A 57,671-nucleotide genomic window follows, 5' to 3' on the forward strand; every position below is an offset into this window, starting at 1 on the left:
TTCGCCGTGAACGGTGGCGTGCCGTCCTCGTTCAGGCGCTGTACCTGTTTCGAGATTTGATCACGCCGTTCATGACCCGAGACCCCCGGGATGTTCTCGCTTTCCGGGTTGCCTGGCCCCAATCGCCTGTCAACGCCTTCATAGCCCGATGACTTGCCACTGGATGTCGATGGATCACCGACCGTCTTGGACCGTGGTTTCGCCGTGAACGGTGGCGTGCCGTCCTCGTTCAGGCGCTGTACCTGTTTCGAGATTTGATCACGCCGTTCATGACCCGAGACCCCCGGGATGTTCTCACTTTCCGGGTTGCCCGAGCCCAACCGCCTACCGACCCCCTGGGAATCCGACGACGTCGGCGAACCGGCCGACGACTTACCACTGGATGTCGACGGATCACCGACCGCCTTCGACTCCGGTTTCACCGTGAACGGTGGCGCGCCGTCCTCATTCAGGCGCTCTACCTGTTTCGAAACCTGATCACGCCGCTCATGACCCGAGACCCCCGGGATGTTCTCACTTTCCGGGTTCCCCGCACCCAACCGCCTACCGACCCCCTGGAAACCCGACGACGTCGACGAACCAGTCGGCTTGTCGCCGACGATGGTGGGCTTGCTCTGCTCACCGCCGGTCGACGAAGACGGACGATCTCCACCCGGAATACCGGTCGGAGGCACCTCCGCACCCGGAACCACGTGCCCAGGATCGGACGGCGGAGGCGTCGGCTGCGCCTGCGGCTCCGTCCTGTTCACGACCGCCGTTTCGTCACCGGGACCGCGGGAACCGGGCGAGCCCTGGGCGCCACCCGTCTTCGGCGCCTGACCGCCCGGAGGCGTGGCGGCCGGAGCCGACGACGTCGGAGCTTCTTGATGTCCCGACGCGCCGCTGGACGGCCCACGATCACCTGACGTCGACGGCCGCAACGACTCCGGCGGCGCACCCTGCTCGCCGCCGCTGACGCCGGCCTTGCCCTGCTGACCACCAGGCGTCGAATCCGGTTGGGCCTGATGACCCGAAGGCGTCTTCGAGAGGTTCGTGTCCGGCGAGGGACCGCCGGTCGGCCGCTGAGCCTGCGGGTGGCTCACCGGAGCGGACGCGCCGCCTTCACCCGGAGCGCCGGTCCGGGGCGCCTCCGCGCCCGGCATCACATGCCCGGGATTGGACGGCGGAGGCGTCGGTGCTGCCTGCGGCTCCGGCCTGTTCACGACCGCCGATTCATTGGGGGACCCCGGCGAACCGGTCGAATCCTGGACGCCGCCCGTCTTCGGCGCCTGACCGCCCGGATGCGTGGAGGTGGGGCCCGAGGTGGTCGGAGCGTCTTGGTGCTCGTTCCCTCGACCGGCGGGAGTGAGGTTGTCCCGCCCACCGTTCAGGGCCGGAGCCGACTGGTCGTGACCGGCCGTCGGGGCACTCGTGATCGGTGTCTCGGGAGACTCCGCTGGCCCCGACCGCAGACCGGAAGGACCATTGTGAGCGCTCGCCGGGGGAATCTCCTGATGCCCGGATTCTCCACCGGACGGCCGGACATCACCCGCCGTAGGTGGTCTGGCCGACCCCGACGTCGTCGGCGACGCAGGCTCCTTCTCCAGGTTGCTCGGCGGCACGGTGCCATCGCGCCCCGTGTCGCTCGGCGCGGCAGTCGGGTCGCCGTACCCGTTCCCCGCCCCCTTGGGCTGCGCGACCGGCCCCTCACCGTTCGCGGTCGGGCCCGGCTTGGCCGGGCCGCCCGAAGAGCCTGTCGGGCCCGGCGGCCGCACGTCCACCGGCCCGCCCGGACGCGGCACACCCGGCGCCGGAGGCGGCGCGTTCTCGGCGGCCTGCGAATGCCCGCCGAGCACTTCACCCGGACGCGGCGGAGCGATGGCCGGGGCGCCGTGCGGGCCGGCCACGGCCGGCGGATGGGACGTCGGACGTGCCTCCGCGCCCGAGTGCGGGCCGCTGGAGGTGAGTCTTTCGCCCGCGGACGCGGTCTCCGGCGTGCTCGTGGTCGGCGTGGGGTGACTGTCGGCGATGCTGCCGCCTCCAGCGGGGGCGTTTCCTCTCGCGTCTCCGGCATTCAGGCTCACGTCATGCGGCGTGACCGACTCCGGGATCCTGGAGTTGTTCGCATGGGGGTTCCCCGCGCTGCTGGGGTTGCTCGGAGCGGTGCCATGGGGGCCGGGCTTGGGCATCGGAGGAGTCCCCGGCAGATGCCCGGCGCCACCCCTGAAACCCGGGTTGGAGAGGCGGCCGAAATTGGTGGCCAGGATTCCGCCGAGAGCGGCGCCCAGCCCGATGTTGATTCCCTCGCTCGTCCCGTTGATCGTGAAGTCGTTGTGCGCGGCAGCGGAGGCCAGGCCCAGGTCGGCCATGTCGAAAACGAACGATGCGGCGGCTCCGGCGGCCGCGCCTGCGGTGAATTCGAGTGCCGTCATCGCCACGGGCCCCAGCCTTTCGGCGATCTGGGACAAGACGCTCACGAGGCTGGAGAGAACGCGGGCCAGAACGCTGGCGGCAGCCCCCAGCGCGGCCCCCACGGGCAACGCGACAATGGTGAGAACGAAGCCGAAGATCTGAGCGAAGAACGCCGTGTTGTCGTCCTTGGCCATCTTCTCGGCTTCTTTTTTGATGTTGTCGGCGTAGGCGTTGATGGCCTCGCCGGTCTTCCACGCCGCGTCGGCCGCGTCGTTCAGCACGACCGACATCTGGTTGACCCAGACGTCCTGGGCGGTGGCGAAGGCGTCGCCCTTCCACGCCAGGGCACCGATCTCATCGGTGAAGTTCAGCTGCTCGGCGTACAGGCTGTCGCCCATTTCGATCCACTGATTGCCCAGATCGTAGATCGCGTTCACATCCAGGTCACCGACATAGTCGGTCCAGCTGGAGAGACCGTGGCCGTCGCTCATGACCGCACCTGCTCCGCGGACTCGGCCGGCCGGGGCTCGTACGTCAGCGGCTCGGTCTCCTCGTCGACCGCGGTATGGATCAGAATCGGTTCCTGCCTTCTGCGGACCAGCACGCCCCGCCCGGGGACGCGCTGCGTGGCGCGATGGTCTCCCAGCAGGGCCCCTTCCCGGGGGTCACCGGACAGGATCAGTCCGTCCGTGCCGAACTCGCGCAGCCGTCCCAGCAGCGGATCGGACATCAGGGAACGTGCGGCTCCACCGACGCGGCGGGCGAGCATGACGTGGAAGCCGAGCTCCTCGCCCTGGGTGACGAAGCCGGAGAGCGGCGCGAGCGGGCCCCGGTCCGGGCCGTTCGCCACCAGGTCGTAGTCGTCGGCGACCAGGTAGAACTCCGGTCCCTCCCACCAGTCGCGGTCACGGAGCCGACCCGCGGTCAGACCGGCCGGCGGCATCCGTTCCTTCAGCTTGTCGGCCACCTGCTTGACGAAGGCGGCGGCCAGGTCCGGGTTGGCGGCGTACGCGCCGACGTACGGCTCGGGCACGACGTCCAGGAGGCTGCGGCGGTAGTCGAGGACGATGAAGCGGATGTCCCACGGGGAGTAACGGCGGGCCATCCCCCGCATCCAGGCGCGCAGGAACGAGGTCTTGCCCGAGCCGGAGTCGCCGAAGAGGAGGAAGTGCGGCTGGCCGTGGGTGAGATCCAGGCCCACCGGGTGCAGATCCGTCTGCGCCAGGCCGATGGGCACCTCGCTGTCGGACAGCCCGGCCCCGTCCCCCTCCCAAGGGTTCGTGGCAGGGCCGACGGCGGCGATCGTGTCGAGTTCGGTGACGGTGAGCCGCTCCGGCAGCACCTTCAGCGGCGGTGCCGCCGGTCCTTCCGCGGCCGTGGTGATCGCGGCCACGAGGTTCCGCTGGGCCTCGGCGAGGTCGTCGATGCCGTCGCCGCCGTCGAGCCGGGGAAGGGCCACGTGGAAGGAGAGTCCGGGCGGCATGAGGCCGCGGCCGGCCGGTATCCGGCCGAGCCGCCGGGCCTCCTGGCGGTTGATCTCCGACTCCGCGGGGTCGTTCATCCGGAGTTCGAGACGTCCGGGGATGCTGTCGCGCAGCGCCAGGCGGATCTCGGCCCAGCGGTTGGCGGTCAGGATCAGGTGCACCCCGACGCCCAGACCGCGCGTGGCGATGTCGACAGCGATCGCGCTCGCGTCCTCCCACTCCGCGTGCAGCGCACCCCAGTTGTCGATGACGAGGACGATGTCGGCGGCGCGCACCCCCGGCGGCAGTTCGCCGTTGTCGCGTCGCCGCCGGAAGTCGGCGGCGGACTGGATGCCCAGGTCCTGGAACATCCGCTCCCGCACCGCGATCAGGCGGTTCACCTCGGCCAGGACGCGTTGGACCCGTTCGGTGTCCCGCCGTCCGGCCACTCCTGACACGTGCGGGGCGCCGTGCAGGGCGTGCAGCGCGCCGCCGCCGTGGTCGATGCAGTAGAACTGCAGCTCATCAGGGGTGTGGGTGAGCATCGCGCTGATCAGCGCCGTGCGCAGGAACGTGCTCTTGCCGCTCTGCGGCGCGCCGACCAGGGCCAGGTGCCCGTGGACCCCGGCCAGGTCCAGCACGACGGGACGCTGCTCCTGCCGGGCGGGCAGGTCCGCGACCGCGACGGGGAACCTCAGCTCCCCGCCCATCGACCACGCCGCACTCTGCAGACCGCGTCCGGGCACCCGGGTGAGCGGGGCGAGCAGCGCGTCGAGCGGGAAGTGCGCCGGCAGCGGCGGGAGCCACACCTGGTGCGTCGGCGCGCTGCTCGCCGCGAGTTGTTCGACGACGACCTGCAGCTCGGTCGTCCCGGATCCAGGGACGGGGGTGACCGCGGGCTCGGGCGCCGTGTCCTCCGGTGCGGGCGGCGTACGCAGCCCGAACGGGACCGGTGCGATCGGCTGCCTTCGGCTCTTCTCCGCGGCGGGGTCCTCGTAGAGCCGGGAGACGTGTGCGACCCGGAACCGTTCGTAGATCGACTCGTCGACCTTCAGGTAGGCCGAGCCGGGGATGGAGGGCAGTTTGTACGCGTCGGCCGTGCCGATCACGGTTCGGCTCTCGGCGGGGCTGAAGGTGCGCAGGGCGATGCGGTAGGACAGGTGGGACTCCAGGCCGCGCAGCCGGCCTTCCTCCAGCCGCTGGGTGGCCAGGAGCAGGTGCATGCCCAAGCTGCGGCCGACGCGGCCGATCTGCACGAACAGGTCGATGAAGTCCGAGCGCTGGGACAGCAGCTCCCCGAACTCATCGACGATGATCATCAGGTACGGCAGCGGCGGCAGCGGCGCGCCGTCCACGTCCGTACCACCGGCTGCCTGTTTCAGCTGGTAGTCGCGGATGGAGTCGATGTTGCCCGCCTGCCGCAGCAACTGCTGCCGGCGCTGCTGCTCTCCCACGAGCGCGACCCGGACGCGTTCGACCAGGGACAGGTCGTCGGCCAGGTTGGTGATCAGACCCGCCACGTGCGGCAGCCCGGTCAGGCCCGCGAACGTCGCGCCACCCTTGAAATCCACCAGGACGAAACCCAGGTGTTCCGGCGAGTGCGTCATCGACAAGCCGGTGACCAGGGTCCGCAGCAGTTCGCTCTTGCCCGAGCCGGTCGCACCCACCACCAGCCCGTGCGGCCCGATGCCGCCTTGCGCCGACTCCTTCAGATCCAGGACGAGGGCCTCACCGTCGGCGGTCACGCCGACCGGGACCCGCAGGAGTTCTTCATCGTCGGGTGCCCGCCAGGCGGCGGTCGGGTCGAGTGACGTGACGTCGATGCCGAGCATGGCCGGCAGCGACACGGACTGGGACAGGACCTGCTCCTGCTCGCCCGTGAGCCGCAGCGGCGCGAGCGAACGGGCGATCCGGGACCGCAGCGCGGGCGTCATCCGGTCGACGGCCGCGTCCCGCACGGTGCTGTGCAGCCCGGCGTTCGCACCCTCCAGCCTGAGGTGGCCCCGTGCGTCGAGACGGACCCGTACGTCCACCCGCTCCGGCTCGTGTTCCTCGGCCGTGACCAGGCAGACCACCGTGATGCCCAGGTTCGGGCCCGCCTCCGCGATCAGACGCTGGGCGAGGGATGACCGGGTCCAGGGCGCGCGCGGGTCGTAGTCGTTCAGCACGACGACGAGCCGCCGCCGCGGCCCTTCCTGAGCGGCCATGGACACCAGCCGCGTGCCCCGCTCCGCCCGGGCCGCCACGGCCCGGTCCAGCGCGCCCTCGAGGTAGTCCGCCAGGCCGACCAGGTCCTCGGCGACCAGCGGGACGACCTCGACTCCGCGCTCCCGCGTGTCCGGTTCATGGGTGTGCGGAAGCCACTTGACCCACTCCCAGCGCGCGTCGCCGGAGGTGACGACCGCCACCTGCACGTCGTCCGGCGCGTGCAGCGTGGCGAGTTGGCACAGCAGCGCGGTGGCCGCCGCCTCGGTCTCCGCGGCGGGCCCCAGCAGGCTCACCACGCCGGCCCGCCCGGCATCGATCCACGCCGGTTGCCGGTCGACCGTCTTGTGGGTCTGGACGAGGTCCTCGGCGGCGTGCAGAGAGCGGGGGTCGTACTCCACCGTCGGATCGGATCGCCTGGTGGTCGTGAGGGTGATGGCCAGCGGCCCCTCTCCCGTGCCGATGCGCAGGTGGAGAAAGTCGGAATCCTCCGGTCGCCGCTCCCATACGCGGCGCCGCCGGATCGCGATCGCCCACAGCCGCTCCGGACTCGGGTACACCCAGGCCGCGGCGAACCGCTGCACCTGGGCCACTTCCCGCGCCTGCCGGCGGATCCCCGCCAGGTAGTCCAGGTAACGCTCGCGCTGGTGCTGCTTGGCCTGGCGGGTCCTACCGCGCATCTGCATCCGCATGGCGATGCTCAGGCCCGCCGACGTGACGACGAACAGGATGCCCAGCATGATCATCCACTGCCGGCCGGTCGAGATGAGATACGCGGCCATGCTGATGCTGGTCAGCAACGGCAGCAGCAGCGAGAGCATGGTCGACATACCGGCCGGCTGGGGCGACTGCGGCGGTGCCGCGATGGCGACCTTGTCCTCCGGCACGGGTGGCGGTGCCACCCGGGCGGGACGATGGAAAGCGATCCTGCTCATCGATTGTGCTGCCTCAAGGTGAGATCGTCGCGGCGGCGGACGGGGACGCGGCCTGTCCGCCGCCGTTTCGGCGATCGCGATCAGTTGTTCGGGTAGTCGGCCGTGATGGCGCTCTTGTTCGTGTCCATCACGTCCGGGGGAATGTCGTCCGAAGGCTTGCTGGATCCGCCCTGACCATCGGTCGGGAGGCTGCCGGCGAACTTCGACCAGGCGCTGATGATCCCGAACTCGGCCTTGTTGTAATTGTTGACGGCCGTGGCGATTCCCTGGGCCATGGCGTTCAGTACGCCGTCCTCCGGCCTGTCCTCGCTGCCGAACACCTCACCCATGACCGCGGTCCATCGGCTGCTGAAGTCGTCCGCTTCCTTCTGGGTTTCGCCCTGCCAGTTCAAGTTCAGCGACTTGAGCGTGTCGCTGATCCGTCCGACGTAGTCCGCGACAGCGTTGGCCAGATCGTGGAGCTGCTGCGCCGTGTCGTGCAGTCCCGACGGAGAGACATACGTCTCTTCGGCATGATCATAGTCAGTGTGAGTTGGACTCGTTAGGATATAAGCCACCTCAGCGGCCTGCGACGGGGAAATAGCCATCTCCGGTACATCCTCCTTCAGATCCGCAATTCAGTGGTGAGATCGTGTCCCGCCCGAGGACCCCGGCGAACCAGAGCCTGCCGCCACCGAAGGCACCACCTTCTGGCTCTGGCGCCCGCTGGGAGTCATGTTCTGCAGGTTCTGGGATTCGGCCTGGTAGTAGTTGTCGTAGGACTTCTGCATCCGGTCGATCATCTCGTCGAGGATGTCCATCAGGTCGGACGAGGCGTCCTTGTACCAGTCGCGGACGGGGTCGAAGGTATTCTTGGCGGGACCACGCCAGAAGGCGGACAGTTTCTCCGGCCGTATCTTCGAATCGATCAGATCGAGTGTGGTGGAGATGTTGTCCTTCTCCCGTTTTATGGTGGCGATTGCGTTCAACAGCTCCGGCAGGTCGACACGCCACGCCTGAGGCGTCATATAGCGCGAGCCGTCGGAAAGCGCGATCGAGCCGTCCTTCGGGTCATAATTTCCGTGGACGATCCCATCATCGGATACGACGTAGACGCCGTCGCCGTTGTTCGGCGTGAAGATGCCGGTGCTCGTGTCGGTGGAGCCGTGGAGCACGGTGCCGTCCGACAGCGCGATGGTGCTGCCGTCCGCGGAGTAGAAGTCGCCACCCATCTGCAGGCCGTACAGGGTGGTGCCGTCGGGCAGGGTGTGCGTCGTGCCGCCGGCCACGAATTGGCCGTCCGGCGTGCTGATGCCGTGCTCGACGTTCCCGTCCTTGTCGAGGGCGATCTTCCCGTCGTCGGAGATCCACCCGCCATCGGTCGTGTCAGTGCCATAAAGCACCTGACCATCGACCGTACGCTGCGAATGAAACTGTCCCCGATCGTCGACATGCCCGTGCTCGACCGTGCCATCGGACCGGACCGCCAGCGACCCGTCCTCCGAATAGAACACACCGTCCTGGACGCTGCCGTAGACCTGCCGGCCATCGACGGTGCGCACCTCACCGTTCGGCAGGAACTGCTTGGTGCCCGGATCGGTCAGCCCATGCTGAACGACACCGTCCTTGTCGAGGGCGATCTTCCCGTCGTCGGAGATCCACCCGCCATCGGTCGTGTCAGTGCCATAAAGCACCTGACCATCGACCGTACGCTGCGAATGAAACTGCCCCTGATCATCGAGACGCCCGTGCTCGACCGTGCCATCGGCCCGGACCTCGATCGACCCGTCCTCCGAGAAGAAGACACCGTTCTGGACGCTGCCGTAGACCTGCCGACCGTCGACGGTACGGACCTCACCGTTCACCAGGAACCGACCGGTCGTCGGATCCGTGATGCCGTGTTCGACCACGCCGGAGGGCGAGACGTACGTCGTCCCGTCGTCTGAGATCTGTCCGCCGTCGGCGGTCGCCTGTCCCGACATCAGTGCGCTGTCCGTTCTCTCATACCGAAGACCAGTCCGTGCGTCGACGCGTCAGCCGGTGACCTTGTTCGGCGGCGGCGGGGGGAACGCCGAATGCCGATCGGCGGCGGCGTAGACCTGACCGGAGTGGTTCACGAGGGCGATGTACTCGCCGACGAGTTCGAGTGATCCGCCGACCTGGTGGAGCGTCGCGTGCTGGATGGGATTCATCTGGTCCGCGTACTGTTTCGCCGGCTCAGCGAAATCCGACGGCGAAGTCCAGTCCTCCCCGGTTCCGCCCCATGTTCCGTCAGAGTAATTGAAATTCATTCCATCGTGCTTTACCGTTGAGTTCTGCCCGAAAATGCTTCCTTCGGTGGACTGGACCTTCGATCGCAGTTTTTCGTATTGGTCGACCAGTTTGCGAGCCCTATCCAGCATCTCGTTGACCTGAGTGCCGAGCGCTTCATAGCCGACCTTGAAATCCCCAGCGTCACCCCCCGATGCATCCCCGCCGGGAGAGCCGCCCGAGTCCTCATCGATGTCCTTCGGGTTCACGTTGAAGGACGGGTGGGCGGCCCAGGCGACCTTGAGGTCCGGGGAGGCCTGATCTCCCGTACCCGGCTTGTAGTCGCTGTCCTGGCTCGGCGCGTCCGGGTCGTAGGGGTCCTCGTCGTACTTCGATTTGATCGGGTCGGTCATGTGCCCTCCTTGCTCACACCGCCTCGACCGGCGGCAGATCCGCCGGTAGAAGCGTCGTCAGATCGCCGGCGGCGGCCGCGTCCAGGTCGTCGGCGATTCGCTGCGCCTGCCGTTCGGTCATCAGCTGGAACACCTGGCGCGCGGTCCGCCCGTTGCCGAACTGCTCGCCCCTGGGCAGTTCCTCGAAGAGGCGGTGCAGCGCGTCGACGGTCTCCGGAGTGCAGGCGTACTGGTGGGTGTCGGCGTGGTACTCCACGATCCGTACGAGTTCGTCGGGCCGGTAGTCCTCGAACGTGAGCGTGCGGTTGAAACGCGATCCCAGGCCGGCGTTGGACGCGAGGAAGCGCCGCATCTCCCCGGGATAACCGGCGACGATCACCACGATGTCGTCGCGGTGGTCCTCCATCAGCTTCACGAGAGTGGAGATCGCCTCCTGCCCGAAGTCGTTCGGCTGGGCGTGCGGCACGAGGGAGTACGCCTCGTCGATGAACAGCACACCGCCGAGCGCCCGGCGGAAGACCGCCTGCGTCTTCGGCGCGGTGTGACCGACGTACTCGCCGACCAGGGCGCCGCGGTCGGCCTCGACGAGATGGCCGCGCTGGAGCAGGCCGAGCGCGTGCAGGAACCCGCCGTACAGCCGGGCGACGGTCGTCTTGCCGGTGCCGGGGTTGCCGGCGAAGACGAGGTGACGGCTGAGCGGCGGCGGGGGAAGCCCCGCCTCCTTGCGGACCTTCACCATCTGCATCAGTTTGGTGAGGCCGACGACGTCGCGTTTGACACCGTCCAAGCCGACCAGCCGGTCCAGCTCGGCGCGCAGCTCGGCGAGCCGTTCCTCGGGGCTCACCGCCGCGTCCTCGTCCGCGTCGGCGGCGGTGGTCCCGCCGGCGCCGGGCGTGCGTACGGACACCACCGCGCCGAGGGCCGCGGTGGGGGCGCCGCCTTGCGGCAGCGTCGCCTCGCGTACGCCGTCCGAGCGGCAGTCCTCGATGACCGGCTCGGCGCCGTCGCAGACGACGAGGTCGTGGTCGCCGCCGGTCACGAAGCAGCGGCGCAGCACCGGAGTGGCGGCCGCCTCGACGTAGATCGCCGGGAATCCGGCGTCGGAGATCCGGCAGTCCTCGAAGACCCCGGCGGCCTCTTCGGCGAGGAAGACGCCGTTGCGGGCGATCCGTTCGACGGTCAGCCCCCGCACGCGCGGCCGGGTGCCCTTTCCGACGTAGAGACCGCTGCCCTCGACGTCGGTCATCGTGCAGTCGTCGATCCGGGCGGTGGCGCCGGCATCGAGAAAGACACCGGTCGAGCGGGTGCGCTGGACGCGCAGACCGTCGATGACGGCGCCGCTGCCGGGGCCGACCTCCAGGCCGACCTCGGCGACGGCGGAGATCTCGCAGTCGGCCACCAGCGGCCGGTGGGTCGTGCGCAGGCTGATCCCGGTCTGGGCACGCTCGACGCGGCAGTCGCGAAGGGACGCGTCGCCGCCGTCCACGAAGACGCCCGTCATCCCGGCGTCCTGGACGCGGGTGCCCTCCGCGGTCAGCTCGGCCTGCTCGCACACGCGGATCCCGTACTCGGGGGTGTCCTTGACCCGGCACTCGCTCAGCGTCGCGCGCGCTCCGCCGCCCAGGTGGACGGCGGTGTACGCGCTGTCGGAGATCTCGCAGTCGGCCAACGTCACCTGCGCCTGGCCGGTGGCGTACAGGCCGTTCGCGGAGGTACGGGCGAACGTGGCGCCCCGGGCGCGGACCGTGGCGTCATCGGCGACCGCGAGACCGCTGTCCGCGACGTCGACGACCCGTACGCCCTCCAGCTCCAGCGTCCCGGCGCCGGACGCGAAGATCGCCGCTCGCTTCGTGTCGTGGATGTGGCACTTGTCCAGGACCGCCGCCGCCTCGTCCTCGGCGAGCACGCCGGTCCCCGCCGTACGGAAGATCTCGCACCGGCCGAGGAGGATCGCGTGCGAACTGGAGGTCCGTGGCTCCTGGGCCGACGCCGCGTCCCTCCGCTGCTCCGCGTCGCCGCGTGCGGCCGCGCGTCGCCCCGCCGTGCCGCTCAGCCGTACGCCCTGCGCGCCCGTGTCGTACAGGCGGCACTCGTTCAGCACCAGCGCGGACCGGCCCTCGGCGTGGACGGCGGCGGCGTGGGTGTTGCGCACCTCGCATCGGGTGAACCGGCCGTGCGCGGTGCCGGTCAGGTGGACGCCGCGTACGCCGGCGCCGTCGATGAGCGCTCCGGTGCACTCGACCCGCGCGTCGTCGTCCGCGGCGATGGCGTCACCGCCGGCGGACAGCACCGAACAGTCCTCCAGCACCGTACGGCTCGTGCCGGTCAGGCGTACGGCCACCGCGTCGGCGCCGGTGATGGAGCAGCTCTTCAGCGTGACCATGGCGTCGCCGGTGACCTCGACCCGGCCACCGGTGATCTCACAGCCCTGTGCGGCCGGCGCTCCGCCGCGTACGAGGATCGCCGCCTCGGCCGGCGCGGTGCCCTCCACGGTCAGGTCACGGAGGACGGGCTTACCGCCGTGCACGGTGACGGCGGGGCCGCGGGCGGCGACGATCCGCACGGTGCCGGGCCCCTTCTCCGCCACGAGCGTGACGTCCCGGTCCAGGACGACGCTCTCCCCGTACGTCCCGGGCTGGACGGAGACGGTCGAGCCCTCGGCGGCCGCGCGCACGGCGGCGCCGATCGTGCTGTGCGCGCCCCAGCCCGATCCGACCCGTTCCCACGAGGACTTCTTCGTCAGCACGGCGTCACATCCGCCCGCCCGCCCGCATCAGGGCCCCGAAGACACCGAAGACACCGGCGGCCAGCGGCACGCTCAGCGCTCCCAGGAAACCGGCGAGCGGCCCCGGCCAGCGCCACCTCTCGCCGAAGTCGACCTGCTGGAGAGAGCTGCGGAAGCACAGCGCCAGGCCGGACCAGACCACGACGACGCCGACGACGATGAGCGCCAGCGGTCCGGACCAACCCGGAGCGTCCGCGCCGAGGAGCCGGCCGGGCGCCCGCAGGGCCAGGGCGACCAGACCGGCGGTGCCGCTCAGCAGGACCGTCGCGACGATCGCCGTCAGCCGCGACGAACCGGCGCGGCACAGCAGCGCGAGACTCAGGCACAGCGCCAGCCCGAGCGCGAACCAGTCGTCCGAGGTGCTCAGCACGACCAGGCTCGCGGCGATCACCAGGCAGCACACGCCGTTGAGGAAGACGAGCAGCCCTTGAACCCGCCGCACCGTCCGCTCGACGTTCTCCATCTCCGCGGGCCCCGGAGGCATCACGGCGGCCTGCGCGGCGATCCGCGGCAGCGTGCCGAGGATCAGGAAGGCCACGACCGCGACGATCGCCGCGCCCTCCACCAGGTCGACCCGCAGCACGGCGCAGACCACGCAGAGGACCAGGACCAGCCCGCAGAGCAACTGCAGCGTCATCGTGGCCGTGGACGGGGCCGCGAGATACGCGGCGAACGCGCCGAGCGAGGCGGCGAACGCGGCCACGACCAGCCGGGTCGCCAGGCCCGGCACCGGCAGGGTCATGACCGCGCCGGCGAGGAGCGGACACGCCGCGGCGGCCATCGCGAGACGCAGCGCCGTCGGCACCGGCCAGCTCTTACGGCCGGCGGTCCACGCGAGCAATGCCCCGACCAGGCCCGCGGCGAACAGCGGCAGACCTGCCGCGATGGCGCCGGTCGCCCCACTGTCGGCGCAGAGCGCGCCGGCGGCCGCGAGCAGGATCAGCAGGCCGATGCCCAGCGTGGTGTGCGCCCGCGCACGTGCCTGCCACATCGTGCCGTCATCGCCGAGCTCGGCGATCTGCTCATCGATCTCGGCGACGACGGGCCCGTCGAGTTCGCCGGCGAGGACGTCACGGAGGTAGAGCGTCTCACCGTCGAGCACGCCGACGGACTCCAGCGAAGCCCCCGGATCGAAGGGCTGTGCCCCCGCCGGCGCGAGCGACCAGGCGGACGGCATCACGTCCGAATCGGGCTGCCCGCACAGGCCGGCCACCATGGGGACGTACTCGGCGATCGGGGCGTGCGCGGGCACGGCGAGATCCACCTGCCCGCGCTCGCCGACGACCGTGATCCGGCACCGCTCATCGGCCACCGGAGCGTCCTCGCTTCCTCGGGTGGTCGGCCATGGTCAGTGCTTCCAGGTCTGGATGTTCGACCATTCGGCGTCGGTGTAGTTGCCCCAGTTGACGTTCATCGCCCGGGCGATCTGGCCGAGCACGCCGTCCGGGCCGAACAGCCCTTCGGCGGCGACGTTCCACTCCTGCTGCAGGCCCTCGTAGTAGGACGCCGCCTGGCTCTGCGTCCACGCCTCCTGCAGCGGCGCGAGCTTGCCCTTCAGCGTCTCCAGTTGGCCCGCGATCTCGGCGGCGCGGCCGTTGAGCCAGCCACCGGCGGCGCCGAGTCCCTCACCGACGTAGATCTGCGTACCGTCGACATTCGACATGACGTCTCCCTCTCGGTTACCGGTCGCTCGTTGCTCAGACCAGGTTCGCGGCGGCGCCACCGCCCGGCAGGCCCGACTCGATGTCGGCCAGGTTGGTGAGGTTCTGCTGCTCGGAGTCGCGGTAGTTGACGTAGTTGCCGTGCAGGCCGTCGGCGATGCCCGTCAGCGCGTCGTGCAGCATCCGGGCGAGAATGTCGTACTCGGCCATCAACGCGACGAAGCGGTCGTGCGCCACGCCGCCCCAGACCGCCTCCAGGCTGTTGACGTACGTCTTGATCTCGGCCAGCTCCGACTGGATCTCCGAGGCGGTGTTCCTCGTGTCCGTCGCGGCATTGGCCAGGTACTCGGGGGTGACCCGATAGGTCACACCGCCCACGGTCACAGACGGATCGTTCGCCATCGCGGCCGCCTTCCTCGAAAAGATCGGTTCTCGGGATTCGGCTGCTCGCAGGTCAGCCGATCTCTCCCCGGCCCGCCGCGGTCGGCGCTCGACCGGTGGTGGCAATCCACACCACTCGTGATTTTTCAGCCTCGCGGGCCGCCTGCGTATCGGTAGAAATCACCTACATCCCCGCTGAGCGACCCCGCCCGGGACGCGGCTCCGCCCGCTGTGAGCGAGACGTCGCCGCCGGTGAACTTTCACCCGCCGTACTGCGTCACCCTTTGGTGGAATGCCCGAACGATCGTGTTTGGTTGAGGTCTTGTTGGTTCGACCCCTCAGGCTCGGCACCTGGGGGAGTGCGCCCACCGCCCACCTGATACGACCATGAGTTCATGTGAGCCACAGATGCGCTGGGAGACCATGACTGAGCGGCCCCGCTCCACAGGCCGGTGCGAGTTCGTCTCACGCAAGGCCGAGCTCTCGGCCGTGCAGCGCCTGCTGCGCGCGACCCAGGCCGGCCGGGGCGGAACGCTCGTGATCCACGGGGAGGCCGGCATCGGCAAGACCGAGCTGCTGGAGCACGCCCTGACCACGGTGCCGGGCCTGGACCAGATTCGCGTCACCGGCCGCCAGTTCGAGGCCGAACTGGCGTTCACGGCGCTGCACGAGCTCTGCAGGCCGATGTCGACGCGACTGGGAGCACTGCCGGATCCGCAACGGGCCGCCTTGGAGGTGGTCCTGGCGCTCCGCGACGGCACGGCGCCCGATACCGTCCGGGTCGGCCTCGCCGTGCTCGGTCTGCTGTCCGACGCCGCGCGCGAGCAGCCGATCGTCTGTGTCGTCGACGACGCGCAGTGGGTCGACCAGGCGTCGGCCGAGATCCTGACGTTCGTCGCGCGCCGCGTCGAGAGGGAGCCGGTCGCGTTCCTGATCACAATGCGCGAGGACCCGAGCGGATGTAAGGCGCTCGACGGCTTCCCCGCGCAGCCGGTCGGCGGCCTCGGCAACGACGACGCGCTCGCGCTGCTGGGCTCCCGGCTCCATACCCCGCTCGACCGGCGCATCCGCGACCAGATCATCGCCGAGGCACGCGGCAATCCCCTCGCGCTGCTGGAGTTGCCCCGGCTCGCGGAACCGGCGGCGCTCGCGGGCGGGTTCGGCCTGCCGGACGCGGTGCCGGTGCCGGAGCGCATCGAGGCCGGTTACCGCGGGCGGCTGGCCGACCTTCCGGCGGAGACGCGCACGCTGCTGCTGATCGCGGCGGCCGAATCGCTCGGCGAACCGACGCTGCTCTGGCGCGCGGCCGAGCGGCTCGGCATCCACGCCTGCGCCGCGGCGCCGGCGGAGGCCGACGGGCTTCTCGACCTCGGGGTACGGGTGTGCTTCCGTCATCCGCTGGTGCGGTCGGCCGTCTACCGCGCGGCGTCGCCGGGCGACCGCCGCGCCGTGCACCGTGCGCTGGCCGACGTCACCGATCCGCTGGTCGACCCCGACCGCCGGGCCTGGCATCGCGCGATGTCGGTGCTGGTGCCCGACGAGGCCATCGCCGAAGACCTGGAGCGTTCCGCGGACCGGGCTTGTGCCCGTGGCGGTGTGGCCGCCGCCGCCCGATTCCTCGAACGCGCGGTGGCCCTGACCCCGGACCCGGCTCGCCGGGCGGCACGCGCCTTGGCAGCGGCGCGGTTCAAGCATCGGGCGGGTGACGGCGAGGCGGCGACCGGCCTGCTCGCCACCGCGCTGGCCGGCCCGCTGGACGGAGAGCGGCACGCCCTCGCCGAGTTGCTGTCCGCGCAGATCGCCGACCACGGCCGGAGTGACGGCAGGGCTTCCTCCCGGCTGCTGGCGGCCGCGAGGAGACTCGAGGCATACGACCGGCCGCTGGCGCGCCAGACCTATCTGGAGGCGATCGCGGCCACCCTTCGCGCCGGCCGCCTCGGCGAGGGAGGACTCCTGCCGAAGATCTCCCGAGCCGCGCTGGCCGCGGCGGGCCCGGAGCCCCCACGCCCTCTCGACCTGCTCCTGGAGGCTCTGAGCACCCAGGCGATCGACGGCTACGCGGCGGCCCTGCCGTCGCTGAGAAGAGCGGTCAGGTCCTTCCTCGACGACACCAGTGAACAGGAGCGCGACGCTCACTGGCTCTGGCTGGCATGCGGTGTGGCGATCGATCTCTGTGATGACGAGGAGTGGCTCGCGATCACCGAGCGGCAGGTGCGGCAGGCCCGTCGGTGGGGAGCGCTGCTCGTGCTCCCGAGCGCACTGCGCAACCTTGCGCTCGTACGGACCCACACCGGAGACTTCCAGCAGGCCGCGGCGCTGCTCGATGAGGCGGACGCGATCCCGGAGCACAACCTCATGGACTCCTGGCTCAAGCCGCTCCTCCCGGCGTGGCGCGGCGATACGGAGCAGGTGTCCTCGCTGATCGAGACGATCGCCCGCCTGTCACGTGAGTACCCCCTGGGCATCCTGCTCACGGTCGCCGACTACGCGACCGCGGTGCTGAACAACGGCATCGGCCGGTACGACGCCGCTCTCCAGGCGGCCCGGACGGCGTACCGGCATGAGATGTTCGCCTTCCACTCCCTCATCGCGCCCGAACTGATAGAGGCGGCCGCCCGCGCCGGACATCCCAGGCTCGCCGCACCGGCACTGGAACGGCTCATCGAGCGCACCGACGCGGCCGGCACCGACTGGGCGCTCGGCATACAGCTCCGCTCACGCGCCCTGCTCAGCGAGGGCCCCGAGGCGGAAGGGCTCTACCAGGAGGCGATCGACCGGTTGAGGCGCACCCGGCTCAAGCCTCACCTCGCCCGGGCGCACCTGATCTACGGAGAGTGGCTGCGTCGTCAGGCCAGGCGGGCCGACGCCCGGAGCCAGCTCCGCATCGCCTACGAGGAGCTGAGCGCCATCGGCGCGGACGGCTTCGCGGCGAGGGCCGCGCGTGAGATGGCCGCCTGCGGCGACCGTCCGCGCAAGCCGACGGGCGATCCACTCGACGGGCTCACCGCGCAGGAGCGTCAGATCGCCCTGCTCGTCGCCCAGGGCGCGACATCGAAGGAGGCGGCCGGTCAATTGTTCATCAGCCCGCGCACCGTCGAGGCGCACCTGCGCAACATCTTCAGCAAGCTCGGGCTCACCTCCCGCCGGCAACTGCGCGACCTACGGCTGCAAGGGTCGGCCGTCCAATCGACCGGACGGCCTTCCTCCAAATGACAGCGCGGTGCGATGTGAACATCGCGCCGCTGGACCTGGGTGCGCCTGTGGACCGTCCCATGCGTTGTGCTGCGGGTAGGACGGCCCGCCGGTGTAGCCGGCGCCCATCTTCCGCAGCCGGTCGGCGAACAGCCGCTGAGGGCGGTCAGGGAGAAGCCAGACCGGCCTCGTAGGCGGTGATCACTGCCTGTACGCGGTCGCGGGCGCCGAGCTTGTCGAGGATGTTTCCCACGTGGGTCTTGACGGTGGCGCCCGTGACGAACAGCTCCTCGGCGATCCCGGAGTGCCCGAGCTGCTCGGCGGGCTTGGATACGGGCGGGTCGAGGTACGGGTGGACGATCCGGAAAGCGCGCCCGTCGCCACCCTCTACAACATCAACACCGGTGGGTGGCAGAACTGGTCGACGGTCTCGGTCGGTGCGAGCGGGGTCACGGGAGTGCACGACGTGTACTTCACGTTCAAGAGCGACCAGTTGTGGGACTTCATCAACATCAACTGGTTCCGCTTCGGCCACTGACGTCGGGCAGGTGGTGAGGACGCGGCGACGCCGGCCAGGCCTTGATCGGCCTGGCCGGCGGTGCGCCCCGTGCCCGACTGTGATTTATGCGAGCCGGGGCGGTTTTCCTAGCTAGATGCTTTGCGGGTCTCCCAGGTTCGCGTGACATCCGTTACGGCGGAAAAACGGAGAATCCGGATCTTCCTCCGAACCTCCACGGCATTGCCGGACATCGAAGTTATTAGTCGAGTCAGTAAGCAACCGGGGAGGTTTTACCCATGCAGTTCAAGAACCTGCGTACGACTGCCGTTCTGGCCCTTGGTGGCGGGATGGCCGCTCTCGCCCTCACCGGCTGCAACATCGACGGCAACGTGTCGACGTCGTCGGGTTCATCGGCGCAGACGGCACCGAGTTCGTCGACGACGGCGTCGGCCGCCAATGGCACCCACGGCGGGAAGACCGCGGCGGCGCGCACAAATCAGAGCGACACGCCGAGCTGCATGGGATCCGAGCTCAACGCCGAATTGCAGCTTCAAGATCCCGGCCTCAATGGGCTGGGAGCGGAAACGGAAGCGGAAAAGGCGATCGCCACACTGATCATCACCAACCGGTCGAGCGAAACCTGCTACCTGCCGGCCGGCTGGACACCGCTCGGGAAGGGCGGGCGGAATAATTACACCGCGATTCCCGCGACCCAGGTGAGTTACCCCGGTGCCGGCATGACCATCACGCTGCGGCCCGGACGTTCGGCCTTCGCCGGAACCAAGTGGCACACCACCAAGGGCTGCCCCGGCGGCGTCACCGACGGCCTCGGCGTCGCCTGGCACAGCACCTGGATTCCGCTCACCTACCACGGCCTCGACGACGGCTACCAGCCGCCGATCTGCGACAGCCTCACCCTGGGCACGCTCCAGCCCACCATGAACGGCGTCAACTTCACCTGACTCACCCCGAACGGAACACGCCAGGCATCGGGGCCGTAGGGAGCGGGAACGCGAGAGTTCCCGCTCCCTACGCGCGTCAGCGCGGGCCGGTGGCCGCGACGGTGAGGGCGCGGCCGGAGGGTGCCTCGACCGATGCGCCGAGTGTCTCGACTGCCAGAAGGTGCAGGTCGTCCCGGCGCTGGGGGTGTCCGCTGAATGTTCCTCACGTTCGCCGGGAGTAGGCGGGATGACTCACCTGATGGTGGCGGCACCCGCCGGTGAGGCGCGGGAACTCTTCCTTCCCGTGAGCTACGGTTCCGCGCCCAACGGGGGTCAGAGTCGACCCGTTATAGGAGCGGGTGGTGTTGGCCGGTCCGGGGTGATCGCGGTGTAGGCGCCGAGGGCGGAGGTCCGGACGTAGGCTTTGCCGTCGGTCCAGTCGGCGAAGGTGTCCGCGCCGCCCCGGAAGATGACCTGGTAGTAGCCCGAGCCGTGGGCCTTCACCTTCTTGCTGAACCGGCCGTACTTGTCGGTCTTCCCCCAGGCCAGGTGGTACCACGTCTTCTTGCCTTTGAACCGGAAGGCGATTTCGATCTTCTGGCCGGCGTAACCGGTCCGCTTGGTCTTCGAGACCGCTCGGGTCAGTTTCCCGCTGGCAGTGATGTAGTGGTTCTTGCGCACCTTCTTGGGTGCGAACTTGACGCTTTCCAGCCGGGTGTTCCATCGCCAGGCCTTGCTCGCGGCGCTGGTGGCGGGGGCGTACTGCGTGTCCCCGGCGAAGACCGCCCGCCAGTAGCCGGATCGCCCGTACCAGAACCGGGTGGTGTAGCCGTTGTCGTTGAAAGTGATCTTCTTGATCGTGGTCCACTTGCCGGCGTCGGCCGAGTACTGGATGGCCAGCGGCTTGCCGGCGAACGAGCCGCTGGGGTAGTCGACGTTGACCGAGCCGCCCACGGTGACGTTGCCATAGACGTCGATACTCGCGCCGGACTTGAAGTGCACCGCCTGCTGAATGGCGATTGTCCCTGTGGTCGCCTGGCTGGGCTGGTACAGCGTGCCGTGCGCTCGTGCGGTGAAGGTGCCGGTGCACGGGAGCGGGAGGAGGGCCTGGAAGTGTCCGGCGGTGTCGGCGGCGACCGTCTGCGAGGGCGGCCAGCATCCGGCGGCCGTGCCATAGAGGGAGACGCTCACTCCGGCGGCGGGTTGCCAGCCGGTCGCCGACTCCCGCTCCACAGTTCCGGACAGACCGATCTTGGTGCCTTCGACGGCCGTCGTCCGGTCCGGAGACAGGCTGATCCGGGTCTCCGCCTTGGCCAGGTGGACCAGGAGCGTGCCGCTGTAGGCGGCGGCATAGTCGCTGGTCTCTGCCGTGTTGGCCCATACGTTGACGTCGTCGGTGTCCTCGCCGGCCGGGACGAAGGTGGCGGTGTAATGACCGGTCTGATCGGTGACGGCATCGGTGATGCTGCCCCATCCGGCGTTGGCCGACAGGTCGACGGCCAGTCCGGGCACCCCCACGGTGCCACCCGAGCCGTCGGGCACGGTGACTTGGCCGCTGATCTCGGCGGTCGGGTGATCCGGGTCGACGCTGGTCGGGTCCGCCGAAATGGTGAGGGTCGGCTGAACCTTCGTTCCGGCGATATCGGCATGGGCGGAGATAGTGGGAAACCCGAGCAGTAGCACGAGAATGCCCACACTACCAATGGATCGGCGCATATAACTTCCAGCCAGGGGGAGGGAGAAGACCGAATTGATCTTAGCGACTTTTCACATCGCCTTGGAGTTTTTTGTCAGTAAGGCTGCTGTCGCGGCATAAGCGCAGGTAGATCGGATAGGCTCCGTGGCCTCATCGTCGCGCGATGCGCAGCGGGATCCCCGATCGAAGTAGTCGGCGCGCGGTGCGGTCCGTACGCGGAGGCCGGATGAACCGCCCCTTGGTGTCGGTCGCGGGCCGGCCACCCGGCCCGGGCGGGAAGGACGGCCGGCGAGACCGGCTCGGCGGGCTCCTTCACGAATATGACCAGATCGCACAGAGCGGCCGACTTTTTCGGCCCCGACGAGTATCCCGGGACGCCTCCTTCGATAAGCCTGATTGCTCGGCTCTTGCGGCGGGCGGGGTTCCGTGACGTCCATGGGGCCGAGTTCCTTCCCGGAAGGGCCGCTTCCTGAAAGGATCTGGTCGGTTACGGGAACATGGATGTTCTTCTGGCAAAAGGGGCGTGGACGGTGGATGCTGACCACCTTCTGGGCGGCCGGTACCGGCTGGTCCGGGAGATAGGCGCTGGGGGATTTGGCCGGGTATGGCAGGCGCGCGACGAGGAGCTGCGCGTCGACGTCGCCGTCAAGGAGGTGTGGCTGCCGCCGGCCACGTCCGTCGCCGAGCACGGGGAGCGGCTGACGCGCGCCAAACGTGAGGCCCGCAACGCCGCGAGGCTGCGCGGCCACCCCAACATCGTCGCCGTGCACGACGTCCTTACCGTCGACGACGCGCCCTGGATCGTCATGGACCTGGTGCGCGGCCACTCACTGGAACAGCGCATCGCCGAGCGGGGACGGCTGCCCGTCAACGACACGGCGGGGATCACCGCCGCGTTGCTGAACGCCTTGGCCGCCGCCCACGACGCCGGGATCACCCACCGCGACGTCAAGCCCGCCAACGTCCTGCTCGCCGAGGACGGCCGTGTGCTGCTCACCGATTTCGGCATCGCCGAGCACCACGCCGACACCGGCCTCACCGCCTCTGGCACCATCGTGGGCTCCGTGGAGTACATCGCGCCCGAACGCCTCGACGGCAAGGACGCCGGCCCCGCCGGCGACCTGTTCTCCCTCGGTGCCACGCTCTACCACGCCGTGGAGGGCGCCTCCGCGTTCCGCCGCGACACTCCCACCGCCACCATCACCGCCGTCCTCCTGCGCGACCCCCCGCCCCCCGCCCACGCCGGGCCGCTCACCACACTCATCACGCGACTGCTGGACAAGGATCCCCACGCGCGCCCCGACATCGCCGAGACCCGCCGTCTCCTCGACACCCCCCACGCCGGCGAGGCCACCACCAGGCTCGCGACCAAGCGTCTCACCGCACCCGCCGCGACGAAGGCTCCGCCCACCAGGGCCGACCGTGACGTCGGTAAGTCCCCGGCCCGGCCGAGCCCGGCGCCGAAACAGGCGTCCCCGAGGAAAAATCCAGATGCGCTCCGCTACGCCGGGGGTGTCATCGCACTCATTATTCTCGGGATCATCTTCGTGCCTAAATTCATCCACCACAACGGTACGTCGGGGATGCCCGCCGGGTGTGCGGATGTCAGGACCGCCTGGGGCCGTCACAACGAGACGGTCAGAACCGGGACTGGTTCTAATCTCGCTCCGGGCTACCGGCAGTTGGGCGATGACATGGGTGCGGCGGCGCAGAAGGCTAACGACCCCAACGGCAGATCGGTGATCCAGGATCTCGCTGACGCCAGTCACGCGATCGCGGATGACGTGGAACGAGAACATGCCGGCGACAACGCGGATGCCAGTGATTACAACCGCGACATGTCGAAATGGGCCACTGCCAATAACCAACTCATAGGAATCTGTCAATGACCACCGAACTCGCCGTGGACGGCGGTGGTTCTCAGTCTTCAAAGAGAGGACAGCGCGGGGGGTGCGCCCGCGCTGTCGGTTCCGGTCACTGTCACCTCAGGACGGGGAAGCGGCGGACCAGCCGGGTCCTGCTCCACGGGCCGCCGAGGCCGAGGGTGTCGCCGGCGTGGGCCAGGGCGAGGCCGATGACGAGCAGCGCGTAGATGAGGTGGTCGTCCATGAAGACGTTGCTCGCCGGGGGCAGGACGACGCTCCACATCATCACCAGCATCAGCGTGCCCGCCGCGGCGGCGACACGCATGCCGATGCCGAGCATCAGCGCCGCGCCGAGGCCGGCGAGGCCCAGCATGAACAGCCAGTCGGCCCACGCCGCTCCGGCGATGCCGTGGTAGAAGCCCTTGAAGGGACCGGCCGCGGAGAACTTCAGGAAGCCCAGCGTCGGGTGCCCGCCGTGGATCCACGCCTGCTTGGCGGCGGTCTCGTGGCCGAGCCCGAAGAGCTTGTCGAGGAACGCCCACACGAACACGAAGCCAAGCGACAGCCGGGCGATGGCCCAGACGTACGGGGCGACCGGGGAGGTGGGGCGGGGCGCGTGGTCTGCCGGGCGGACAGGGTGGCGGGTGTCGGGCTTGCGGTCGGTGACGGCCATGGGGGCTCACTCCTTCGGCGTACCGGAGAACTTCCGGCTGCCTTCACTCAACGCCATGCGCCAGAGGCGGCCGCAGAGGCGAAAGCACACGTGCGGCGGGACCTTCGTCCTTCGCGGCGGAGGCGCCGCGAGGCCGGTTCTCGGCACGCCGAAGACCGGCCGGTCGGCAGTGGAGATGCCGACCGGCCGGTCGCGCGGACGTCTCAGGTCACCGGGCGTCGCCGGTCGGCGCGTCCCTGCTGATACGCCGGCCCGTGACGCGGCTGGGCCGGATCCGCAGGAACAGATCCCTCGGACCTCCCGCCCATGGTTCGACGCCCGCTTCGCGGACCGACGCGCGTTCCTCCTCGGACTCCACATGGTGCAAGGAACCCTGGATGAGGACGCTCCATCCTTCGCGCGCCGCAGGGTCGAGTTCGTCGATCTCGAACGCGACCTTGTACTCGGCGTTCGCGATCCCGGTGCGGAGGTCCTCATCGGTCGGGCTGTCCTGGGCGGTCCGGAACACGATCGTGTCCTCGTACAGCCCGTAGTTGACCGGAAGGATCGTGGGACCGTACCGGCCGTTGTAACCCAGCCGCCCGACACCGCCGGGCGAGATCAATCGCAGACACTCGGCCTCGTCGAGGGAGACCGGCGCCGGCGCGCCACTGACCGGACCCGACCCCGTGGTCCCGGCCTGAGCCGAGCCGCCGGCTACCTCACCAGTCATGCCATCACCCACATCGATAGTCCAGATGGTCCTGTCGGAATCGGCGAAGCCCACGAACCCGGAGGTTCCGGGACCCCGCCGGCGAACCCGCGCTCGGCGCCCGTCACGAGCGGTGTTCTCCGCGAATGACGACGACGGGGCACTTCGCGTGGTGCACGCAGTGCTGGCTCACCGAGCCGAGGAGCGCGCCCGTGAAACCCCCATGCCCCCGGTTGCCGACCACGATGAGGTCGGCGCCCTCGGCCGCGTCCAGCAGTACCCGGGCGGCGTTCCCCTCCATGACGCGTGCGTCGACGGGCACCTCGGGTCGCTGCCCGGCCTCCTGCTCGATCGTCGCCTCGAGTGTCTTGGCGGCGGCGGCCTTGATGTCGTCCGCTCCCACGACGGCCATGTCCCAGCCGAAGCTCGTCGGGACCTCCCAGCCGATCACCGCATCCACCGCCGCGCCGGTCAGTCGCGCCTGCCGCAGAGCCCAGCGCAGGGCCGCCCGCGACGGCTCCGATCCGTCAACGCCGACCACGATCCGATCCTGGTTCTCACCGTGTTCGTTCGCCACCGGGCGTCTCCTTCCACTCGTCAAAGTCTCAGCAGGTCTCCCTGCTCACAAAGTCCGATCACGCGGAGACATGCGAGTGGTGGTGCGCCCGTATGGTCCCAGCGTCCTCATGGTCCCCATCCGACCCCATCCGTTTTCCGGACGATAGGGGCGAAGGTCCCAGGTCACCGCTTCCAGCGCGGCGGCCGCCCCGGCCTGCTGGGGCGGACATCACGGAGGTCCGCCCCAGCGGCTTCAGAAGGAACCGCCGGGCAGGGTGTCCCGTACGGCGGGAGTCGCGGCGGTGAGGTCCTCCAGCGACGGCTTCATGACGGCGGTCGTTCCCGCTCACCGCTGCGGGGCAGTCCCGGTCTCACACCGGGTTCCCTCTTACGACGCGTCTGCCTGGCGGGCAGGGCGAACCAGCTGCCCTCGGAAATCTAGGCGTCGTGCCCCGGCGGGACAACGCGGTCCGTGCTCAGCCCGCGGGCGGCGGGGCGAGGGGGTGGCCGGTCTCGCGTAGCTGCCACCGTCCGCCGTGGTGGGTCAGCCAGGTCTGGGACAGGGGGGTCACGTCGAGGCGCCAGAAGCATTCGGGCGGGGCGCCCAGCGCGTGCAGGACGGCGGCGCGGATGTTCGCGGGGTGGGTGACGGCCACGAGTCTGCCGGCGTCGGCGGGGAGCTCGGCCAGCCAGTTCGCCACCCGGGCGATCAGTTCGGACAGCGACTCGCCGCCGTGCGGGGCCACGTGGGGATCGGTCAGCCAGGTGTACAGGTCGGTGGGGTGGTCCGCCTCCACCTCGGTGAGGGTTCTGCCCCGCCAGGCGCCCGCGTCCAGATCGGCCAGGGCCGGAGCGGTGACGGCCTCGAGGCCGAGCGCGGCGGCGGTCTGCCGGCAGCGTTCCTCGGGCCCGTGGTAGGCCGCCGCGACGCGGCGCAACGTTCCCGAGGCGGCCGTGGCCGCCTCGGCTCCGTGGGTGTCGAGGGGTTCGTCGTCGGGGAAACGGGCCTCGCGGGTGGCGGGGGTGGCCGCGTGCGCGATGAGCGCGAGCCGAACGGTCATGGAGTAGGCGACCTCCTGCGACGTTGACGGTGCCGATTTTCGGCCGTACGATCCGGGCGAACGCGATGGTAAGAGGAAGCCGGTGCAAATCCGGCACGGTCGCGCCACTGTGATCCGGCTCTGAGCCGGAGAGTCAGACCCTCCGCCATCGAAGCGCTCCACCCGTGACAGGGACGCTGGATCCCTTTAGGAGGCTGTGACATGACGACCTCGACGCTGCCCACTTCGTCTGCGACGCCCGTGGTGGTGTCGGGCACCCGCGCCGCACTGTGGCTGTTCGGCACCGTGCTGCTCTGCCTGGCCGCCTACTACTTCATCGGCGTCGACCAGGGCGCGACCTCGGTCTTCGGCAACAACATGGCCATCCACGAGTTCGTCCACGACGCCCGTCACTTCCTCGGCTTCCCCTGCCACTGATCTCGTTCGCGACACCACACCTGAGGAGTACGCCGTGGAACGGCGATTCATCCTGCGTGGGCTGCTCGTGGGCGCGGTCGGCGGGATCCTGGCGTTCGTCTTCGCACGGATCTTCGCCGAACCGCAGATTCAGGCGGCCATCGACTATGAGAGTGGCCGGGACGCGGCCCAGGCCATGCTCGACAAGGCGGCGGGCATCGCGCCCGAGGCCGCCGAGTCGGACATCTTCAGCCGCACCGTCCAGGCCAACGTCGGCATCGGCGTCGGCGTCATCGTGTTCGGCGCCGCGATGGGCGGCCTGTACGCGGTCGCCTACATCCTGGCCTGCGGCCGCACCGGCAACCTACGGCCACGAACGCTGGCGATGCTGGTCGCCCTCGGCGGGTTCCTGGGGTTCTACCTGATCCCCTTCGCCAAGTACCCGGCCAACCCGCCCGCGATCGGCCATGAGGACACCATCCGCGACCGAGGCGGCCTGTACCTGCTGATGGTCGGGTTCTCCATCGCCTTCCTGATCCTGGCGGTCTGGCTGGGGCAGCGCCTCAAGTCCCGGTTCGGGAACTGGAACGCGACTCTGCTGGCCGGGCTGGCCTGCGTCGCGGCACTCGGCGTCGTGATGTTCGCGCTGCCCTCGCTCGGGCACCTGTCGGCCAACGTCCACGAGTACGGCCGGCACGCGACGGAGACACCGCTGCCGCTGCGCAACGGGCAGGGGCGGATCGTCTATCCGGGGTTCCCGGCTGACGTGCTGTTCTCCTTCCGCCTGTACTCGGTGGCCGCACAGGCGATCATGTGGGCCGCGATCGGCCTGTGCTTCGCCCCGATGGCCGAACGGCTCCTCGCCAGTACGGCCGAGGGGACCCGAACCGCGCAGGCGTCGGCCACGGCGTAGCCACAGGTTCCCTGAAGGCCCTCGGCGGATCACCGCCGGGGGCTGTTCGGCGTGCCCGCGTTCTCCTTCTTTTCCTCCACAGCTCCCAATATCTAGGGGTGGTACGCAGCATCAACCACTACATGTATGGTTCTCGTGTTGCTGGTTCACCTGCGCCTCCTGTGGCGGGTGTTAAAGGGAACCCGGTGAGAGTCCGGGACTGCCCCGCAGCGGTGAGCGGGAACGACCGCCGTCAACGGCACTGGGCTCGATCGGGCCTGGGAAGCGACGGTCAGTAGGACACGCCCGATGGACGGGTGTGCTGCCCGCGAGTCCGAAGACCTGCCAGTGACCCGTGCGCGAGAGCGCGCGGTCGTCCAGGCCTCGCGGGAGGGCCGGCGGCGGAGTCTGTCGTCCGTGCGCCTCCTTTCCGCGAGCGTGAAGCCCGCCAGGAGAGAGCACGTGACACAACAGCTCATCGCGTCCCCCACGGCCATCGCCGCTCCCGAGCCCACGCTCGCGGCCGAGATCGAGCGTGTCTGCGCCGGGTTGCCGGGCGCCGATCCGCTGCTCATCGCCGGAGCAGGTGATCTGGCAGAGGCCGTACGGCGGGCCGCCGCGCTGGTCGTCACCGACCCGGTCTACTCGAGGGTGGCGGCCCGGCTGCTGGCCCGGTCGATCGCGAAGGAGACCGGGCCGGTGACGTTCGCCGAGTCCGTCGCGGCCGCCTATGAGCAGGGGCTGCTCAACGAGCGGATCGCGGAGTTCGTCGCCCGTAACGCGGCGGCGCTGGAGGCGCTGGTCGACCACGCCGCCGACGACCGGTTCACCTACTTCGGGCTGCGCACCGTCTACGACCGCTACCTGTTGCGGCATCCGACGACGCGGCGGGTGCTGGAGCGGCCGCAGCATCTGTTCCTGCGGGTGGCCTGCGGGTTGGCCGAGAGCGTGGCCGAGGCGGCGGAGCTCCACGGGCTGATGTCGCGGCTGGCGTACCTGCCGAGCTCGCCGACGCTGTTCAACTCCGGCGCCGCCCGCCCACAGCTGTCCTCGTGCTTTCTGCTGGACTCCCCGCAAGACGAGCTGGACGCGATCTACGAGCGGTACGGCCAGGTGGCGCGCCTGAGCAAGTACGCCGGCGGCATCGGCATCTCCTGGAGTCGGGTGCGGAGCCGGGGTTCGCTGATCCGGGGCATCAATGGGCACTCCAACGGGATCGTGCCGTGGCTGCGGACGCTCGACGCGAGCGTCGCGGCGGTCAATCGGGGCGGCCGGCGCAGGGGGGCCGCGTGTGTCTACCTCGAGTCCTGGCACGCCGACGTGGAGGAGTTCCTCGAACTACGGGACAACACAGGGGAGGACGCGCGCCGTACGCACAACCTCAACCTGGCCAACTGGGTGCCGGATGAGTTCATGCGCCGGGTCGAGGCGGATGAGACCTGGGCGCTGTTCGACCCCGCGCAGGTGCCGGAACTGGTGGACCTGTGGGGCGAGGAGTTCGACCGGGCGTACCGCGCGGCCGAGGCCGAGGGCCGGTACGTCCGGCAGATCCCGGCGCGGCAACTGTACGGGGCGATGATGCGCACTCTCGCCCAGACCGGCAACGGCTGGATGACGTTCAAGGACGCCGCCAACCGCACCTGCAACCAGACCGCCGAGCCCGGCAACGTCGTCCACCTGTCCAACCTGTGCACCGAGATCCTCGAGGTCACCGACGACGCCGAGACCGCGGTGTGCAACCTCGGTTCGATCAACCTCGCCGCCCACGTGACCGACGACGGGGTCGACTGGGCGGGGCTGCGGGCGACCGCGCGTACGGCCGTGCGGTTCCTGGACCGTACGATCGACCGCGGCTTCTACCCGACGCCGGAGGCGGCCCGGGCGAACCGGCGGTGGCGGCCCATCGGGCTCGGCGTGATGGGCCTGGCGGACGTGTTCTTCCGGCTGCGGCTCCCCTTCGACTCGCCCGAGGCGCTCGCGCTGTCCACCCGCGTCGCCGAGGAGATCGCGCTCGCGGCGTACGGGGAGTCGGCGGCGCTCGCCGAGACCTACGGCCCGCACCCCTCCTACGACCAGACCCGCGCCGCCCGCGGCGTCCTGCACCCGGACCACTGGCCGGACGCCGAGCGGGTGCACGCCGACGAGTGGGAGGCGCTGCGGGCCCGGATCGGCGCGGCCGGGCTGCGCAACTCGCTGCTGGTGGCGATCGCGCCGACCGCGACCATCGCCTCCATCGCCGGCTGCTACGAGTGCATCGAGCCGCAGGTGTCCAACGTCTTCAAGCGCGAGACCCTGTCGGGGGAGTTCCTGCAGATCAACACCTACCTGGTGGCGGACCTCAAGGCGCGCGGGCTGTGGACGCCGCGGGTCCGTGACGCGATCAAGCGCGCCGACGGATCGGTGCAGGAGATCGAGGAGCTTCCCGAAGAGCTGCGGCGGCTGTACCGCACCGCCTGGGAGCTCCCGCAGAAGGCGCTGATCGACCTGGCCGCGGCGCGGACGCCCTACATCGACCAGTCCCAGTCGCTGAACCTGTTCATGGCCACTCCCACGATCGGGAAGCTGTCGTCGATGTACGCCTACGCCTGGCGGTCGGGTCTCAAGACCACCTACTACCTGCGATCCCGGCCGGCCACCCGGATCGCGCAGACGACCGTCGCCCCCGTCCAGGAGGAAGCGCTCATCTGCTCCCTGGAGAACCCCGAGACCTGCGAGGCATGCCAATGAGTTTGCTCGACCCTGGTTTGGATCTGACCTTGCGGCCGATGCGCTACCCGGCCTTCTACGACCGGTTCCGTGCCGCGATCCGCAACACCTGGACCGTCGAAGAGGTCGACCTGCACTCCGACCTCGCCGACCTGTCCCGGCTCACCTCCCAGGAACTGCACCTGGTCAACCGGCTGGTCGCGTTCTTCGCCACCGGCGACACGATCGTGGCCAACAACCTGGTGCTCAACCTCTACACGCACCTGAACGCGCCCGAGGCCCGCCTGTACCTGTCACGGCAACTGTTCGAAGAGGCCGTGCACGTGCAGTTCTATCTGACCCTGCTCGACACCTACCTCCCCGACCACGACGAGCGGGCCAAGGCGTTCGCCGCCGTGGAGAACATCCCGTCGATCCGCGACAAGGCGGAGTTCTGCTTCCGCTGGATCGACTCCCTCGGCGCGATGGACCGGCTGCGCGGCCGGGAGGACCGGCGGGCGTTCCTGCTCAACCTCATCTGCTTCGCCGCGTGCATCGAGGGGCTGTTCTTCTACGGTGCCTTCGCCTACGTCTACTGGCTGCGCTCCCGTGGCCTGCTCAACGGCCTCGCCTCGGGGACGAACTGGGTGTTCCGCGACGAGTCGCTGCACATGGACTTCGCCTTCAGCGTCGTGGACACCGTACGCGCCGAGGAGCCCGACCTGTTCGACGAGGAGCTGACCCGGCAGGTCACGATGATGCTGGAGGAGGCCGTCGCCGCCGAGCTGGCCTTCGCCCACGACCTGTGCGGCGACGGCCTGTCCGGCATGACCGCCACCGACATGCGCGCCTACCTGGAGAACGTCGCCGACCAGCGCCTCGCCCGCCTCGGCATGCCGAGGCGGTACGGCACCGCCAACCCGTTCCCGTTCATGGAGCTGCAGGACGTGCAGGAGCTGTCCAACTTCTTCGAGCGCCGGGTGTCGGCCTACCAGGTCGCCGTCGAAGGGACGGTCAGTCTCGACGAGGCGTTCTGACCCTCGGCGCGTGCCGCGGCTACCGGGCGCGGTCGTCCTCCGCCTCGGGCCGCCAGGCCATGCCGGGCACGACGAGCGGGCCGCCGGTGACCGGGTCCGGGACGACGACGGACGTCAGGCCGAAGACCTCCCGGACCAGGTCCGCGGTGACCACGTCACGTGGCGGGCCCTGGGCGATGACGCGGCCGGCCTTCATGGCGACGATGTGATCGGCGTAGCGGGCGGCCTGATTGAGGTCGTGGAGGACGGCGACGACGGTGCGGCCGCGCTCATGGTTGAGCTGCCGGATGAGGTCCAGGACCTCCACCTGATGGGCGATGTCCAGATACGTCGTGGGCTCGTCGAGGAGCAGCAGGTCGGTGTCCTGGGCCAGGGCCATCGCGATCCACGCCCGCTGGCGCTGGCCGCCCGACAGCTCCTCCACCGGCCGCTCGGCGAGGTCGGCGGTCGCGGTGCGTTCCAGCGCCTCCGCGGTGGCCCGCTCGTCGTCCTCCGACCACTGCTGCCACCACTTCTGGTGCGGCTGCCGGCCCCGTGCCACCAGGTCGGCGACGGTGATCCCGTCCGGGGGCGTGGGTGACTGGGGCAGGACGCCCACGGTCCGCGCGATCTGTTTGCGGGAGACGCGGGCGAGCTCGGCGCCGTCCAGCAGCACCGTCCCGCGGCGCGGCTTGAGGAGCCGGCCGAGGGCCCGCAGCAGGGTGGACTTGCCGCAGGCGTTGGGGCCGACGATGACGGTGACCTGCCCGTCGGGGATCTCCAGGTCCAGTCCGTCCACGACGATCCGGTCCTCGTACGCGAGGGTCAGGTCCTGCGCCATGAGGCGGCTGGGACCGGGACTGCTCATGGGGTGGTGCCTCCGGAACGGCTGCGGGTACGGACGATGAGCCACATCAGGTACGGGGCGCCCACCACGGCGGTGAGGACGCCGACCGGCAGCTCGATCGGGGCGAACAGGCGGCGGGCCAGCAGGTCCGCCACGACGACGACCAGGGCGCCGGCCAGCGCGGAGGACAGCAGGGGGATCTGGACCGTACGGGTGAGCCGGCGGGCGATCTGCGGTGCCAGCAGGGCGACGAAGTCGATCGGCCCGGCGGCGCCGGTCGCCATCGACGCCAGGGCGACCCCGAGCACGGCCAGGCCGAGCCGGATCCGGTCCAGCGGCACGCCCAGGGAGGTGGCCGTGTCGTCGTCGAAGAGCGCGCCGCGCTGGGCGCGGGCCGCCCACAGCGCCGCCGGGAGGGCCACCAGCATGACGAGGGCGAGCGGCGCCGCGTGGTCGTACCCGCGCCCGTTGAGGGAGCCGGTCAGCCAGACCTTGGCCTGCTGCGCGACGAGGTAGTCGCCCTTGGTGAGGAAAAGCTGCGTGAGAGAGCCCAGGGCGACCGAGATGCCGATGCCGACCAGCACGAAGCGTGCGGCGTGCAGTCCGCGCCGCCACGCGAAGACGTACACCAGCAGCGTCGCCGCGAGGCCACCGCCGACGGAGATGTACGGCAGGGCGTCGTACGAGGCGACGCCGAAGCTCATCGCGGCGACCGTCGCCGCGCCCGCGCCGTGCGTCACGCCGATGACGTCGGGACTGGCCAGCGGATTGCGGGCGACGGTCTGGACCAGAGCGCCGGCCACGCCGAAGGCGGCCCCGGCGAGCAGGCCCACGACGAGGCGTGGCAGGCGCAGGGTGCCGACGACGAGTTCGTCGGGACTGGGCCGGCCGAGCAGGACCCGGCACACCTGCACCGGGGAGACGAAGGACTGGCCGACGCACAGGGAGGCGACCACGACCGCGGCCAGCAGCACGGCGAGCGCCACCACGACCACGAGGGCCCGGCGATGCACCAGGAGGCTGGCGCGCCCGAGCCGCAGCACGGCATGACCGGGCGGCCGTACGGCCCTCGGGCGGCTCGACACCGGGGTGATCATGAGGCCACCACCGTCTTGCGGCGTACGAGCGCGATGAGGAACGGCACGCCGAGCAGCGCGGTCATGACGGCCACCGGTACCTCCGAGGGAGGGAAGATGATCCGGCCGAGCACGTCGGAGACGAGGAGCATCACGGGGCCGAGCAGCGCGGCCAGGGGTAGCACCCAGCGGTGCGCGGTGCCGACCAGGGCGCGCGCGATGTGGGGTACGGCCAGGCCGGTGAAGGCGATGGGACCGACGGCGGCCACCGACGCCCCGGTGAGCACGGTGGCCCCGAGCGCGCCGAGCGCGCGCAGCAGGGCGACGTTGTGGCCCAGACCCATGGCGGCGTCGTCGCCGAGGGCCAGGGCGTCCAGCCCGCGGGACATCGCCGCGACCAGCACCAGACCGGCCAGCAGGAACGGACCCACCTGGCCGATGATCTCGCTGCCGCGTCCGCTGATCGAGCCGACCTGCCAGAAGCGGAACTCGTCCAGGGCGCGGGCGTTGGTGGTGACGATCCCGGAGACGACGGAGGCGAGGAACGCGTTCATCGCGGCGCCGGCCAGGGCGAGCTTGACCGGCGAGGCGCCGCGGTACCCGCCGCTGGCGACGGCGTACACGCCCACCGCCGCCAGTGCCGCGCCCGCGAACGCGAACCAGACATAGCCCACGAGCGTGTGCACGCCGAAGAAGGCGATCGCGCACACCACGCCGACCGACGCGCCCTGGCTGACGCCGAGGACGCCCGGTTCGGCGATCGGGTTGCGGGTCACGCCCTGCATCACGGTGCCGGCCAGCGCGAGCGCGACGCCGACCAGCACGCCGATGACGGTGCGGGGCACCCGCAGCGACCGCACCACCTGCGCGTTGTCACTGGTCCCGCCGTGCAGCAGGGCCTGGAACACCTCTCCGGGGCCGATCTGCCGGCTGCCCACCGCCAGGCTCAGCAGCACGGCGACGAGCAGCGACAGGAAGGCCGCCAGCAGCCAGGCGACACGGCGGCGGGTCGATGGCGACATGCGCCGCGCTCACCCTCTCTTCCGGGGACGGGCGGTCACGCCGTCAGGTACTTCTGCAGGTCGTCCAGGACCGCGTCGGCCGCGGTGACGCCCAGCCCGAGGTACCAGGTCTCGTCCGGCACGTCGTACGCGTGGCCGTCCTTGACCGCCTTCAGGTTCTTCCACAGCGGGTTGCTCTGGGCCTTGCTCTTGTCGGTGGCCTTCGGGTCGCCGTACACGCCGGTGAAGATGTAGTCGGCGTCGGCCTGGTCGATGTTCTCGGCGCTGACCTCGGCCGCCAGGTCGTTGATGTCCTGGTTCTTCGGGCGCGGGATGCCGACGTCCTTGAGGATGGTGCCGATGAAGGAGGCGTTCGCGTACAGCCGGATGACGCCGTTGGGCAGGTAACGCACCATCGACACGGTCGGCTTCTTCGCGCCCAGCTTGACCCCGAGGGCCTTGGCCTTCTCCTTGTACGCGGCGAGCTTCGCCTGGGCCTGCGCGGTCCGGTCGAGCGCGGCCGCGTTGAGGAGGTAGTTCTCCTTCCAGGTGAAGCCGGGGCGAATGGAGAAGACCGTGGGGGCGATCTTCGAGAGCTCGTCGTAGGAGTCCGCGGCGCGGAGCTGGCTGCCCAGGATCAGGTCGGGCTTGAGCGAGGCGATCGCCTCGAGGTTGAGGCTGCTGATCGTGCCGACGTTCTTCGGTGTGCCCGCGTCGTTCTTCAGGTACGACGGCAGCTCCGGCGACCCCTCGGTCGGGGCCAGCCCGACCGGCTTGATCCCCAGCGAGACGACGTTGTCGAGCTCGCCGACGTCCAGCACGACCACCCGCTGGGGCTGCGCCTTGATGACCGTACGGCCCATCGCGTGCGTGATCGTCCGCGGCCACTGGCCCGGCTTGGCGTCCGTCCCCATCGCCGCGGTCTTCTCCGCGGCGCTCGCGAAGTCCTTCCCGCCCTTGGCGACCGACTGCCTGTTCTTCGTCTCGGCGCCGCCCTCCTTCCCGTTCCCGGTGGACCCACCGCCGCACGCCCCGAGAGACAGGACGGCGGTGATGGCGAGAGCGACGGCGGCCGTGCCGCGACGCCGAAGAGACACCCGAGGCTCCTTTGGCTGTGGATCAGCTAGCAGTTAGGTGAGCCTAACCTATGCCGGAACTGCGCAAATTGCGGCGCCGGCAGTCGTGCCGATCCGGTAGCTGGGCGGAGCGCAGGGCGACCGCCCGGAGGAGGGCGTCCCGGCACGCCTGGACGGCGGGGTGCCGGCTGCGGCCGCTACGTACGGCGGTGAAGAGGCGGCGTGCGCGCTGACCGTCGGGGAGCCGCCGCAGTGTGACGGTCGGGGGTTGCCCGCTCCAGACGAGGTCGGGAAGGAAGGCGGCGGCGTGTCCCTGCTCGACGAGGCGAAGGTGGAGCAGGAGGTCGGTGGTCTCGAACCGTACGTCGGGCTCGAAGCCGGCGTTGCGGCACAGGGTCATGGCCCAGTGCCGTGCGGCCGTGCCCTCGGGCTCCATCACCCACGGGTGGTCCGCGAGCGAGCGCAGCGCGGCCATCGGGTCGTCGGCGTCCAGGCCGACGGCGTCAGGGCGGGCGGCGTCAGGGACGTCGGCGCCCGGGCCGGCGGCCGGTTCGGGCAGCGCGAGGTGCAGGGGGTCTTCGAGCAGGTCCTGCTCGTCGAGTCCGGCGGGCCGCGGGTTGGGGTTGCCCGGGTACTCCTCGGCGAGGACCAGGTCGAAGTCGCGGGCCTGCAGGGCGGGCAGCGCCTTCTCCGGTTCCAGGTGAGTGAGGTGGACGCGCAGGTGCGGGTGCAGGTCGCGCAGCAGGCCGAGCGCGGGCGGGACCAGGGCCAGGGCGGCCGTCTGGAACGAGGCGACGCGCAGGGTGCCCGTCAGCTCGGTGAGGGAGGCGGAGATCTCCGCCTCCGCGCGCTCCAGGCGTTCGAGAACCGCTTCGGTGTGGGCGACGAGGATCTCGGCCTGCTCGGTCAGCCGCACCCGCCGCCCGACCGGTTCCAGCAGCCGGACGCCGACCTCGGCCTCCAACTGCGAGAGCTGCTGGGAGACGGAGGAGGGGGCGTAGGACAGGGCCGCGGCGACGGCCGCCAGCGTGCCGCGGTGCTTGAGCTCACGCAGCAGGCGCAGTCGGTGCAGGTCGAACACTGGCGGATCGCTTCCCCCGCGGTCGCGGAGCGGCGCATCGAACGGTCGATTTCTCCGATGAATATACGTCGAAAACATTCGCTGGACCGACCGGAGGAGGACACCGCACCCTGGACCTGTGCCTGAGAACGTGTCCTCCCGCCCCGTGCTGCCGTGGTTCGCGCGGCCCGGCGCCCGTACCTGGAGATGTGCGCCCGCGCCCGTCGACGTGCGGGCCTTCCACGCCGCGCTGCCCGACTACGCGCCCACCCCGCTGACCGAACTCCCGCCGCTGGCCGCCGAGCTGGGAGTCGGCCGGGTCTTCGTCAAGGACGAGTCGTGCCGGCTGGGACTGCCCGCGTTCAAGGCGCTGGGCGCGTCCTGGGCGGTCCACCGCGCGCTGTCCGCGCGGGCCGCGAGCGGCGGAGAACCGGGCCCGGTCACCCTGGTGACCGCCACCGACGGCAACCACGGCCGGGCGGTGGCCCGCATGGCGCGCCTGCTCGGGCAGCACGCCCACGTCTTCGTTCCGCAGGGCGTGCACCCGCGGGCCGTGGCGGCCATCGTCGCCGAGCATGCGCGGGTCACCGAGATCGCGGGGTCCTACGACGAGGCCGTACGCTGGGCGGCCGAGGCGGCCGCCACGCCGGACGCGGTCCTGGTCCAGGACACCGCCTGGCCGGGCTACGAGCAGATCCCCGGCTGGATCGTCGAGGGCTACTCCACCCTCTGCGCCGAGGTCGACGAGCAGTTGACGGTCGCGGGCGTCACCGAGGGACCCGACCTCGTGTCCGTACCGGTGGGCGTGGGGTCACTGGCCCAGGCCGTCGTCACGCACTACCGCAGCCGCCCGTCCGAGCGGGCTCCGGCGCTGTTGTCGGTGGAGCCGGAGGCCGCGGCCTGCGTCCTCGAGAGCCTCACGCTGGGCGAACCCGTCGGCGTCACCACGGGTGAGACCGTCATGGCCGGGCTGAACTGCGGCACCCCGTCCAGCGCCGCCTGGCCCTTCCTGCACGGCGGGCTGGACGCCGCCGTCGCCATCCCCGACGCCGACAGCACCCGGGCGGTCGCCGACCTCGCCGCCCTCGGCGTCTCCTCGGGTCCCTGCGGGGCTGCGGCGCTCGCCGGTCTCCGCGCGACGCTCACCGGCGCGGGCGCCGAAGAACGCCGTACGGCGCTGGGGCTCGGGGCGACCTCGGTGGTCGTCCTGCTGAGCACCGAGGGTCCGGCCGCCAACCCAGGAGATGGATCATGACGAACCCCACGATCACCATCGACGGCGACCGCCTGTGGCGGTCCCTGATGGACCTCGCCGAGATCGGCGCGTACGACGACGAGCGCACCGGTCTGCGCGGCGTCAACCGCCTCGCCCTCACCGACGCCGACGCGGCCGGCCGCCGCCAGGTCATCGCGTGGATGGAACAGGCCGGCCTGGCCGTCCGCGTCGACCGGATGGGCAACATCTACGGCCGCCGCGAGGGCACCGACCCGACTGCGGCCCCCGTCCTGACCGGCTCGCACATCGACAGCGTCGCCACCGCCGGCGCCTTCGACGGCTGCCTCGGCGTCCTGGGCGGCATCGAGGTCGTCCGTACTCTGAACGACCGCGGCATCACCACCCGCCGCCCCATCGAGGTCGGCGTCTTCACCGAGGAGGAGGGCGTCCGTTTCGGCACCGACATGCTCGGCAGCGCCGTCGCAGCCGGCCGCCTCACCCTGGAGTACGCCCACGGCCTGACCGACCGCGACGGCCGCACCCTCGGCGGCGAACTCGCCCGCACCGGCTTCGACGGCCTCGCCGACGTCCGTCTCGCCCCGCCGTACGCCTACGTCGAGTGCCACATCGAACAGGGCCCCGTCCTGGCCGAGAACGGGGTCGAGCTCGGCGTCGTCACCGGCGTGCAGGGCATCTCCTGGCAGGAGATCACCATCCACGGCCGCGCCGCCCACGCCGGCACCACCCCCACCCACCTGCGCGCCGACGCCGGGCTCGCGGCCGCGCAGCTCATCGTCCACCTGCGGGCCATGGTCGACTCCGGCGCGTACGGCGACCTGCGGGCCACCGTCGGCCACCTCGTCGTCCACCCCGACCTGACCAACATCGTCCCGGCCCGCGCCGAACTGACCGTCGACCTGCGCAACCCCGACGATGCCCAGATGGCCCGCGCCGAGGAGGCCCTCGCGGCGTTCCTGCGCGGTCTGGAGGAGAGTCGGCCGGGGCTCTCGCTGACCACCCGGCGGATGGCCAAGACCGGCTACGTCCCGTTCGACGAAGGGGTGCAGAAGGTCATCGCGCAGGCCGCCGACGACCACGGTCTGGCGCCCGTCTCGCTGCTCTCCGGTGCCGGCCACGACGCCCAGGAGATCGCCGCGCTCTGCCCCACTGCCATGATCTTCGTACGAGGCGAATACGACGGCATCAGCCACAACCCGCGCGAGTACTCCACCCCCGAGGCGTGCGCCCACGGCGTCGACGTCCTGGCCACCACCCTCCTGCGCCTCACCGACCAGGACTGACCGCGACACGTCTCCCATGCCGCGCCGCCCCCGTCTCCGGGGGCGGCCGCAGAACTTCGGAAGGTCCCCATGCTCCCCGAGACGCCCTCGACCGCAGCGGCTCCCGATCCCGTGGACCCCGGCAGCCTGCTGGCCCGGCTGATCGCCATCGACTCCGTCAACCCGGACCTCGTGGCCGGTGGGGCCGGCGAGAGCGTCATCGCCGACTTCTGCGGTGAATGGCTGGCCGCCCGCGGCTTTGAGGTGCACCGCCTGGAGAAGCGTCCCGGCCGGCCCTCGCTCGTCGCGATCGCCCGCGGCACCGGCGGCGGCCGGTCCCTCATGCTCAACGGCCACCTCGACACGGTGGGCCTGGCCGGCTACGACGGCGACCCGCTCGACCCGCAGGTCCGCGACGGGAAGATGTTCGGCCGCGGGGCCTTCGACATGAAAGGCGGTATCGCGGCCATGATGGTGGCCGCCGCCCGCGCCACCGCGGGCGGCCCGCTGCGCGGCGATGTCATCCTCGCCTGCGTCGCCGACGAGGAGCACGGCAGCTTCGGCACCGAGGAGGTGCTCGAGTCCTTCACCGCCGACGCGGCGATCGTCGCCGAGCCGAGCCATCTGGAGGTCACCCTCGCTCACAAGGGCTTCGCCTGGTTCGACGTGGAGATCGAGGGCCGCGCGGCCCACGGTTCGCGGCCCGAGCTCGGCATCGACGCGATCGCCAAGGCCGGGCACTTCCTGGTGGCGCTGGAGGAGCTGGGACGGTACCTCGCGCTGCGCCTGGCACACCCTCTTCTGGGCACCGGCACCGTGCACGCCTCGGTCATCCACGGCGGCCGGGAGCCCTCCACCTACCCGGCGCGCTGCCACGTCACGATCGAGCGCCGCACCGTACCCGGGGAGAGCGCCGACAGTGTCGAGCGGGAGCTGACCGCGGTGCTCGAGCGCATCGCCGGCACGGTCCCCGACTTCTACTACCGGCTGACCCGCGGCCTGCACCGCGAGCCCTTCGAGGCCGATCCGGAGGCGCTCGTCGTCCGCACCCTGACCCGGCGCGCGCACGAGGTCCTCGGGCGCCCGCCCGTGGTGCGCGCCGAGCCCTTCTGGACCGACTGCGCCCTCCTGGACCGCGCGGGCATTCCCTGCCTGCTCTTCGGCGTCGACGGCGCGGGCGCGCACGCGGCGAGCGAGTACGTCGATCTCGCCTCGCTGGACCGCCTCACCGACATCTTCACCGGCACCATCGCGGACTTCTGTTCCTGAGCCTCGGCGGCGCGCATTTCGACAGGGGGCGGAAGTGACGGAGAAGGCTTCGGAGGACGGCTGAGAAACGTCGAGGGGCCCCGGAACCGATATGCCGGAAATGGCGTCCTAGCTCTGCTTCGCAGCGACGGGGCAACCGTTACGATCTTCCGGACATTGACGCATCTGGGGAGTGGGTCACCGTGCAACCCCCGCAGCCGCCGTACGGCGGTCAGCCGCCCGCGTACGGGCCTCCGCCCGGTCCGCCCGGACCGCCGATGCCCCCTGGGCCCCCGGGATGGGGGCCGCCGCCCCCGCGACGGCCGAACAACAACGGCGTGGCGGTCGTCATCGTCCTCGTCGCCGTCTTCGTGCTGGTGATCGGCGGCGGCGGCATCCTGTGGCTGGGTTTCCACGTCGGCGACTCGGCGCGCAAGCATGCGGTCGCGGTGCCCACGCTGCCGGACCTCCCGACGCCGCCTACCTACAGCCCGCCGCCGCTGCCCAGCTACTCGCCGTCCTTCCCGTCCGACACCGGCTCTCCGACCGACCCCTACTCACCGCCGGACACCTACTCGCCGCCGCCGCAGTACTACGGCGCCATCGCCGTGGCGAGCGACGGCAGCGTCGGCAAGTCCTGGGACTACAGCAGCGCGTCCGCCGCCGAGAAGCGAGCGTTGAACGAGTGCCCCCGCTCCCACTGCAAGGTGCTCGTGGGTTTCATGAACAGCTGCGGCGCCGTCGCGTACAACCCCCGTACCAACAGGTACTGGGGCGGTCGTGGCGCCACGAAGACCGCGGCCGAGAAGAACGCCATCTCCAACGCGGGCGGCGGCCACTGGATCACCTGGGTCTGCACCACACGCTAGGGATGCTCCGAGGCGTGGCCCGCCACTGACCTGCGAATTCCCGCGCCGCGCGTGGTGAGCCCGGCGGGGTCGGGCACTGAACAAGAATCGTTTGTTCTATTGAATCGTTCTTGTTAGTGGCATAGGTTGGTCGGCATGACCGCATCCCAGACTCCGACCACCGCCGAGGAGTTGCGCGGTGTCGGCCTGCGGGTGACGGCCGCCCGCGTCGCACTGCTCGAGACCGTACGGACCGGTGACCACCTCGGCGTCGAGGCGATCGCCTCCCGGGTGCGCGACCGCGTCGGCCACGTCTCCGTGCAGGCCGTGTACGAGGCCCTCCACGCGCTCACCGCCGCGGGCCTCATCCGCCGCATCGAGCCGGCCGGCAGCCCGGCCCGGTTCGAGGGACGCGTCGGGGACAACCACCACCACGTCGTGTGCCGGTCGTGCGGTGCCGTCGCCGACGTCGACTGCGCGGTCGGCGAGGTGCCGTGCCTGACCGCGTCCGACGACCACGGCTTCTCGATCGACGAGGCCGAGGTCATCTACTGGGGCCTGTGCCCCGCCTGTGCCACCGCCAGCAGTTCCTGAACACCGTGAACCGCCTGATCCGGAAGGATTGCCATGCCTGAGAACGATGACGCGATCGTCACAAACGCCAAGACGGAGGGTGAAGGCGGCTGTCCGGTCGCGCACGGCCGTACCCGCGCCCCGCACCCGACCCAGGGCGGCGGCAACCGCGGCTGGTGGCCGGAACGGCTCAACCTGAAGCTGCTCGTCAAGAACCCGCCGATGGCCAACCCCTTGGGCCAGGACTTCGACTACGCCGAGGCGTTCAAGAGCCTCGACCTCGCCGCGGTGAAGCAGGACATCGCACGGGTGCTCACGGACTCGCAGGACTGGTGGCCGGCCGACTTCGGGAACTACGGGCCGCTGATCATCCGCATGGCGTGGCACAGCGCGGGCACCTACCGCATCAGTGACGGCCGGGGTGGCGCCGGGGCGGGCCAGCAGCGCTTCGCGCCCCTGAACAGCTGGCCGGACAACGCGAGCCTCGACAAGGCCCGCCGCGTGCTGTGGCCCGTCAAGCAGAAGTACGGCCAGAAGATCTCGTGGGCCGACCTGATGATCCTGGCCGGCAATGTCGCCCTGGAGACGATGGGCCTGAAGACCTTCGGCTTCGGCGGTGGCCGCGAGGACGCCTGGGAGGCCGATGAGGACGTCTTCTGGGGCCCCGAGACCGCCTGGCTGGACGACGAGCGCTACAGCGGTGAGCGTGACCTGGAGAAGCCCCTGGCCGCGGTGCAGATGGGCCTCATCTACGTCAACCCCGAGGGCCCGAACGGCAACCCGGACCCGGTCGCCGCGGCGCGCGACATCCGCGAGACGTTCGGCCGCATGGGGATGAACGACGAGGAGACCGTCGCCCTGATCGCCGGTGGCCACACCTTCGGCAAGACGCACGGCGCGGCCCCGGCCGACGCCATCGGACCCGAGCCCGAGGGCGCCCCGCTGGAGGACCAGGGCCTGGGCTGGAAGAACTCCTACGGCACCGGAAAGGGCCGGGACTCCCACACGAGCGGCCTCGAGGTCACCTGGACGCCGACCCCGACCACGTGGGACAACACCTTCTTCGAGCTGCTCTTCGGGTACGAGTGGGAGCTGACCGAGAGCCCGTCCGGGGCGAACCAGTGGCGGCCGAAGGACGGTGCCGGGGCCGGCACCGTGCCCGACCCCGAGGACGGCACGCTGAACCGCGCCCCGGGCATGCTCACGACCGACCTCTCGCTGCGCTTCGACCCGATCTACGAGCCGATCTCGCGGCGCTTCCTGGAGCACCCCGACGAGTTCGCGGACGCGTTCGCCCGCGCCTGGTTCAAGCTGACCCACCGCGACATGGGCCCGAAGCCGCGCTACCTCGGCCCGGAGGTGCCGGCCGAGACGCTGATCTGGCAGGACCCGATCCCGCCGGTCGACCACGAGCTGGTCGACGCCGACGACGTCGCCGCGCTCAAGACCCGGCTCCTGGACTCCGGTCTGTCGATCTCCCAGCTAGTCACCACCGCGTGGGCGTCGGCCGCGTCGTTCCGCGGCACCGACAAGCGCGGCGGCGCCAACGGCGCGCGCATCCGGCTGGAGCCGCAGAAGAACTGGGAGGTCAACAACCCCAACGAGCTGACGACCGTGCTGCGCACCCTGGAGCAGGTCCAGGAGGCGTTCAACGCCGAGCAGACCGGTGGTAAGCGGATCTCCCTGGCCGACCTGATCGTGCTCGGTGGGTGCGCGGCCGTCGAGAAGGCCGCGAAGGACGCCGGCCACGACATCGTGGTGCCCTTCACTCCGGGACGCACCGACGCGTCGCAGGAGCAGACCGACGTCGAGTCGTTCGAGGTGATGGAGCCGTCGCACGACGGGTTCCGCAACTACCTCATGAAGGGCAACCTGCTGCCGGGCGAGTTCCTCCTGATCGACCGGGCGAACCTGCTCACGCTGAGCGCGCCCGAGATGACGGTCCTCCTCGGTGGTCTGCGCGTGCTGGGCGCCAACCACCAGCAGTCCTCCCTGGGCGTCTTGACCGACCGTCCCGGGACGCTGACCAACGACTTCTTCGTGAACCTGCTCGACATGGGCACGGTGTGGAAGCCGGTGTCCGAGGAGTCCGAGACCTTCGAGGGACGCGACGCCTCGGACAACGTCAAGTGGACCGCCAGCCGCGTCGACCTGGTCTTCGGCGCCAACTCCGAGCTGCGCGCGGTCGCCGAGGTCTACGCGAGCGACGACGCGAAGGAGAAGTTCGTGACGGACTTCGTCGCGGCGTGGGACAAGGTCATGAACCTGGACCGGTTCGACCTCGTCTGACTCGTCCGACCGGCTGACGGGTTCTGGCCGTCCGGTGACCGGGGTCCTGTGGGCCTCCGGTCACCGGACGGGCCTGCGACTCGTACGCTCACGAACTCTCTGGTCCGCCGTGGCGGCGGACCAGGTAGCCGTGGTTGAGGGCGGCCTTGACACCGCCGACGATCGCGCCCTGCAGCGCGGCGGCGGCCAGGACCTCGACCCAGCCGCGCTCGACGTCCCCGGCGTCGGGCGCGTCGTCCTGTCCGGAGACGAGCTTCCAGGTCTGCTTGAACAGCGCTCCGGCGATCAGGCCGCCGGCCAGGCCGAGGACCGCCGAGACCGGACGGGAGATCGAGTCGGACCGGCTCATGACCGGCTCCATTGGTCCCTTGTGCTCACGATGCCCGCACCTCTTCCCGTTCGGGGGTTCCGTTTACCGTTCCGGTGCGGCGGGATACCCGGTGAACGCGCGGGCTAACGCGACGTGCCGGTTCAGTCCCCGAGGTCCCACAGGAGCCGGTAGTACCGCATCCGGTCCGGATCGGGACGGACGCCGTACGCGTCGAGGAGCAGGCCCTCCCATCCGGGACCGTAGTTCCACTCGGTGCTCCAGGTGGCGATGGCGAGGTCGGCCCATCGGTCGGCGACGCCGAGCCGGCCGAGGTCGACGTGGGCCGACCAGCGGCCGTCCTCGCCCACGAGGGTGTTGGGCGCGCAACTGTCGCCGTGGCAGACGACGAGCCGGTCGTACGGCGGAATCTCCGCGAGGACCGCGAGCGCCCCGTCGACCCCCAGGGGGCGGTGCGCCGAGTCCCATCGCGTCGGGTCGACGCGGCCCTGCGCGGCGCGCCGACGGGCGTCGGCGAGCCGGTCCTCGGCCGCCCAGGAGAACGGGCACTCCGCGACGGGAAGCGCCTCGTGGAGTGCGCGCAGACCCTCACCGACGGCCGTCACCGCCGTCCGCGGCTCGGCCTTCCACCGGTCGGCGACGGCGCTCTGGCCGGGCAGCGCGGCGGTCACGAGCCAGGAGCCGTCACCGTCGGCGCCCTGGTCCAGCACTCGCGGCACCGGAGTGAACGCCACCGCCCACGACAGCCGGACGGCCTCCTCGGTGAGGTCGAGTCCGCTGCCCGGGGGAGCCCATTTGACGAAACGCCGGTCCGGGGCCGCGCCGACCTCGAACGTCAGGCCGCCCAGCTCGTTCTCCCACACCGCACGCACCGGCCGGCCCGCCGCCAGGGCCGCCACGCACGCGGGAACCGTCACATCCGATCGCGGGGGTCCGGCAACCATCGCCCAATCCTGTCACGAGAGGGGCCCCGTGGTCTCTTGACGCGAATCGTGCCCCTTGGGCTATATTCGGCCTAATTCTTAGGAAACCTTCCTTATCTTTGAGGCCGACCCGGGTCTCGATCGCGACGACGGCAGGGAGGAGGTCCGAGCCCTTACTTCGAGTCTTAGTTGAAGCAGTGACCTTCCTGAGAGGACCCCCGCCATGAATCAGGAACGCTTCTCCCGTCTCCGGCTCCGTTTGCTGGCCGGCGCCGCCGCCCTCGCCCTGCCACCGATCGTCGCCGCGGCCTCCCCCGCTTGGGCCGCGACCGGGCAGATCACCGGGTACGGCGGCAAGTGCGTCGACATCGCCGCCGCGAACAGCGCCAACGGCACCCAGGTCCAGCTCTACAGCTGCAACGGCACCAGCGCGCAGCAGTGGACGGTCGGGACCGACGGCACGATTCGCGGCCTCGGAAAGTGCCTCGACGTCGCCGCCGCCAACAGCGCCAACGGCACCAAAGTGCAGCTCTACGACTGCAACGGAACCGCCGCCCAGTCGTGGACCGCGGCCGCCGACGGCAGCCTGCGCGCGCTCGGCAAGTGCCTGGACGCCACCGGCCCCAGCTCGGCGGACGGCACTCCGCTGCAGATCTGGGACTGCGCCGGCAGCGCCAACCAGAAGTGGACGCTGCCCGGCGGGACCGGCACCCCGCCGCCCGCCTCCGGACGCATCCCCGGAGCCCCCTACCTCTACGAGGGCTGGGGCAACCCGCCCAACCCCGCCACGGTCATGAGCGCCACCGGGATCAAGTCCTTCACCATGGCGTTCGTCAACTCCAGCGGCGGATGCACCCCGGCCTGGGACGGTTCCAGGCCGCTCACCGGCGGCGTCGACGCCCAGGCGATCTCGGCCATCAAGGGCGCCGGCGGCAGCGTCGAGGTCTCCTTCGGCGGCTGGTCGGGCAACAAGCTCGGCCCGAACTGCTCGTCCTCCTCCGCGTACGCCGGAGCGGTGCAGCAGGTCATCAACGCGGTCGGCCCGGCCGTGGTCGACTTCGACATCGAGAACACCGACGAGTTCTCGAACTACACGGTGCAGGACCGGATCCTCGGCGGCCTGAAGATCGTCAAGCAGAACAACCCGAACATCAAGATCGCCGTGACGTTCGGCACCACCACGAGCGGACCCAGCGGTGACGGCGTCCGGCTCATCAACCAGTCGAAGGCGCTCAACGTGCCGATCGACAGCTACACGATCATGCCGTTCGACTTCGGCGGCGGTTCGAACATGTACCAGAGCACCGTCAACGCGGCCGAAGGGCTGAAGACCGACCTGAAGAACGCGTGGGGCTGGACCGACGCCCAGGCCTACGCGCACATGGGGATCTCCGGCATGAACGGCCTGTCCGACCAGCAGGAGACCACCTCGACGGCGACCTGGACCCAGATCCGCGACTGGGCGGTGTCCAAGGGCCTGAACCGCCTGGCCTTCTGGGCGGTCAACCGCGACCACTCCTGCCCCGGCGGGGGAGTGCAGTCCACCTGCAGCGGCATCTCCCAGAACGACTGGGACTTCACCCGCATCACGGCCGGCTTCTGACCGAGGCCGCCCCCACCGCTCCGGTCACCGTCGCCGTACCATCGGCGGCGGTGACCGGGGCCCCGGCCGCTCGCGCGGTCGGCTGCGTCAGCGCGTGCGGGCGACCGCGGTCCAGCCGGCCGTCAGCGGCTTCTCGGCGCGGGTGGGCCGCCACTCGCGCAGGTGGACCACGCCGGGTTCGACGACGTCCATGCCGGCGAGGAGCGCGGTGACCTGGTCACGGGTCCGCGCGATGAAGGGGGCGTTCGCGCCGCGGTACGCGGTCGCCACGTCGAGGTTGCGCTCCTCCTCCACCGCGGCGTGGGAGAGGATGACGTGGCTGCCGGGCGCGAGGGCGTCCCGGTACCGCCGTACGAGACCGGCGGGGTCCTCCTCGTCGGGGACGAAGTGCAGCACGGCCACGAACAGCAGCCCGACCGGCCGGTCGAAGTCGATCAGCCGCCGAACGCGCGGGTCCTTCAGGACGCTCTCCGGATCGCGCAGGTCGGCGCGGACGGCGGCGGTGCGCTCGGCGGAGGACAGCAGCGCCTGCGCGTGGGCCACCACGACCGGGTCGTTGTCCACGTAGACGACGCGGGCGTCCGCGTGGGCGGCCTGCGCGATCTCGTGCACGTTGCCCTGCGTCGGCAGGCCCGAGCCGAGATCGAGGAACTGGTCGACGCCGCTTTCCGCGACGTACCGGACGGCCCGCTGGAGGAACTCCCGGTTGGTGCGCGCCACCGCGGCGACGTTCGCCAGGACCTCGGTGACCTTCCCGGCGGCCTCGCGGTCGGCGCGGAAATTGTCCTTGCCGCCGAGGAAGTAGTCGTACATCCGCGCGACATTCGGCGTCCTGGGATCGACATCGACCCCCGCCGCCGCGCCCTCGGTGGAATCGCTCACCTCGTCACGCCCCGGCCGCGCCCACCGCGCCGATCACACCGACCCATGATCGTGATCGTAGCCGGGACCCGGACCCCGCCGCCGTCATCACCGGGATTCGGCCGAGGACTGGAAATAGCGCCGTGGATTTCGGTGCCTCCAACGACGGAGATCCAGGGCGTTAACTAACGCACGCTCGCAATGTCCGGAGCCCCACGCCCAGCCATGCGGGAGGGAACCCCGCCTTCCTGGCGGGCGTCGAGCCATGCGAAGCCCCGCGACAACAAAGCCCCCGCCGAGGCGGGGGCTTTAGGGGAGGGTCAGGCTTGCTCGATCTCGTCGCGGCTACCGGCTGCCACTTCAACGCAGTCCGTGTTCGCCCCGCCGCTGTAGGTGGACTTGCGGAAGTCGATCATCCGATCTCCTCCATCACTCGCTTGATCAGCTCTCGGGATGCCGATCGTGACAGGGCATCTGCCCCGATCTCGTCGAACCGTACAACGAATCGCGTTACGCCCGCACTGTCCAGTACGAGTCTGCCGCCCTCGGCTGCCTCCGTGTAAGCGATGTCGCCCTCGGGGGCACACGTCATGATCTTGAAGGCTCCCACGAGCCCACGGTGATAACCAGCGCTGCGAGGGACCACCCGAACGGTCACCGGGCCTCCAGGCTCGCAGACCTTCAGAAGGTGGGCCAGTTGATCGCGCATGATGTCGGGTCCACCCACCTGGCGATCGATGACGCCTTCATCGAGCAGTACGTGAACCCGGGGCGGATTCTCGCGACTCAGGATCTCTTGACGCGCGATACGGACCTGTAGGTGAGCGGCGACGTCTTCGGCGCCCTCTGCCATGAGGACCGTGCGCGCGTAGTCCTCCGTTTGGAGAAGGCCCGGGATGATCAGCGGCTCGAAGACGCGCAACATGTAGGCACGCGCCTCGTAGAACAGGTGCTCTTTGAACCAGTTCGGGTCGTGGTTGAGCCGGGCGAACGTCAGAAGCCGTAGAAAGTGACCGCCCGTCCGCCAGGTCACATCGAGGCGTTTCACGTGATCCACGTCGGGTCGCCGCCGCATGGCCTCGAAGTTCGAAACGCTTGTGCGCGCCACGCCCATGATGCGCCCGACCTCGGTGACCGACTGCTTCCGCGCCTGCCGGTATCGCCGCAGGTCAAAGGCGAGCCAGTGCCAGAGGGAGGCGTCGGGGTTGATGTGGTCCGCAGTGCTCATCGTGGAGCTCCTGACCGTTTCAATGTCTCCGAGTACATACCCAAAGTAGCGAACTGTTGACAGTCTGTCAGCTAATCACGAAGGCCCATCAGGAGATCGGGCGGAAAATGGACGTACTGGACTTGGAGAAGCCGGGAGCGTGGGTGCCTCCGGCTGACACCGGAGAACTGCGGATCTATCGGGCTGAGCCGGCGGCGGCGCGGCTGGCGCGGGGATTCGTGCGCGAATGCCTCACGGCCTGCGGCCGTACGGACCTGATCGAAGACGCCGAAGAGGTGATCTCCGAACTGGCCACCAACGCGATGCGGCACGGCACCCCGAACGGGGGCTACTTCGCGGTGCGTTTCGAGCGTCACCGACAGGGATGCGTCTTCGACGTGATCGACAGATGCCCCAGGGCGATGCCCGTGCTTCGGGAAGCCGACGAGTTCGACGAGGGCGGCCGGGGACTCCTCCTGGTCGAAGCCCTCACCGCCTCATGGGGCTACTTCCGCCGCCCCCTGAAAGACCGCCGCGTGCACGTGAAGGTGGTGAGAGTCGCCTTCATCTGAAGCTCGCCGCCCGGGCCGGCACCTGAGGGCCCGGCGGTACGTAGTGCTGAATTCGGCATGGTCGGCTCACGACCGGTTGCACAGGAAGAGAAAGGCAGGACCCCGACGAATGTCCGGACGTACGGAGCAGCCCACGCCCGTCCCCTCTACTCGGTGGCCGGAACAGCCCGCTCCGCGACCCGAGGGGGTCTCATGGGCGTAGAACCCCAGTGCATGCGGCTCGTCAGCCGCTGTGATGATCTTGCCATCGGTGCCAGGGAACCGATGAGCGTGGACGCCGTGCCCGTAGGCGAGGCGCCACCCGGTTGGGTCCGTGTCGACGGAGACATGCGGGGAGTTCCGCTGTGGCGGCGACAAGACGAGCCCTGCTATGTCGCGACTCGCGACACGGACCAACTCCTGTTCATTGACGCCGCGCTCGCCCGATTCGACCGGATGAGCGGAGCGGAACTCCACCGGTTCATCTCCTCCGGCAGGCGTTCCCGCCAGTAGAGCCGGTGGCGCCGACTGACACCGGCACGGCGTGCTGACGCGGTGGATCATTTTCTGATCGATCTGGTGCGACCGTGCGGGACGGCAGGGTTTACGAGCACCGCCGGCCGGTCGGGGCCGTGTGCCGAGGCGATGGTTCGCCCGCCGAGCGGGGCATCGTTTCCGACGCTGTCTACTCTGACGAGACGAATTCTCCTCTGAGTGGACGCCGGTGGAAGACGACGGGCCACGCGGGCGTGCGATCTGCGGTGGTTGCGCGTTGTGTCCCTGCTTGGTCTTCGTGGCCGGGAGGCGAACCGCGCCGCCGTCATCACCCGGAAACGGCAGGAGCTGGGCGCCATGCCGGGGACGTCGTACGGTGGCCGGCTCCGGTGCTACGCCGGGCTGCGGCCGGGGGAGGAGGGCCCAGCCACAGGCTGGACCCTCCTCGGTTGAAGGCTGAGCCGCCTTAGCCGGCGGTGCGGCCGCCGCTGTCCCGGGGCTCGCGGCTGCGGCCTCCGGGGACGGTGCGGCCGAAGCCGGGGACGTCGTGGTCGTTGCCTTCGGTGCAACGACACGGCACGCTGCGCTGAGACCTCCGCCGCCATAAGATCCACCGGACAAGGCCACGGTCGGCGGTACCTTGCCGCGGCTGGTCGGTGTCCCCGGTGACGCGCGATGATCGGCTGTCGCGCCGCCATCACCACGGCACCCGAACCGACCCGACTGCGCCCGACCAGGCCCGTACGTCGGCACCCTGAGCGCCCGGAAGCCGACGGCCGCGCCTTCCATTGCCATTTCGTTGCTCTTTACACCGGTAATCGGGCGACTCCTTTGGCGCCGGCATTGGACGCCCTCCGCCCTGGCTCGACTGGGCGCGCGGCGGCTCGGCCGGGTCATTGACAAAGTTCGTATCAACCGACATGCAAGTGTTGTCCAGATGTCGCCCTATCAGGAGCATTCGGCCCTATCCGGAAACAGTAAACGGTGCGAACCTTGTCGAAGTGGGCTGGATGGTGAAAAGAGGTGGTCTCATGATCCAGAAGGTCGGACAGCTGGTCGCCGCGGTCGTCGCCATGGCCATGCTGGTCCTTGGAGCCGTCCTGCTGGCCGGCGGCTCGGCGTCCGCGCAAAACGGCGCCGTCACGTCGGCGGCGGCGCGCGTCGATGCCAAGCCCGCGCCGTGTACCCGGTGCTGTCTCAAGATAAATCCCAAAACCCACCGGTGCGCTAAATACGGCTACAAGAAGGGCAAGGGCAAGTGTAAGGCCAAGTGCTAGTAAGGCCGTATTCGAGCACTAGGCGAAACCCATCAGAGGTGTAACCGAAGAACCCGCATGAGGGTTCTCGGTCGCGGCGGCCGGCCGACGCGGCGCGGAGGGCGCTCGGGTCGGCCGGTCATGCGGCGGTAGAGCCGTCGGCCGACCGTCGTGCCGGGCCTCGCGTGACCGGCACGGCGGTCGGCCGTCCGCCCGGCGTATCGGCACGAGGCCACGCGGGCACGCTAAGCAGGGACTTAATATAAGCTCCGAAAAAACCCTTCCCCGAGTATTGACACCGGTCGAGATCCCGATCAGTCTCTCGGGAGAGCGCGCTCCTCAGCTCCCGGTGCACGTCAGAGCCCCCACCCCCGCCGGGAGTCCTTTCCGCCACCAGCTTCACGGCGGGCGGTCTCCTCGCCGCTTCGCCGTGCCCGCGAAGAGGAGCCGCCCCCATGAAGCCCCGTCCCCGGGCAGCGGAACACCGTCCCGCCGTGCCCGCAGTAGTGATCACCATCCTGACCCTGCTCCTCGCCTGTGCGGGGACCGTCCTGTCCGGTTCGGCGAGCGCGGCCGCCACGCTGCTCTCGCAGGGCAAGCCGGCCACCGCCTCGTCGGTCGAGAGCGCCGGCACCCCCGCCTCGGCGGCCGTGGACGGCGACACCGGCACCCGGTGGTCGAGCGCGTTCAGCGACCCGCAGTGGCTGCAGGTCGACCTCGGCGCCTCCGCCACCGTCTCCCAGGTCGTCCTCACCTGGGAGACGGCCTACGCGACGGCCTTCCAGATCCAGGTCTCCGACGACGCCGCCACGTGGCGGACGGTCTACAGCACCACCAGCGGCACCGGCGGCAAGCAGACGCTCGACGTCTCCGGCACCGGCCGCTACGTCCGGATCTACGGGACGGCGAGGGCCACGGGTTACGGCTACTCGCTGTGGGAGTTCCAGGTGTACGGCACGGCGGGGTCGACGCCGCCGCCGAGCGGCACGCCGATCTCCGCGTACAAGCAGGTGCGGGCCTCCTCGACGGAGGGCGGCAACGCCCCGGCGGCGGCGCTGGACGGCCGTACGGACACCCGCTGGTCCAGTCTGTACACCGACAACGAGTGGCTGGAGGTCGACCTCGGCGGGCCCGCGACGATCACCGGCGCCACCCTCATCTGGGAGAACGCCTACGCCACCGGCTACCGGATCGAGGTCTCCAACGACCGGACCAACTGGACGAGCATCTACAGCACCACGACCGGCAAGGGCGGCACCGAGAACCTCACGATCTCCGGTAAGGGCCGCTACGTGCGCTTCTACGGCACGGCCAGGGCCACGGGCTACGGCTACTCGCTCTGGGAGTTCCAGATCTTCGGCACGGTCGACGCGTCGAGCAACACGCCGCCGCTGCTGTCCCCGCCGACCAAGGCCCCGGCGACCACCGGCCAGTTCGCGCTGTCGGCGCCGGCCGACCACGCGATGGTCACCGACACCCGCCGCCCGGCCCTGTCCTGGGCCGCGGTCTCGGGTACCGCGCACTACGAGGTGTGGCTCAACGTCAGCCGTACCGACTACGACTTCACCGCGTCCGGCCGGCTGCTCGACCTCTACACGAAGGTCGCCGAGCCGACGGGCACGAGCTACACGCCGAGCTGGGACATCGGCGACCGCTGGACGTACAAGTGGTTCGTCGTCGCGGTCGGCGGCTCGGGCGGTAGGACCACGTCGAACATCCGCACGTTCAGCGTCTACCTGCCCACGATCACGGCGGCGGGCGACGGCGTGAACATCGTGAACGGCGCCCGCGACCTCAACAAGGACGGGACGATCGAGCCGTACGAGGACTGGCGGCAGCCGGTCGAGACCCGCGTGGCCGACCTCCTCGGCCGGATGACCCCCGAGGAGAAGGCGTACCAGATGTTCTACAACGCCCAGACGTACCCGCAGTCGGGGTGGCACTTCGGCCCGGCGCAGCCGGCCGACCTCGACAAGGTGCTCCGCGCCGCCGCCGGAACGCGCCTGGGCATCCCGCCGGTCTCCGCGGGCGACACGATCTCCGGGTACGAGACCACGTATCCGCTGCAGAGCGCGCTGGCCGCCGGTAAGGACTACCCGCTCGACTACAAGCTGGGCGACATGCAGCGCCGCGAGGAGCTGGAGGTCGGCACGCGCGGCGTGCTCGGGCCGCTGGCCGAGGTCGGCACGAAGGTGCTCTACCCGCGCATCCAGGAGGGCAACGGCGAGAACGCCGACGTCGCGGCCGCTCAGGTACGCGCCCTGGTGGCCGGTCTGCAGGGCGGGCCGGAGCTGAATCCGACCTCGGTGCTCGCGACCGTCAAGCACTGGCCGGGGGAGGGAGCCGGCGGCGAGGCGGGCATCGTTTACGACGCGGTGACGATCAAGTACCACATGATCCCGTGGCGGGCCGCGCTCGACGCCGGGGCGGTCAACATCATGCCCGGCTACGCGGGCAGTTCCTTCCTCGACCCGGGCGGGCCGGGCGCGGGCAACAGCAAGCCGATCCTCGACTACCTGCGCAACAACCTCGGCTACACCGGCCTGATCACGACCGACTGGCTGCCCTCGGGCGCGTGGATCAGCGCGGCGAACGCCGGATCCGACGTGATGGGCGGCGCCGACCCGGGCGCGTCCGGATTCTCGATCGCGAGCTTCCTGTCCAGCGTGCCGATCGCCAGGATCAACGACGCGGTGACGAGGGTCCTCCGGCTGAAGTTCGAGCTCGGCGTCTTCGACCGCCCGTACGGCGACCCGGTGAACGGCCCGTACCGCTTCCATCAGCCGTCGTACGCCGCGCTCGCCAACCAGGCCGCGCGCGAGTCCATCACCCTGCTGAAGAACGACGGCGTCCTGCCGATGAAGCTCAAGGCGGGCGACAACATCGTGGTGGCCGGTCCGCGTGCCACCGACGGCGCCGCCTGCTGCGTGTGGACCAGCTACTTCCACCAGAACTACGGCTCGCTGGACATCCTGGACGCGATCAAGGCCCGGGCGGCGAAGGACGGCGTCAACGTCTACCAGGACAGCGGGCCGTCGCCCAAGCTGGCCGTCGTGGCGGTCGGCGAACCCAGTTACACGCACGCCACCGCCTGGGTGAAGGAACAGCCGTACCTGCCGGCGGACCAGCTCGCCATCATCCAGAACTTCCACAACCAGGGCATCCCGGTCGTCGTGGTCATGGACCTGCCCCGGCCGACGGTGATCTCCGAGTGGAATGGCATCGCCGACGCCATCGTGATGACCTACCGCGGCGGCGAGGAGGTCGGCCCGGCGACGGCCTCCCTCCTGTTCGGCGACTACACGCCGCACGGGTCGCTGCCGTGGCAGCTCCCGCGCAGCGTCGACCAGGTCCTCAAGCCGGGCGGCACGGACACCCCCGCCGACGCCGTCGAGGACTGGAGCCTGCCGTACGACCTGGGCGCGACCGCCGCCGAGCGGTCCGACATCCGGGCGAAGATCGACGCCGGTCAGTCACCGGCCACGACCTACGGGAATCCGCTGTACCCCTACGGCGCCGGCATCCATAGCTGGTAGGGCGGTGTTCGCGGGGCCGCACGCCGACGGTGTGCGGCCCCGCGCGGTCCCGTTCGTGTGCATCGTCGCGGACCGGGGCACAGTTGGTACGAGGGCCAAGGCGACTCGGCTGAGATCTCACTGCCCGGCGGGCCGCCGCTCAACCGGGGGGACCGAGCGATGGCCAAGCGAACGGTGGCGGAGCAACTCGTCGACCTGCTCGTACGCGCGGGCGTCCGGCGGCTCTACGGCGTGGTCGGGGACGCGCTGAATCCCGTCACCGACGCCGTACGCCGCAACGCCGCGATCGACTGGGTCCAGGTACGCCACGAGGAGACGGGCGCGTTCGCCGCGGGCGCTGAGGCGCAACTCTCCGGCCATCTGGCCGCGTGCGCGGGCAGCAGCGGACCCGGCCACGTGCATCTCATCAACGGGCTGTACGACGCCCAGCGCAGCATGGCGCCGGTGCTGGCCGTGGCCGCGCACATCCCCAGCGCCGAGATCGGCACGGCGTACTTCCAGGAGACCCACCCGGACCGGCTCTTCGCCGAGTGCAGCCACTACTCCGAGCTGATCTCGACCCCGGAGCAGACGCCGCGGGTCGTGACCACCGCCATCCAGCACGCCATCGGACGTTCCGGCGTCTCCGTCGTGAGCGTGACGGGCGACGTCGCCGGGCAGGAGGCGCCGTCCCCGGACGGCGACGTCGCCATGGTCACCGAGCGGCCCACCGTACGCCCCGGCGACGCGGAGATCGCCGAGCTGGCGCGGCTGGTCGACGAGGCCGACGCGATCACACTGTTCTGCGGGCGCGGCACGGCCGGCGCCCACGACGAGGTCATGGAGTTCGCCGAGCGCGTCAAGGCACCGGTCGGGCACGCGCTGCGCGGCAAGGACTGGATCCAGTACGACAACCCGTTCGACGTCGGCATGTCCGGGCTGCTCGGCTACGGCGCCGCGTACGAGGCGATGCACGAGGCCGACCTGCTGATCCTGCTGGGCACCGACTTCCCCTACACCGCCTTCCTGCCCGAGGACGTGCGCACCGCCCAGGTCGACATCCTGGCCGAGCACCTGGGCCGCCGTTCCCGCCTGGACGTGGCGGTCTGGGGAGACGTCCGGGAGACGCTGTGCGCGCTCATCCCGCGGGTCCGGGAGAAGACCGACCGCCGTTTCCTGGACCGGATGCTGAAGAAGCACGCCGACGCCCTCGAAGGAGTGGTCACCGCCTACACCCGCGACGTCGAACACCACCGGCCGATCCACCCGGAGTACGTCGCCGCCATCCTGGACGAGGAGGCCGCCGACGACGCGGTCTTCACGGTCGACACCGGGATGTGCAACGTCTGGGCGGCCCGCTACCTGTCCCCGAACGGCCGGCGCCGGATGATCGGGTCGTTCAGCCACGGCTCGATGGCGAACGCCATGCCCCAGGCCATCGGCGCGCAACTGCTCGACCCCGGCCGGCAGGTCGTCAGCATGTCCGGCGACGGCGGCTTCTCGATGCTGATGGGCGACCTTCTCACGCTGATCGACTACGACCTGCCGGTGACGGTCGCCCTGTTCGACAACTCCAGCCTCGGCATGGTCGACCTGGAGATGATGGTCGGAGGCTTCCCGCCGTACGCGACCACCTATCCGCACACCGACTACGCCGCGATCGCGCGGGCCGCCGGGGCGCACGCCGTCCGCGTCGAGGACCCGCGTGACGTACGCGACGCGCTCCGCGAGGGCCTCGCGCACCCCGGCCCGTCACTGGTGGACCTGGTCACCGACCCGAACGCCCTGTCGATCCCGCCGCGCATCACCGGCCGCCAACTGGCCGGCTTCGCCACGACCACGAGCAAGCTGGTGCTGACCGGCGGCGTCGGCCGCATGGTCCAGCTCGCCCGATCCAACCTGCGCAACATCCCGCGCCCGTGACGCGTCAGTTCTCGGTGAGGAGCGTACGGCCGAGCGCGTACGCCTCCTGAAGGTCGCCGCCGCGGTAGCTGAGCGCGGCGAGGTCGGCCAGGTGGTGGTCCGCGTTCACCGCCACCGTCCTGGTCAGCCGCTGGAACAGCGGCGCGTCGGACATCGAGTCGCCGTACGCGACGCACCGCGCGTGCGTGAGGTCGTGCTGCTCGCAGATCTCCGCCACGATCCGAACCTTGTCCTGGGGGGTCAGGACGTTCGCGGGATCGAGCGGCTCGACGAACGGCAGCGCCGGGAACCGGGAGGCCACCACCTCGTCGAAGCCCAGGTCGAGCAGGTGGCGGGCGAAGAAGTCGGGCGACATGGTGATCACCACCGAGCGTTCCCCGCGCGCCCGGATGTCCGCGCACACCTCCCGGATCCCGGACAGCCAGGGACTCGCGGCGAACGCGGCGGCGACGTCCGAGGGCGTCAGCTCCCGCCACAGCGTGGGAAGGGCGGACGAGAAGGCACGCGTGTCGATCTCCCCGGCCGCGAACCGTTCTTCCAACTCGACCAGCGCATCCGTCGACCCGACGTGCCGCGCGATCTGCAGGCTCGCCGTCGTCCCCTCGAGGAGGGTCCCGTCCATGTCGAACACGTGAAGGAACGTCACAGGCGGCAAGTCTGGCCGACCACCCACCGCCGGCACGAGCGAATTGCGATGCGGTGCAGCGCACTGTTGCTCACGATCGCAGGCTGCGCCCCTCGCACCGACGGCTGACCTGGGCCCCCGGCCCGGTAACTGACCTGTGACCCGGTCCCGGCGGGGCGGCTTCGAGCCGCTCCCGCCGGGACTTTTGCTTTGTCGAATCCGGCACCTACGATCGCTGCTCATGGCCGTACCCGATCTGCATGAACTGCGTGATGGAAGCCGTCGCCGGGCCGGCGCGCGGCCCCGGGGGCCGGAGATGGTCCGGGTCGAGGACGTGCGCGGACCGGACGGACCCACGCTGCGGCACTATCGCCCGTCCGAGGAGGAGCGGCCGCTCGTCGTCTTCGTCCACGGGGGCGCCTGGGTGATGTGCGACCTGGACACCCATGACCGGACCTGCCGGCGCATCGCCGAGGCGTGCGACGTGGAGGTTCTCGCCGTGGACTACCGGCGGGCTCCCGAGCATCCGTACCCGGCGGCCGTCGACGACGTGGTCGACGTCCTGCGCCGGGTCGAGCCGGTGGCGGTGGCGGGCGACAGCGCGGGCGGCCACGTGGCGACGATGGCCTGCCTGCGGCTGCGCGACGAGGGCGGCCCGCTGCCCCGCGTACAGATCCTCATCTGCCCCAACACGGACCTGACACTGTCCCGGCCCAGCGTCCAGGAGAAGAGCGCCGACTACGGGCCGGCGGCCGACTTCCTCGCCTGGGCCGTCGAGCAGTGGACGCCCGATCCGGCGACGCGCGTTCCGGCCAGCCCGCTGTTCGCCGCCGACCTGCGTGGCATGCCGGACACGATCCTCGTGACCGCCGAACACGACACGCTCCGCGACGAGGGCGACGCCTACGCGGACCGGCTGGCCGAGGCCGGCGTCCGCACCGTGCACCGGCGAGAGCCCGGACTGGTGCACGGCTTCATCCAGAACATGGACCTGACCTCCGACGAGGCGGCCGCCGCCGCGCAGCGGCTGTTCGCCGACATCACGGCCCTGATCCACGGGCGATAGGCCCGTGAGCGAGATCCACCGTCGGCGGGTGCGGGACCTGGCCGCGCGGCTGCGCGCGGCGCCGGTCCGCGCCGGCCGGACACGCGTCATCGCGATCGACGGGCGGTCCGGCTCCGGCAAGTCGACGCTCGCCGCCTCGCTGCACCGGGAGTCGGGCGCGCCGGTGGTGCGCCTCG

General features: G+C 70.4%; 45 protein-coding genes, 2 pseudogenes and 3 riboswitches (1 of these 50 running past the window's edge). Of the genes and pseudogenes, 21 read left to right on the forward strand and 26 right to left on the reverse strand.

The features are described 5' to 3' along the window. The 9 genes and pseudogenes from AB0L00_RS39625 to AB0L00_RS39665 all read right to left on the reverse strand — a co-directional run. A pseudogene (locus tag AB0L00_RS39625) lies at positions 1–2,882 on the reverse strand (hypothetical protein); the annotation flags it as partial. Then, positions 2,879–6,994 (reverse strand): type VII secretion protein EccCa, encoded by a 4,116-nt coding sequence (gene eccCa / locus AB0L00_RS39630; RefSeq protein WP_364442738.1) that lies wholly within the window; start codon positions 6,992–6,994, stop codon positions 2,879–2,881. The pseudogene AB0L00_RS39625 and the gene eccCa, both read right to left, overlap by 4 nt. Positions 6,995–7,074: 80 nt before the next feature. Then, positions 7,075–7,581, reverse strand: coding sequence for a hypothetical protein (locus AB0L00_RS39635; RefSeq protein WP_364442740.1), 507 nt, complete (start codon positions 7,579–7,581; stop codon positions 7,075–7,077). Positions 7,582–7,611: 30 nt separating this feature from the next. Next, positions 7,612–8,883 carry a WXG100 family type VII secretion target gene (locus AB0L00_RS39640; RefSeq protein WP_364442741.1) on the reverse strand — a complete coding sequence of 424 codons (1,272 nt, stop codon included), beginning with the start codon at positions 8,881–8,883 and terminating at the stop codon, positions 7,612–7,614. A gap of 123 nt (positions 8,884–9,006) precedes the next feature. Continuing rightward, positions 9,007–9,636, reverse strand: coding sequence for a hypothetical protein (locus AB0L00_RS39645; protein WP_364442742.1), 630 nt, complete (start codon positions 9,634–9,636; stop codon positions 9,007–9,009). Positions 9,637–9,649: 13 nt separating this feature from the next. Further along, on the reverse strand, positions 9,650–12,382 hold the full coding sequence (locus AB0L00_RS39650; RefSeq protein ID WP_364442743.1) for a right-handed parallel beta-helix repeat-containing protein: 2,733 nt from the start codon (positions 12,380–12,382) through the stop codon (positions 9,650–9,652). A gap of 4 nt (positions 12,383–12,386) precedes the next feature. After that, positions 12,387–13,733, reverse strand: a complete 1,347-nt coding sequence (locus AB0L00_RS39655; protein ID WP_364442745.1) for an EsaB/YukD family protein — start codon at positions 13,731–13,733, stop codon at positions 12,387–12,389. A 36-nt stretch (positions 13,734–13,769) separates the two neighbouring features. Beyond that, positions 13,770–14,084, reverse strand: a complete 315-nt coding sequence (locus AB0L00_RS39660; protein WP_364442746.1) for a hypothetical protein — start codon at positions 14,082–14,084, stop codon at positions 13,770–13,772. 34 nt (positions 14,085–14,118) lie between these two features. Beyond that, positions 14,119–14,484 (reverse strand): WXG100 family type VII secretion target, encoded by a 366-nt coding sequence (locus AB0L00_RS39665; protein WP_364442748.1) that lies wholly within the window; start codon positions 14,482–14,484, stop codon positions 14,119–14,121. A gap of 402 nt (positions 14,485–14,886) precedes the next feature. Here AB0L00_RS39665 and AB0L00_RS39670 point away from each other — a divergent pair, with 402 nt between their 5' ends. Further along, positions 14,887–17,676, forward strand: coding sequence for an AAA family ATPase (locus AB0L00_RS39670; RefSeq protein ID WP_364442749.1), 2,790 nt, complete (start codon positions 14,887–14,889; stop codon positions 17,674–17,676). Positions 17,677–17,821: 145 nt separating this feature from the next. Here AB0L00_RS39670 and AB0L00_RS39675 read toward each other — a convergent pair. Continuing rightward, positions 17,822–17,968 (reverse strand): annotated as a pseudogene (locus tag AB0L00_RS39675) (LuxR C-terminal-related transcriptional regulator); the annotation flags it as partial. Here AB0L00_RS39675 and AB0L00_RS39680 point away from each other — a divergent pair. Continuing rightward, complete coding sequence (locus AB0L00_RS39680; protein ID WP_364442822.1) at positions 17,960–18,193, forward strand: carbohydrate-binding protein; 234 nt, start codon at positions 17,960–17,962, stop codon at positions 18,191–18,193. The pseudogene AB0L00_RS39675 and the gene AB0L00_RS39680 sit on opposite strands and share 9 nt — an antisense overlap. Before the next feature lie 257 nt (positions 18,194–18,450). Next, positions 18,451–19,116 (forward strand): DUF4232 domain-containing protein, encoded by a 666-nt coding sequence (locus AB0L00_RS39685; protein ID WP_364442750.1) that lies wholly within the window; start codon positions 18,451–18,453, stop codon positions 19,114–19,116. Between the two features lie 312 nt (positions 19,117–19,428). On the opposite strand, the gene AB0L00_RS39690 is transcribed toward AB0L00_RS39685, so the two are convergent. Further along, positions 19,429–20,790: a carboxypeptidase-like regulatory domain-containing protein gene (locus AB0L00_RS39690; RefSeq protein ID WP_364442751.1), complete on the reverse strand. Its 1,362-nt coding sequence runs from the start codon at positions 20,788–20,790 to the stop codon at positions 19,429–19,431. A 498-nt stretch (positions 20,791–21,288) separates the two neighbouring features. Here AB0L00_RS39690 and AB0L00_RS39695 point away from each other — a divergent pair, with 498 nt between their 5' ends. Next, the gene (locus AB0L00_RS39695) at positions 21,289–22,680 is read left to right on the forward strand and encodes a serine/threonine-protein kinase (RefSeq protein ID WP_364442752.1); all 1,392 of its coding nucleotides are present in this window, start codon (positions 21,289–21,291) and stop codon (positions 22,678–22,680) included. Positions 22,681–22,771: 91 nt separating this feature from the next. On the opposite strand, the gene AB0L00_RS39700 is transcribed toward AB0L00_RS39695, so the two are convergent. The 4 genes from AB0L00_RS39700 to AB0L00_RS39715 all read right to left on the reverse strand — a co-directional run bounded on the left by AB0L00_RS39700 (position 22,772) and on the right by AB0L00_RS39715 (position 25,639). After that, positions 22,772–23,329 carry a hypothetical protein gene (locus tag AB0L00_RS39700; protein WP_364442754.1) on the reverse strand — a complete coding sequence of 186 codons (558 nt, stop codon included), beginning with the start codon at positions 23,327–23,329 and terminating at the stop codon, positions 22,772–22,774. Between the two features lie 208 nt (positions 23,330–23,537). Then, the gene (locus tag AB0L00_RS39705) at positions 23,538–24,041 is read right to left on the reverse strand and encodes a pyridoxamine 5'-phosphate oxidase family protein (protein ID WP_364442755.1); all 504 of its coding nucleotides are present in this window, start codon (positions 24,039–24,041) and stop codon (positions 23,538–23,540) included. A 103-nt stretch (positions 24,042–24,144) separates the two neighbouring features. Continuing rightward, a complete protein-coding gene (locus tag AB0L00_RS39710) occupies positions 24,145–24,597 on the reverse strand; it encodes a universal stress protein (protein ID WP_364442756.1) in 453 nt (150 codons plus the stop codon). A gap of 232 nt (positions 24,598–24,829) precedes the next feature. Then, positions 24,830–25,000: riboswitch (cobalamin riboswitch) on the reverse strand. 54 nt (positions 25,001–25,054) lie between these two features. Continuing rightward, positions 25,055–25,639, reverse strand: coding sequence for a histidine phosphatase family protein (locus tag AB0L00_RS39715; RefSeq protein ID WP_364442758.1), 585 nt, complete (start codon positions 25,637–25,639; stop codon positions 25,055–25,057). A gap of 10 nt (positions 25,640–25,649) precedes the next feature. After that, positions 25,650–25,801: riboswitch (cobalamin riboswitch) on the forward strand. A gap of 39 nt (positions 25,802–25,840) precedes the next feature. Here AB0L00_RS39715 and AB0L00_RS39720 point away from each other — a divergent pair. The 4 genes from AB0L00_RS39720 (at position 25,841) to AB0L00_RS39735 (ending at position 30,649) form a co-directional block, all read left to right on the forward strand. Then, the gene (locus AB0L00_RS39720) at positions 25,841–26,056 is read left to right on the forward strand and encodes a CbtB-domain containing protein (RefSeq protein WP_364442760.1); all 216 of its coding nucleotides are present in this window, start codon (positions 25,841–25,843) and stop codon (positions 26,054–26,056) included. 34 nt (positions 26,057–26,090) lie between these two features. Further along, positions 26,091–26,948 (forward strand): CbtA family protein, encoded by an 858-nt coding sequence (locus AB0L00_RS39725; protein WP_364442761.1) that lies wholly within the window; start codon positions 26,091–26,093, stop codon positions 26,946–26,948. Between the two features lie 125 nt (positions 26,949–27,073). Further along, a riboswitch (cobalamin riboswitch) is annotated at positions 27,074–27,292 on the forward strand. Between the two features lie 97 nt (positions 27,293–27,389). Next, the gene (locus AB0L00_RS39730; RefSeq protein WP_364442763.1) at positions 27,390–29,654 is read left to right on the forward strand and encodes a ribonucleoside-diphosphate reductase subunit alpha; all 2,265 of its coding nucleotides are present in this window, start codon (positions 27,390–27,392) and stop codon (positions 29,652–29,654) included. A 38-nt stretch (positions 29,655–29,692) separates the two neighbouring features. Next, positions 29,693–30,649 (forward strand): ribonucleotide-diphosphate reductase subunit beta, encoded by a 957-nt coding sequence (locus AB0L00_RS39735; protein ID WP_364442765.1) that lies wholly within the window; start codon positions 29,693–29,695, stop codon positions 30,647–30,649. A gap of 19 nt (positions 30,650–30,668) precedes the next feature. Here AB0L00_RS39735 and AB0L00_RS39740 read toward each other — a convergent pair whose 3' ends face one another. Genes AB0L00_RS39740 through AB0L00_RS39760 form a run of 5 tightly spaced genes read right to left on the reverse strand, consistent with a single transcriptional unit; the run spans position 30,669 to position 35,709 of the window. Then, on the reverse strand, positions 30,669–31,496 hold the full coding sequence (locus tag AB0L00_RS39740) for an ABC transporter ATP-binding protein (protein ID WP_364442767.1): 828 nt from the start codon (positions 31,494–31,496) through the stop codon (positions 30,669–30,671). Further along, positions 31,493–32,572 (reverse strand): iron chelate uptake ABC transporter family permease subunit, encoded by a 1,080-nt coding sequence (locus AB0L00_RS39745; RefSeq protein ID WP_364442768.1) that lies wholly within the window; start codon positions 32,570–32,572, stop codon positions 31,493–31,495. The genes AB0L00_RS39740 and AB0L00_RS39745 overlap by 4 nt, the downstream gene beginning before the upstream one ends. Then, positions 32,569–33,573, reverse strand: coding sequence for an iron ABC transporter permease (locus AB0L00_RS39750; protein WP_364442770.1), 1,005 nt, complete (start codon positions 33,571–33,573; stop codon positions 32,569–32,571). The genes AB0L00_RS39745 and AB0L00_RS39750 overlap by 4 nt, the downstream gene beginning before the upstream one ends. A 35-nt stretch (positions 33,574–33,608) precedes the next feature. Further along, entirely contained in the window at positions 33,609–34,649 is a 1,041-nt protein-coding gene (locus AB0L00_RS39755) for an iron-siderophore ABC transporter substrate-binding protein (protein WP_364442772.1), read from the reverse strand. A 43-nt stretch (positions 34,650–34,692) separates the two neighbouring features. Then, on the reverse strand, positions 34,693–35,709 hold the full coding sequence (locus AB0L00_RS39760) for a LysR substrate-binding domain-containing protein (protein WP_364442773.1): 1,017 nt from the start codon (positions 35,707–35,709) through the stop codon (positions 34,693–34,695). Positions 35,710–35,827: 118 nt separating this feature from the next. Between AB0L00_RS39760 and AB0L00_RS39765 the strand changes: the two genes are divergently transcribed. From AB0L00_RS39765 to katG, 6 genes are all read left to right on the forward strand, one after another. Next, positions 35,828–36,943 (forward strand): diaminopropionate ammonia-lyase, encoded by a 1,116-nt coding sequence (locus AB0L00_RS39765; protein WP_364442774.1) that lies wholly within the window; start codon positions 35,828–35,830, stop codon positions 36,941–36,943. Then, positions 36,940–38,205: a M20 family metallo-hydrolase gene (locus AB0L00_RS39770; RefSeq protein ID WP_364442775.1), complete on the forward strand. Its 1,266-nt coding sequence runs from the start codon at positions 36,940–36,942 to the stop codon at positions 38,203–38,205. Before AB0L00_RS39765 ends, AB0L00_RS39770 begins: the two co-directional genes overlap by 4 nt. Before the next feature lie 69 nt (positions 38,206–38,274). Beyond that, positions 38,275–39,453 carry an ArgE/DapE family deacylase gene (locus AB0L00_RS39775; protein ID WP_364442776.1) on the forward strand — a complete coding sequence of 393 codons (1,179 nt, stop codon included), beginning with the start codon at positions 38,275–38,277 and terminating at the stop codon, positions 39,451–39,453. Between the two features lie 257 nt (positions 39,454–39,710). Next, a complete protein-coding gene (locus AB0L00_RS39780) occupies positions 39,711–40,301 on the forward strand; it encodes a DUF4189 domain-containing protein (RefSeq protein WP_364442777.1) in 591 nt (196 codons plus the stop codon). A 135-nt stretch (positions 40,302–40,436) separates the two neighbouring features. Then, the gene (locus AB0L00_RS39785; RefSeq protein WP_364442779.1) at positions 40,437–40,874 is read left to right on the forward strand and encodes a Fur family transcriptional regulator; all 438 of its coding nucleotides are present in this window, start codon (positions 40,437–40,439) and stop codon (positions 40,872–40,874) included. Positions 40,875–40,907: 33 nt separating this feature from the next. After that, complete coding sequence (gene katG / locus AB0L00_RS39790; RefSeq protein ID WP_364442781.1) at positions 40,908–43,142, forward strand: catalase/peroxidase HPI; 2,235 nt, start codon at positions 40,908–40,910, stop codon at positions 43,140–43,142. 88 nt (positions 43,143–43,230) lie between these two features. Here katG and AB0L00_RS39795 read toward each other — a convergent pair whose 3' ends face one another. Together AB0L00_RS39795 and AB0L00_RS39800 are read right to left on the reverse strand one after the other, a co-directional pair. Then, entirely contained in the window at positions 43,231–43,491 is a 261-nt protein-coding gene (locus AB0L00_RS39795) for a DUF4235 domain-containing protein (protein ID WP_345367364.1), read from the reverse strand. A gap of 122 nt (positions 43,492–43,613) precedes the next feature. Then, positions 43,614–44,387 carry an aminoglycoside 3'-phosphotransferase gene (locus AB0L00_RS39800; RefSeq protein WP_364442782.1) on the reverse strand — a complete coding sequence of 258 codons (774 nt, stop codon included), beginning with the start codon at positions 44,385–44,387 and terminating at the stop codon, positions 43,614–43,616. A gap of 229 nt (positions 44,388–44,616) precedes the next feature. Between AB0L00_RS39800 and AB0L00_RS39805 the strand changes: the two genes are divergently transcribed. Beyond that, positions 44,617–45,996: a ricin-type beta-trefoil lectin domain protein gene (locus AB0L00_RS39805; RefSeq protein WP_364442783.1), complete on the forward strand. Its 1,380-nt coding sequence runs from the start codon at positions 44,617–44,619 to the stop codon at positions 45,994–45,996. Between the two features lie 87 nt (positions 45,997–46,083). On the opposite strand, the gene AB0L00_RS39810 is transcribed toward AB0L00_RS39805, so the two are convergent. The 3 genes from AB0L00_RS39810 to AB0L00_RS39820 form a co-directional block, all read right to left on the reverse strand. Continuing rightward, positions 46,084–46,878, reverse strand: a complete 795-nt coding sequence (locus tag AB0L00_RS39810) for an SAM-dependent methyltransferase (RefSeq protein ID WP_364442784.1) — start codon at positions 46,876–46,878, stop codon at positions 46,084–46,086. A gap of 299 nt (positions 46,879–47,177) precedes the next feature. Next, positions 47,178–47,273: a DUF397 domain-containing protein gene (locus AB0L00_RS39815; RefSeq protein WP_364442785.1), complete on the reverse strand. Its 96-nt coding sequence runs from the start codon at positions 47,271–47,273 to the stop codon at positions 47,178–47,180. After that, on the reverse strand, positions 47,270–48,085 hold the full coding sequence (locus tag AB0L00_RS39820; protein WP_364442786.1) for a helix-turn-helix transcriptional regulator: 816 nt from the start codon (positions 48,083–48,085) through the stop codon (positions 47,270–47,272). Before AB0L00_RS39820 ends, AB0L00_RS39815 begins: the two co-directional genes overlap by 4 nt. 107 nt (positions 48,086–48,192) lie before the next feature. Between AB0L00_RS39820 and AB0L00_RS39825 the strand changes: the two genes are divergently transcribed. From AB0L00_RS39825 to AB0L00_RS39840, 4 genes are all read left to right on the forward strand, one after another. Beyond that, positions 48,193–48,636 (forward strand): ATP-binding protein, encoded by a 444-nt coding sequence (locus tag AB0L00_RS39825; protein WP_364442787.1) that lies wholly within the window; start codon positions 48,193–48,195, stop codon positions 48,634–48,636. 1,505 nt (positions 48,637–50,141) lie between these two features. After that, positions 50,142–50,387: a hypothetical protein gene (locus tag AB0L00_RS39830; RefSeq protein WP_364442789.1), complete on the forward strand. Its 246-nt coding sequence runs from the start codon at positions 50,142–50,144 to the stop codon at positions 50,385–50,387. 473 nt (positions 50,388–50,860) lie between these two features. Continuing rightward, positions 50,861–53,902 carry a discoidin domain-containing protein gene (locus AB0L00_RS39835; protein ID WP_364442790.1) on the forward strand — a complete coding sequence of 1,014 codons (3,042 nt, stop codon included), beginning with the start codon at positions 50,861–50,863 and terminating at the stop codon, positions 53,900–53,902. Positions 53,903–54,061: 159 nt separating this feature from the next. After that, positions 54,062–55,804: a pyruvate dehydrogenase gene (locus tag AB0L00_RS39840; RefSeq protein WP_364442792.1), complete on the forward strand. Its 1,743-nt coding sequence runs from the start codon at positions 54,062–54,064 to the stop codon at positions 55,802–55,804. Between the two features lie 4 nt (positions 55,805–55,808). Here the strand turns inward: AB0L00_RS39840 and AB0L00_RS39845 are convergent, their stop codons facing one another. After that, the gene (locus AB0L00_RS39845) at positions 55,809–56,450 is read right to left on the reverse strand and encodes an HAD-IB family phosphatase (RefSeq protein ID WP_364442793.1); all 642 of its coding nucleotides are present in this window, start codon (positions 56,448–56,450) and stop codon (positions 55,809–55,811) included. 220 nt (positions 56,451–56,670) lie between these two features. On the opposite strand from AB0L00_RS39845, the gene AB0L00_RS39850 reads away from it, so the two are divergent. Further along, positions 56,671–57,495: an alpha/beta hydrolase gene (locus AB0L00_RS39850; RefSeq protein WP_364442794.1), complete on the forward strand. Its 825-nt coding sequence runs from the start codon at positions 56,671–56,673 to the stop codon at positions 57,493–57,495. 4 nt (positions 57,496–57,499) lie between these two features. Further along, a protein-coding gene (locus AB0L00_RS39855) for a hypothetical protein (protein WP_364442795.1) crosses the window boundary here: on the forward strand, positions 57,500–57,671 show its 5' portion. 449 nt of this gene lie beyond the right edge of the window; the window shows 172 of its 621 coding nt (coding positions 1–172); the start codon lies at positions 57,500–57,502; the stop codon falls past the right edge of the window.

It is taken from the genome of Actinoallomurus sp. NPDC052308 (assembly GCF_040679195.1).
In the GTDB taxonomy this organism is placed as follows: domain Bacteria; phylum Actinomycetota; class Actinomycetes; order Streptosporangiales; family Streptosporangiaceae; genus Actinoallomurus; species Actinoallomurus liliacearum.

Coding starts and splice junctions, on each gene's coding strand:
- AB0L00_RS39780 (WP_364442777.1), top strand. CDS start 39,711: ATGCCCCCTGGGCCCCCGGGATGGGGGCCGCCGCCCCCGCGACGGCCG.
- AB0L00_RS39645 (WP_364442742.1), bottom strand. CDS start 9,636: ATGACCGACCCGATCAAATCGAAGTACGACGAGGACCCCTACGACCCG.
- AB0L00_RS39635 (WP_364442740.1), bottom strand. CDS start 7,581: ATGGCTATTTCCCCGTCGCAGGCCGCTGAGGTGGCTTATATCCTAACG.
- AB0L00_RS39825 (WP_364442787.1), top strand. CDS start 48,193: ATGGACGTACTGGACTTGGAGAAGCCGGGAGCGTGGGTGCCTCCGGCT.
- AB0L00_RS39750 (WP_364442770.1), bottom strand. CDS start 33,573: ATGTCGCCATCGACCCGCCGCCGTGTCGCCTGGCTGCTGGCGGCCTTC.
- AB0L00_RS39840 (WP_364442792.1), top strand. CDS start 54,062: ATGGCCAAGCGAACGGTGGCGGAGCAACTCGTCGACCTGCTCGTACGC.
- AB0L00_RS39700 (WP_364442754.1), bottom strand. CDS start 23,329: ATGGCCGTCACCGACCGCAAGCCCGACACCCGCCACCCTGTCCGCCCG.
- AB0L00_RS39820 (WP_364442786.1), bottom strand. CDS start 48,085: ATGAGCACTGCGGACCACATCAACCCCGACGCCTCCCTCTGGCACTGG.
- AB0L00_RS39815 (WP_364442785.1), bottom strand. CDS start 47,273: ATGATCGACTTCCGCAAGTCCACCTACAGCGGCGGGGCGAACACGGAC.
- AB0L00_RS39705 (WP_364442755.1), bottom strand. CDS start 24,041: ATGACTGGTGAGGTAGCCGGCGGCTCGGCTCAGGCCGGGACCACGGGG.
- AB0L00_RS39695 (WP_364442752.1), top strand. CDS start 21,289: ATGGATGTTCTTCTGGCAAAAGGGGCGTGGACGGTGGATGCTGACCAC.
- AB0L00_RS39715 (WP_364442758.1), bottom strand. CDS start 25,639: ATGACCGTTCGGCTCGCGCTCATCGCGCACGCGGCCACCCCCGCCACC.
- AB0L00_RS39775 (WP_364442776.1), top strand. CDS start 38,275: ATGCTCCCCGAGACGCCCTCGACCGCAGCGGCTCCCGATCCCGTGGAC.
- AB0L00_RS39770 (WP_364442775.1), top strand. CDS start 36,940: ATGACGAACCCCACGATCACCATCGACGGCGACCGCCTGTGGCGGTCC.
- AB0L00_RS39670 (WP_364442749.1), top strand. CDS start 14,887: ATGACTGAGCGGCCCCGCTCCACAGGCCGGTGCGAGTTCGTCTCACGC.
- AB0L00_RS39740 (WP_364442767.1), bottom strand. CDS start 31,496: ATGAGCAGTCCCGGTCCCAGCCGCCTCATGGCGCAGGACCTGACCCTC.
- AB0L00_RS39785 (WP_364442779.1), top strand. CDS start 40,437: ATGACCGCATCCCAGACTCCGACCACCGCCGAGGAGTTGCGCGGTGTC.
- AB0L00_RS39745 (WP_364442768.1), bottom strand. CDS start 32,572: ATGATCACCCCGGTGTCGAGCCGCCCGAGGGCCGTACGGCCGCCCGGT.
- AB0L00_RS39795 (WP_345367364.1), bottom strand. CDS start 43,491: ATGAGCCGGTCCGACTCGATCTCCCGTCCGGTCTCGGCGGTCCTCGGC.
- AB0L00_RS39720 (WP_364442760.1), top strand. CDS start 25,841: ATGACGACCTCGACGCTGCCCACTTCGTCTGCGACGCCCGTGGTGGTG.
- AB0L00_RS39660 (WP_364442746.1), bottom strand. CDS start 14,084: ATGTCGAATGTCGACGGTACGCAGATCTACGTCGGTGAGGGACTCGGC.
- eccCa (WP_364442738.1), bottom strand. CDS start 6,994: ATGAGCAGGATCGCTTTCCATCGTCCCGCCCGGGTGGCACCGCCACCC.
- AB0L00_RS39850 (WP_364442794.1), top strand. CDS start 56,671: ATGGCCGTACCCGATCTGCATGAACTGCGTGATGGAAGCCGTCGCCGG.
- AB0L00_RS39805 (WP_364442783.1), top strand. CDS start 44,617: ATGAATCAGGAACGCTTCTCCCGTCTCCGGCTCCGTTTGCTGGCCGGC.
- AB0L00_RS39685 (WP_364442750.1), top strand. CDS start 18,451: ATGCAGTTCAAGAACCTGCGTACGACTGCCGTTCTGGCCCTTGGTGGC.
- AB0L00_RS39830 (WP_364442789.1), top strand. CDS start 50,142: ATGATCCAGAAGGTCGGACAGCTGGTCGCCGCGGTCGTCGCCATGGCC.
- AB0L00_RS39735 (WP_364442765.1), top strand. CDS start 29,693: ATGCGCTACCCGGCCTTCTACGACCGGTTCCGTGCCGCGATCCGCAAC.
- AB0L00_RS39665 (WP_364442748.1), bottom strand. CDS start 14,484: ATGGCGAACGATCCGTCTGTGACCGTGGGCGGTGTGACCTATCGGGTC.
- katG (WP_364442781.1), top strand. CDS start 40,908: ATGCCTGAGAACGATGACGCGATCGTCACAAACGCCAAGACGGAGGGT.